Annotated in this window: 40 protein-coding genes; 9 read left to right on the forward strand and 31 right to left on the reverse strand. The window is 54.2% G+C overall.

Annotated elements, in window-relative coordinates; genetic code table 11:
- A partial coding sequence (locus tag VGM48_RS24505; protein ID WP_331583545.1) for a PQQ-dependent sugar dehydrogenase occupies positions 1–507 on the forward strand: 507 nt, incomplete at its 5' end.
- A 73-nt stretch (positions 508–580) separates the two neighbouring features.
- Here the strand turns inward: VGM48_RS24505 and VGM48_RS24510 are convergent.
- From VGM48_RS24510 to VGM48_RS24535, 6 genes are all read right to left on the reverse strand, one after another.
- Positions 581–1,084 carry an SRPBCC domain-containing protein gene (locus VGM48_RS24510; RefSeq protein ID WP_331583547.1) on the reverse strand — a complete coding sequence of 168 codons (504 nt, stop codon included), beginning with the start codon at positions 1,082–1,084 and terminating at the stop codon, positions 581–583.
- 124 nt (positions 1,085–1,208) lie between these two features.
- Entirely contained in the window at positions 1,209–1,706 is a 498-nt protein-coding gene (locus tag VGM48_RS24515) for a DinB family protein (RefSeq protein WP_331583549.1), read from the reverse strand.
- Position 1,707: 1 nt separating this feature from the next.
- Positions 1,708–3,306, reverse strand: coding sequence for an MFS transporter (locus VGM48_RS24520; RefSeq protein WP_331583551.1), 1,599 nt, complete (start codon positions 3,304–3,306; stop codon positions 1,708–1,710).
- Complete coding sequence (locus VGM48_RS24525; protein WP_331583553.1) at positions 3,306–4,361, reverse strand: HlyD family secretion protein; 1,056 nt, start codon at positions 4,359–4,361, stop codon at positions 3,306–3,308. Before VGM48_RS24525 ends, VGM48_RS24520 begins: the two co-directional genes overlap by 1 nt.
- Positions 4,362–4,382: 21 nt before the next feature.
- A complete protein-coding gene (locus tag VGM48_RS24530; RefSeq protein ID WP_331583555.1) occupies positions 4,383–5,714 on the reverse strand; it encodes a TolC family protein in 1,332 nt (443 codons plus the stop codon).
- Between the two features lie 94 nt (positions 5,715–5,808).
- Positions 5,809–7,677, reverse strand: a complete 1,869-nt coding sequence (locus VGM48_RS24535; protein ID WP_331583557.1) for a M1 family metallopeptidase — start codon at positions 7,675–7,677, stop codon at positions 5,809–5,811.
- A 67-nt stretch (positions 7,678–7,744) separates the two neighbouring features.
- Between VGM48_RS24535 and VGM48_RS24540 the strand changes: the two genes are divergently transcribed.
- Positions 7,745–8,638 carry an OmpA family protein gene (locus VGM48_RS24540; RefSeq protein ID WP_331583559.1) on the forward strand — a complete coding sequence of 298 codons (894 nt, stop codon included), beginning with the start codon at positions 7,745–7,747 and terminating at the stop codon, positions 8,636–8,638.
- A gap of 113 nt (positions 8,639–8,751) precedes the next feature.
- Here VGM48_RS24540 and VGM48_RS24545 read toward each other — a convergent pair whose 3' ends face one another.
- The 5 genes from VGM48_RS24545 to VGM48_RS24565 all read right to left on the reverse strand — a co-directional run bounded on the left by VGM48_RS24545 (position 8,752) and on the right by VGM48_RS24565 (position 13,070).
- A complete protein-coding gene (locus VGM48_RS24545; RefSeq protein WP_331583561.1) occupies positions 8,752–9,162 on the reverse strand; it encodes a putative toxin-antitoxin system toxin component, PIN family in 411 nt (136 codons plus the stop codon).
- Positions 9,140–9,373, reverse strand: a complete 234-nt coding sequence (locus VGM48_RS24550; protein WP_331583563.1) for a hypothetical protein — start codon at positions 9,371–9,373, stop codon at positions 9,140–9,142. Before VGM48_RS24550 ends, VGM48_RS24545 begins: the two co-directional genes overlap by 23 nt.
- 84 nt (positions 9,374–9,457) lie before the next feature.
- Positions 9,458–10,864 carry an alpha/beta hydrolase family protein gene (locus VGM48_RS24555; RefSeq protein WP_331583564.1) on the reverse strand — a complete coding sequence of 469 codons (1,407 nt, stop codon included), beginning with the start codon at positions 10,862–10,864 and terminating at the stop codon, positions 9,458–9,460.
- 40 nt (positions 10,865–10,904) lie between these two features.
- Positions 10,905–12,506 carry a T9SS type A sorting domain-containing protein gene (locus tag VGM48_RS24560; protein WP_331583566.1) on the reverse strand — a complete coding sequence of 534 codons (1,602 nt, stop codon included), beginning with the start codon at positions 12,504–12,506 and terminating at the stop codon, positions 10,905–10,907.
- A gap of 288 nt (positions 12,507–12,794) precedes the next feature.
- Positions 12,795–13,070 carry a hypothetical protein gene (locus VGM48_RS24565; protein ID WP_331583568.1) on the reverse strand — a complete coding sequence of 92 codons (276 nt, stop codon included), beginning with the start codon at positions 13,068–13,070 and terminating at the stop codon, positions 12,795–12,797.
- A 251-nt stretch (positions 13,071–13,321) separates the two neighbouring features.
- Here VGM48_RS24565 and VGM48_RS24570 point away from each other — a divergent pair, with 251 nt between their 5' ends.
- The 6 genes from VGM48_RS24570 (at position 13,322) to VGM48_RS24595 (ending at position 20,230) form a co-directional block, all read left to right on the forward strand.
- Positions 13,322–16,267: a DNA polymerase III subunit alpha gene (locus VGM48_RS24570; protein ID WP_331583570.1), complete on the forward strand. Its 2,946-nt coding sequence runs from the start codon at positions 13,322–13,324 to the stop codon at positions 16,265–16,267.
- Position 16,268: 1 nt separating this feature from the next.
- A complete protein-coding gene (gene dinB, locus VGM48_RS24575; RefSeq protein WP_331583572.1) occupies positions 16,269–17,480 on the forward strand; it encodes a DNA polymerase IV in 1,212 nt (403 codons plus the stop codon).
- 73 nt (positions 17,481–17,553) lie between these two features.
- Positions 17,554–18,072: a hypothetical protein gene (locus tag VGM48_RS24580; RefSeq protein ID WP_331583574.1), complete on the forward strand. Its 519-nt coding sequence runs from the start codon at positions 17,554–17,556 to the stop codon at positions 18,070–18,072.
- 157 nt (positions 18,073–18,229) lie between these two features.
- Complete coding sequence (locus VGM48_RS24585; RefSeq protein WP_331583576.1) at positions 18,230–18,727, forward strand: hypothetical protein; 498 nt, start codon at positions 18,230–18,232, stop codon at positions 18,725–18,727.
- Between the two features lies 1 nt (position 18,728).
- Positions 18,729–19,523, forward strand: a complete 795-nt coding sequence (locus VGM48_RS24590; RefSeq protein ID WP_331583578.1) for an SOS response-associated peptidase — start codon at positions 18,729–18,731, stop codon at positions 19,521–19,523.
- Entirely contained in the window at positions 19,520–20,230 is a 711-nt protein-coding gene (locus tag VGM48_RS24595; RefSeq protein WP_331583580.1) for a DUF92 domain-containing protein, read from the forward strand. Before VGM48_RS24590 ends, VGM48_RS24595 begins: the two co-directional genes overlap by 4 nt.
- Here VGM48_RS24595 and VGM48_RS24600 read toward each other — a convergent pair.
- From VGM48_RS24600 to VGM48_RS24685, 18 genes are all read right to left on the reverse strand, one after another.
- Positions 20,211–21,617, reverse strand: a complete 1,407-nt coding sequence (locus tag VGM48_RS24600; protein ID WP_331583582.1) for a sialate O-acetylesterase — start codon at positions 21,615–21,617, stop codon at positions 20,211–20,213. The genes VGM48_RS24595 and VGM48_RS24600 overlap by 20 nt on opposite strands.
- Positions 21,618–21,629: 12 nt before the next feature.
- On the reverse strand, positions 21,630–22,580 hold the full coding sequence (locus VGM48_RS24605; RefSeq protein ID WP_331583584.1) for a dihydrodipicolinate synthase family protein: 951 nt from the start codon (positions 22,578–22,580) through the stop codon (positions 21,630–21,632).
- A 7-nt stretch (positions 22,581–22,587) separates the two neighbouring features.
- A complete protein-coding gene (locus VGM48_RS24610) occupies positions 22,588–26,274 on the reverse strand; it encodes a sodium:solute symporter family transporter (RefSeq protein ID WP_331583585.1) in 3,687 nt (1,228 codons plus the stop codon).
- Positions 26,262–27,197, reverse strand: coding sequence for a dihydrodipicolinate synthase family protein (locus VGM48_RS24615; protein ID WP_331583587.1), 936 nt, complete (start codon positions 27,195–27,197; stop codon positions 26,262–26,264). Before VGM48_RS24615 ends, VGM48_RS24610 begins: the two co-directional genes overlap by 13 nt.
- Positions 27,198–27,218: 21 nt before the next feature.
- On the reverse strand, positions 27,219–28,709 hold the full coding sequence (locus tag VGM48_RS24620; RefSeq protein WP_331583589.1) for a RagB/SusD family nutrient uptake outer membrane protein: 1,491 nt from the start codon (positions 28,707–28,709) through the stop codon (positions 27,219–27,221).
- Between the two features lie 12 nt (positions 28,710–28,721).
- Entirely contained in the window at positions 28,722–32,066 is a 3,345-nt protein-coding gene (locus tag VGM48_RS24625) for a SusC/RagA family TonB-linked outer membrane protein (protein WP_331583591.1), read from the reverse strand.
- A gap of 122 nt (positions 32,067–32,188) precedes the next feature.
- Entirely contained in the window at positions 32,189–32,881 is a 693-nt protein-coding gene (locus VGM48_RS24630; protein ID WP_331583593.1) for a FadR/GntR family transcriptional regulator, read from the reverse strand.
- 715 nt (positions 32,882–33,596) lie between these two features.
- Positions 33,597–34,064: a hypothetical protein gene (locus VGM48_RS24635; RefSeq protein WP_331583595.1), complete on the reverse strand. Its 468-nt coding sequence runs from the start codon at positions 34,062–34,064 to the stop codon at positions 33,597–33,599.
- Between the two features lie 271 nt (positions 34,065–34,335).
- The gene (locus VGM48_RS24640) at positions 34,336–34,701 is read right to left on the reverse strand and encodes a DMT family transporter (RefSeq protein WP_331583597.1); all 366 of its coding nucleotides are present in this window, start codon (positions 34,699–34,701) and stop codon (positions 34,336–34,338) included.
- A 51-nt stretch (positions 34,702–34,752) separates the two neighbouring features.
- Positions 34,753–35,613 carry a sterol desaturase family protein gene (locus VGM48_RS24645; RefSeq protein ID WP_331583599.1) on the reverse strand — a complete coding sequence of 287 codons (861 nt, stop codon included), beginning with the start codon at positions 35,611–35,613 and terminating at the stop codon, positions 34,753–34,755.
- A 4-nt stretch (positions 35,614–35,617) separates the two neighbouring features.
- Positions 35,618–36,520, reverse strand: a complete 903-nt coding sequence (locus VGM48_RS24650) for an N-acetylneuraminate synthase family protein (RefSeq protein ID WP_331583601.1) — start codon at positions 36,518–36,520, stop codon at positions 35,618–35,620.
- Positions 36,517–37,023, reverse strand: coding sequence for an HAD-IIIA family hydrolase (locus tag VGM48_RS24655; protein WP_331583603.1), 507 nt, complete (start codon positions 37,021–37,023; stop codon positions 36,517–36,519). Before VGM48_RS24655 ends, VGM48_RS24650 begins: the two co-directional genes overlap by 4 nt.
- Before the next feature lie 21 nt (positions 37,024–37,044).
- Positions 37,045–37,848, reverse strand: coding sequence for an SDR family oxidoreductase (locus VGM48_RS24660; protein ID WP_331583605.1), 804 nt, complete (start codon positions 37,846–37,848; stop codon positions 37,045–37,047).
- Positions 37,849–37,860: 12 nt separating this feature from the next.
- A complete protein-coding gene (locus VGM48_RS24665) occupies positions 37,861–39,201 on the reverse strand; it encodes an aminotransferase class III-fold pyridoxal phosphate-dependent enzyme (RefSeq protein WP_331583607.1) in 1,341 nt (446 codons plus the stop codon).
- The gene (locus tag VGM48_RS24670) at positions 39,191–40,087 is read right to left on the reverse strand and encodes a transketolase family protein (protein ID WP_331583609.1); all 897 of its coding nucleotides are present in this window, start codon (positions 40,085–40,087) and stop codon (positions 39,191–39,193) included. Before VGM48_RS24670 ends, VGM48_RS24665 begins: the two co-directional genes overlap by 11 nt.
- A gap of 10 nt (positions 40,088–40,097) precedes the next feature.
- Positions 40,098–41,786 (reverse strand): cytidylyltransferase domain-containing protein, encoded by a 1,689-nt coding sequence (locus VGM48_RS24675; protein ID WP_331583611.1) that lies wholly within the window; start codon positions 41,784–41,786, stop codon positions 40,098–40,100.
- On the reverse strand, positions 41,787–42,818 hold the full coding sequence (locus tag VGM48_RS24680) for a hypothetical protein (protein ID WP_331583613.1): 1,032 nt from the start codon (positions 42,816–42,818) through the stop codon (positions 41,787–41,789).
- A gap of 114 nt (positions 42,819–42,932) precedes the next feature.
- Positions 42,933–43,655: a GDSL-type esterase/lipase family protein gene (locus VGM48_RS24685; protein WP_331583615.1), complete on the reverse strand. Its 723-nt coding sequence runs from the start codon at positions 43,653–43,655 to the stop codon at positions 42,933–42,935.
- A gap of 168 nt (positions 43,656–43,823) precedes the next feature.
- Between VGM48_RS24685 and VGM48_RS24690 the strand changes: the two genes are divergently transcribed.
- The gene (locus VGM48_RS24690; protein WP_331583617.1) at positions 43,824–46,550 is read left to right on the forward strand and encodes a TonB-dependent receptor; all 2,727 of its coding nucleotides are present in this window, start codon (positions 43,824–43,826) and stop codon (positions 46,548–46,550) included.
- A 4-nt stretch (positions 46,551–46,554) separates the two neighbouring features.
- Here VGM48_RS24690 and VGM48_RS24695 read toward each other — a convergent pair whose 3' ends face one another.
- Positions 46,555–47,952, reverse strand: coding sequence for an aminopeptidase P family protein (locus tag VGM48_RS24695; RefSeq protein ID WP_331583619.1), 1,398 nt, complete (start codon positions 47,950–47,952; stop codon positions 46,555–46,557).
- Positions 47,945–49,543 carry a M1 family metallopeptidase gene (locus tag VGM48_RS24700; RefSeq protein WP_331583621.1) on the reverse strand — a complete coding sequence of 533 codons (1,599 nt, stop codon included), beginning with the start codon at positions 49,541–49,543 and terminating at the stop codon, positions 47,945–47,947. The genes VGM48_RS24695 and VGM48_RS24700 overlap by 8 nt, the downstream gene beginning before the upstream one ends.
- Positions 49,544–49,586 lie beyond the last annotated feature (43 nt).

Genomic DNA, 49,586 nt, shown 5'->3' on the forward strand with positions numbered 1-49,586 from the left:
CAATCGCTGTACGAAGAGATCGATCTCATCACCAAAGGCGGTAACTACGGCTGGAATGTCCGTGAAGGCGCTCACTGTTTCAATACCGATAGCAATCTGCTTGAACGTTCCTCCTGCCCCACCACCGATTCGGCCGGTAAACCCCTCATAGACCCCATGATCCAACTGGTCAATACCGCCAATCCCAAAGGCGGCGGAGCCGGCATTGCGATCATCGGCGGCTATGTTTACCGCGGCTCCGCACTGCCCGCCTGGCAAGGCAAATATATCTTTGGCGTCCTGTCTTCCACCGGCCAGGCCGATGGCAAGATATTCTCCGCCGATATAAATGCCAACGGTACCTCTCCCTATAACGCTATCGCCCTGAAAAGCTTTCCATCCAACCTGGGAACCTACCTCAAAGGCTTTGGCCAGGACCAGAGTGGAGAGATCTATTTGCTGACCAGCGACCAGGAAGGCCCGCAAGGCGCCACCGGAAAAGTCTGGAAGATAATCGCATCAAAATGAGTCCCCCGCAATGGGGCACCCGAAAAGAATGCCCCGGTGCAAACCGGGGCATTTATCAATATAACGTCGCTCCTTACGCCGACACCCGCGCTTGCAGGTATTCGTCGAGGTTCCCAAGACCCATCTTGAACCCTTCTTCGAAACCCATGCTGATAATCGCCTGCATATCGGCTTCCTTTTCAAAGCTGATCTCCACCCTCACCGTCGTAACACCATTCGATTCGCTGAACTCATTCCGCCAGCTCATCACCGGAAAAGCCATATTCTTATTCCCGGCTTCATCGCAAAACGCGACCAGACTGGAATAGTTCTTCTGCGGCTGAACCGAATCGAACTCGACACTGCACCACTGACCATTCCCATCCGGGCCCTTCATAAAATATAACCACTGGCCACCCGCTCTGAAATCCATTTTCTTCGTTACCGCTTTAAACGGCTTCGGCGCCCACCACTCATCCAGTACTCCGGCATCGGTCCAGGCTTTCCATACCAGGTCCAACGGCCCATCAAATTCCCGTACAACGGTGATCTTTTTGTTTGCAAGGTCTTTTGAAAAGACCGCTTCTCTTTTCGTCATGGCTTCTTAATTTTTAAATTTTCATACCCTCAATTATTGAACCAGGCAGGAATTAACCCGCAACCGTTCAGTTGCAAATATAGCGCAGCTATTCGGTTGCGCAAATTTTATCCGTAAATTTTTTTTACTCAGGGGCTTGTTCGATGAAAAAATTGCTCACATCGGTATCCGGCGGAGCATGGCCTAACAAACGGGAGATCAGCACGATCTGCCCCTTATGATGAAACTCATGCGTGGTGACATGAGTAAAGAGCTCATGCGGAGTCACCGTCACCCGCCAGCCGGTATCATGCACCCCATTAATAGGCACATCCATCTCCCCGGCAAACCGATCCAGGAAAACCGCCATCGTATCATCGACCCGTTCGTAGAGCCGGCGCAACTCATCCAGCGTCCTGCCGCTCTCATCGACGGATCCCATAGGCTGACCCAACGCCAGATAGGCCAGCCAGTGCAGGTAACAGCTGGCGCTATGTACCAGCAGATCCCGGATGCTTTTGTTCATATACGCAGACAACGGTGTATTGATACCCGCATCCCCGAAGGCCGAACCCGTGAAGTCAAAAATTAGCCCGCGCGAACTCCGCACCAGGGCATATTGCTTTTGAAAATAAGCGGTCATACTAGTGAGTGTGACCAAATATAAAGAATCCGGGCCTCCCCCGCAAGTAGCAGTAGATCCTGGGCACCGCCACGACCAAAACCAATATAAGAAAGATGACGACGGCAAACAGCCGGAAGATCGACATATCCGTTAGCAGCTGCGTCTGCACACCCACCGCTCCCGCGACATTCCTTGCCGCAAGCGCACCCGCCTGCCCGGGGGAATACCCCGCCGCCAGAAAGTAACCGCCCAGCGCATCCAGCCGCTCCGCAAAGAGTCGGTCCAGCGTCGTGGCATGCCCGAGAAAGGCCTCTTTATAATGTTGATTATACCATAATTGCAACGTATAGAAACCCGCGAAGCTGTTGCAGGTCGCCGTAAAACGGGTAAAAGCCGCGATCGTAACCCCCGTAAAACCGGTAACGGCCGGCAACCCGGAAACGATCGAGATGGTGATCGGCACGAACAGCAACCCCGATCCCAGCCCCTGCAGGACCACCGGACCCACAAGGTCTCCAAAAGAAAGGTCCGTACTGAAAATAAAATAGGCCCAAAGGTTGAAAACAAGAAGCAGGGAAAACCCGGTGACCAGGAAAACGACGCTGGAGAATTTCTTCGAAAGGATCATCTGTGCGGCCAACAGCAACCCGGTGATCAGCCCGGCCACGTTGCATGCAGAAAGCCGGATAAGCTCGTGGGTGTCCCAATGCAATATCTGTACTACATAGGCATAGATCAGCGAGAGACTGTCTTTGATGCCGTAATAACCACCAAGCAACAAAAGACCCGGAACGAAATTCCTGAATCGGAATACCCCTGGATGCAGATAAGGCCGTTTCATCACCGTTTGACGATAGCCGAGTACCACGAACCCGCAAAGCGCGATCGTCAAAGATATTCTTATCCGCTGATCGGTCAGCCAGTAATATTTCGGCCCATAGATAAACGTGTACGCCCAGGCAATAAAGCTTACCTCGCAGAGGATCAGGCTCGACCAATCCAACTGATACAGCGGATAAGGCCGCATCCCCGTTTGGGGTCGTACAAGCACTAATACAACCACCAGCGACACGAGCTGGATCAGCAGGACATAAAGATAGACATCGCGCCAATCAAGGTTGTTCGTCACCAGGTAGACCAGCGAACCCGAAGAAAGCCCGCTGCCCAGCACCGCTCCGTAAAACACCGAATAACCCACCGGCGCATACTGCGGTTTCAGCCGCGCCATGATCAGCGTAAGCGCAGACAACCCCGTACCGGCGACCGTAAAGCCGGTAACGGCGCGGGCAACCATGAACACGTAGATATTCGTCACATGAAAGCTGAAGATGCTTACCCCCATCCCCAGCGTTATCATCACCAGCAGAAAATTCCTGATCTCGAAATACCGCATGAACCGGATCTGCATCGGCAGGCTCGCGATAAGACTCGCATAGGTAAGATTGCTCGAAAAACTGACATCCTCCGGCTGCGCGGCCAGAAAACCAAGCATATAGTTGCTGACCAGGCCAAACAGGGCAAACTGCGTCAGGGCAGTCACCAGGAGAAAAAGAAGCAAGGCCCTTACAACCCATTCCCACTCCCCGGCCCAGCTCTTGAAATATACGGGTGAGTTCATTATTGATGTTTTGGGATAGAGACATTCACGTTCATGCCGGCTCTTACCGCACCCAGTGCCGTGTCGGTAAACACGATCTTCACCGGAACCCGCTGGGTGATTTTTACAAAATTGCCCGTCGAGTTGTCGGGCGGCAGCAGCGAGAATTTGGCACCCGTAGCCCCCGAAAGCGATTCGATCTTCCCATGAAAGATCTTACCGGGCAAAGCATCCAATTCCATCTGCGCCGGCTGTCCATCGTGCATTCGGGCCACCTGCGTCTCCTTGAAATTGGCGACCACCCATTTCTCTTTCTCGTTGATAATGGTCACAAGCGGCTGCCCCACCTGGATCTGCTGGCCTTCCTGGATCACCTTCTTACCCAGCCGCCCGCTGTAGGGCGCCGTGATCACCGTATAATCGAGGTTGATCCGCGCAAACTCCATCTGGGCCATCTTCCTCTTGAGATCGGCCAGCAGCAAAGCCCTCTTCGAACGCAATTCAATGATCTTCGAATAGCTGGTGCGCAGATTGTTCTCCGAGGCGCTGTATTCACTGGTGGCGACGTCATAACCCGCCTTTACCTGGTCATATTCCGATCGCGTCACCGCCTCCTCCTTTATCAGGTTTTCATATCTTCTGATATCCTGCTCCGTCCGCCAAAGTCTTGCCTTTGCAGCCGCGATCTGGTCTTTGTTGACCGTGGTGCCGGTGACCAGTGACTCCACCGAACGATCCAGCACGATCAGCTGCGCCTTTGCATCCTCTACCGCGGCCTCCGCCTCTTCCAGCCGGGCCCGGTACTCCCGGTCATCCAGCCTTACCAGGGTATCCCCCTGACGGACAAGCTGGTTCTCCTCGAAAAGGATCTTTTGGATATATCCCGCCGCCCGCGCGGAGACGGGATTGATATAGGTTTCCACCTGCGCATCATTCGTCTCTTCGTACTTCGAGGCCGTTAGAAAATAGTTGGTGAAATAGATGATGCCGGCGATCAGCGCCGCCAGCGCGATAAGCGTGGTGATGATCTTGCCGGGATGAGCTTTCTTCTTCCCCTTTTCCTGTTCCTGTGGCATATAATGAAGTTTGATGGTCTTCTATAATCTCCCCGTGGCATAGAGAAGCCGGTAATAATAACCCATTGCATCCGTCTGCGCCCGCACCAGCCGGAGCGCCGATTCCGTATACAGGTTGTCGGCATCCAGCAGATCGGTCAACAATGCCAGCTGGTTGTAATACTTGGCACTCAGGATCCTTAGGTTCACCGCGGCCTGCTCGATGGATTTCCTTGCAACGGTGATCCGGTCCAGCGATTCACGATATTTTAGGGTCAACGACCGGATCTCCTCGTTCACATTATCGGCGATATAGTCGCGTTGAAGGTGAAGACTCTCATATTGCTGTCTCGCCGCGGCCATCTTGTTACGGGTATGATAAAGCGAAGAAATATCATAGTGGACCATCACCCCGATAAAACCCGCCGACCACCATTGATTGATGGGCGGGAAGAGGTTCAGATTCGGATAGTTCAATCCATAAGCTGAATAGAGCTGCACCGTAGGACTATACTGGCTGCGGATAAGATCGATCCGGTTCTCCTGTAGCAACAGCAGCTTGCCGTACTTCTGTAACAAATAGGGAGTGTTGGGAGCTTCCGGGGTATACTCTCCGGGCAGTTCGGCAACGCCGGGCAGATTGACGGCAGTGTCCGTAATAATGATCCGGGGAGATCCCGGCAGATCTAGCTGGATGGCCAGTTTATCTTTGGCAATGGTAATATCGTTATCCGTTTGCTCCCGGTTCAGCTGCTGAGTGGAGAGATCCACTTCCGCCCTGAGCAGGTCGCTCTTCGTAACCCGTTCGTTCTCATATAAAGCCCGGATATTCTTTACCCGCAACTCAGCCCTTTTTATCTGCTCGGCGACAAGGGAGTCCTGCCGGTACAACCCGATGATCTGGAGATAGAGAAGAGCCGCCTGTGTCGAGGTCTGCCCTGCCTCGTCTCCAGTGTTTACCACCGCCAATTGCGACCGGATCTCCTTTTCTTCGATGTTCCTCCTTACCCTGCCTCCTGCATAAACAAGAAAACCTGCCTGGGTCACAAGCGAGGCGCTATTGGGATCCGGCGGACGGCTGATGGCGTGGGCATCGGAAAGTCCGTTTTGAAATAAAGTGACCTTAGTGTATCGCTGGTAATTGCCATCGGCCGCCAGATACGGCAGTACCGCATCCTTTGCATCCTGGAGATCAAATGCACTTGCCTTTTCGTCTTCCCGGGCGGCCTTTACCCGCTTGTTCTGATCCTTCGCGATCCGGATCACGTCGTTCAACGAAAAAGAATATACCGGATGACTCACACTATCCTGGGCATACAAAGGAACTCGGCAAACCGGAAGCAGACAAAACAGGAGGAACACCTTGGGCGCCATGTTGGGCTTTTTGTCCTGTAAAGTTCAGCAAAGCAACAGGTACGCTGAATAGCCGGACCATGGCAATCGTTGTATAATTGACTGCTCCCCGTACTCAACGCGCGGGCCATACATTGTCGGCCTTGAAACTATCCGGCGTATGCGGATTCCCCAGGCTGATCTTGCCGATCGCCTTCTCCGATCCGACAGGGACCGTGGTTGAGGTATTCCCTTTTTCCCATACCCCTACCGATCGATGGATCGACTTTTTGCTTCCATCTTTGAACTCGATCGTCAGATCCACCGGAACGGGTTTGCCCCCATTGTTCACGACCACCACAAATGCGGTCTTCCCTTTATGCTGAACTTCCTTTATCCCCAGATCGGGATAGCCGTCATCATAGAACCAGCGTTTCCAAAACCAGTCCAGGTTCCGGCCCGATCCTGCATTCATGCTGCCGAAAAAATCCAGCGGAAGCGGATGCTTCCCGTGCCATTCGCTGATATACCGGTGCATCCCTTTTCGGAACAGGCTATCGCCCAACAGGTCCATCGCATAGAAATAACCCATCGCCGGCTTGGCATAGGCGTTGAGAAAATAGGTCACCCCGCTTTCTTCCGTCGATAACGTGATCACAGGCAGATCCATCTCCTTTCCGGCAAGCGAGGCGTACTCCCTCACCCCATATTCATCGACGATGGAGCTATCGATCATCGGTGAGATGACCCATTCCCCGATACTCGCCCAGCCCTCATCCATCCACGCGTATTTCGTCTCGTTGATCCCCATGTAAAAGGGGAACATCGTATGAAAGATCTCATGATCGGTCAGCTCGATCACATCCTCTTTTCTGGAAAGCGGGTTGTCGTTGACCATCATCGGGTATTCCATCTGGTCAAGTCCGTCAAAAACAGTTTCATGCGGATAAGGATAGGGCCATGCGGGAAACCGGTAGCTCATACTCTCTACCGTCTTTCGGGCAAAATCGACTACCTCATAAAAATCCTTATGAACAGGGTTGAACACGGCATCCACCCGCGTCCGGCGACCCGAAGCCGCATCGACGACAAGACTCGAGGATTTCCAGATATAATGATTGCTCACCGCAAAAACAAAATCCGTCACGTCGCCGGCCTGGAATTTCCAGGTGTTGGAATCCGGCCTTTGCAGCATCCTCCCGCCGGCCAGGTCGCTCGTATCGACGATCGTCACCACACCGTCCTTTGTCTCCGCTTCGTCGATCCGCTGGTTACAGGCCGCCGATAACACCTCCCGGCGGTTGACAAGATCCCCCGTCCCCCATACCATATAGCCACCGGGAACGGTCACCTCGACATTGAAATTGCAAAAATCATTGTAGAACTCGAGGTTCCCAAGATAAGGGTTCCGGTTCCATCCATCGATATCATCGTATACGGCTATCCGTGGAAAGAAATAGGCGATAAAAAAGGCCCCGCTGTCAACCTGCCCGGTTCGGATATGCGAGTTCTTGTTCAGGGTATAGGAGAAAGCAAGGGAGACCCGGAGCCATCTGCCCGGAGCCATCGCGGGTACCCGGATGGTCGCATCCGTACCCGGCGCCGATGTAGGGAAATTCCCCGCCGTCCCATCGATCATCAGGTTGGATACACTCACCCCTTCGCTGACATCGTCCTGCCGCACCGACTGCAGGCGCGATGCCCCCTTTTTGTAAAGGTTGGGATACAACTTGAAAAGCAATGCCCGCAAACTGTCCGGGCTGTTATTGGTATAGACGATCGACTCCGTCCCGCTGACAAGCCTTGTCCGGGGATCGAAGCGCACCTGGATAGAATAGTCGGCCTTGTTTTGCCAGTAATGCGCACCCGGCTGACCCGTGACGGTTCGCGTACCCTTGGTGATTGCCGTCCGGACATTTAGCGGTACGGGTAACGGCCCTTGCCCAAAGGCCACCGCCACACAAACAAAAAAGAAAAGCAGCAGGATAAGGCGTCGAATCGGCATACGAGAGAATTTTATCCTTCAAGATACAAATTCATTATCTTAGCGCCCAAAATTCAACATCCCGTTTATGACAAAGAAATTTGCATTCGTGGCTGTCCTTACGGCAGGAATTGTATCCTTTATCGGCTGTGTCCCTACAAAAAAATTCAACGACGTACAGCAGGCCCTCGCATCGGCCAGATATGACAGTACCCAGTTGGCCAATAAAGTAAAGGATCTCCAGGCGGCCATTGCAAGACAGAACCAGCAGTCCACAAAAACGATCGATTCCCTGAACCACCAGCTGGATATGCGGCGGGATGAGATCGCAGCCCTCAATAAGCAGATCGGCAACCTTTCCGGTAAGAATAAAGACCTGCAAAGCGAGGGCGCCGCCCGTCAGGCCGCGCTAAGTAAAAGCCAGAAAGAACTGCTCGACCAGCAAGCAAAGCTGGAACACCTGCAAGCGCTGATGGATAAGCAAAAACATGCCATCGAAGAGATCAGGAAAAAAATGACCAACGCACTCGTCGGCTTCAACTCAAATGAATTGACCGTTTCCATAAAGAACGGAAAGGTATATGTAAGTCTCCAGGAGAACCTCCTGTTCCCCTCCGGCAGCGCCGTCGTCAACCCCAAAGGAAAAGATGCGCTCTCAAAACTGGCCATCGTCCTCAACCAAAATGCAGACATCACCGTCGACATCGAAGGCCATACCGATTCCATTCCGATCCGCGGCAAATACGAGGACAACTGGGCGCTTAGCCTGGCCCGTTCGGCATCCATCGTACGCATCCTGACCAGCGACTACCATGTCGATCCGACAAGGGTCATCGCCTCCGGTCATAGCCAGTACGATCCCGTGCAACCAAATGCTACATCCGAAGGTCGCGCTCAGAACAGAAGGACGGATATCATCCTCTCGCCAAAACTCGACGAGCTGTACCGTTTGTTGCAAACCCCCGACACCGGCGGCCTTTAGTAAAAATATTTTTCGGGAGACTTCCCGATCTGCAGCCGGAATTGGTCATGTGACTCTTTCCGGCTGCTTACTTCCGGAGCTCAGCTCATCGACATATAAAATATGCGGCTCGTTCATGATAGTAAGACGGTCTCCATCTCCTGGATGCGCACTGCATTGATATGAGGAAAAGAAACATTCTTTAAAACAGAAAAATGAGAATCGTGAGTGACGAGATAGTGAGCCGCCGCTGCAACATAACAATCGACGAACTTATTGTCATCCGGATCCCTTATCAAATTCCACCGAAAATAAACATGGGTAATATATACATTAGGCAACTCCTTTAAAGCAACCAGAAAATTCGATGCAACATGTTCCGAGTATTTTGCTTTCAATATTTCTTCATATTCAAGCAAGATCTCATTTGTCACATATAGCTCAAATTTTTCTTCAAGCAAATTTTCTATCAACCAATGATAAGGAGACCTGGAAGACAAAGCCGAAACAAGAACATTCGTATCAATGACCGTCTTTATCGCCATAATCTTGTTCGTCTTCGTTTAGCCATTGATCCATTGTCTCATTCGTGTACCCTTTTTGAGCCCAAATTGCGTCTGCGTCCCCAATGGCCTTGAAGGCAAAATATCTGGCAAGATAGCGCTTGATATGCAGCAGATCATCCTCCGGGATATCCGAAGAGTAAAGCTTAAGTAGCTCTTGTTGAAGATTGCTTAAAGGATGAGCTGCTGACATTTTTGGATTGAAATTATTCACCACTAAGTTATCAAAATTACAAGGATTTTACTAGCCTCCCATAATGCGATAATAATCAATTATTTAATTCACTTGTTTCATCACCCAATTGCCCATAAACTCCAACGCCACCGGCGCAAAGGTCTGCTCGATGGTGGAATATTCCGCCGGTAATCCGGTCTTCGCCTCCTGGAACAGATGATTGAGGTCGGAAAACTCCTTCACCTCGACATGTCTATTCCCGCCCTTCTCAAGGGCACGGCCGATCGCCACAAGATTATCCTCCGGCGCCACCTGCAGATCCTTCGAGCCGGCCATCGCCAACACCGGACAACGCACCCGCTCCAGTGCCGGAGCGGGATCATAGGCCAGAAAATATTCCATCCAGGGACTCGACAACTGGTCGATCGCCCCCCTGGTCATGGACGATCCGGAGCGTAATACCGGAAATCGGGTGGATTGATCGGTAAAATAGGTTTCCAACTGCCGCCGGAGCGTATCACGGTGTTCCAGCCGCAGGCTGTCCCGGACGATGATATCCATCGCCCCCCGGTTCACCTCCAGCATATCCTGCGCCGGTTTACTCCACGCGCCGGCTGCCTGCGCAATCAGCTGCTGCTGTGAAAGGATCACTTCTTCCCCCCGTACCCCCGGCCCGGCCAGCAACACGATAAAACGAATATCCTTGGACCTTTCCGCAACCATCGGCGCAATAAGCCCGCCTTCACTATGTCCGATGAGGCCGATCCGGCGCACATTGATCTCTTTTCTGGTCTTCAGATAGGCCACCGCCGCTTCGACATCCGTGGCAAAATCAGCCGTCGTCGCCTTGCCGAAGTCCCCGGTTGACTGCGCCACACCCCGGTCATCGTATCGTAATACCGCGATCCCCCGACGGGTAAGCGCATCGGCGATCACCAGAAACGGCTTATGCCCCAGCAGTTCCTCATCCCGGTTCTGCGGCCCGCTGCCCGTGATCAGGATCACCGCCGGGAACACCCCCTTTCCCGGTGGCAGGGTCAGCGTACCGGCGAGCGTGACACCCGCCGCCTTGTTCTCAAAACGCACCTCTTCGGCCACATAGGGATAAGGCTTAACCGGCTCCTGCGGCCGGACAGGTGGCGCCACCCCACCCCGCCGCATCTCCAGCGGAAAAGAAAGTCCGCCCTGCCGGAAAGTCCCCGTAATAACGCTATCCTTCCAGTCGCCGCTGTACTCGATCTTTGGCTGGGCAACCTCCAGGATCAGTTGCCCCTGAACCAGCCGCGCGGAAGCGACAGGGATACCATTGACACCCTGGTCCGGACTGTCCATAAGCGCGCTATAACCCGTATCTTTTTTGCTGATATGAAAGACAATATGCACCTGTAGGCCGGGAGCCTTTAACAATCCCGTCCAGTCACCGGCAATGCCCGGTGCGGCGGTAATGTCCTGTGCGGAGGCGGCCAGCGCGATCCAGCAGACCGACGCCGTCGCGATTATTTTTCTCATAAGAAAGACCGAAGATAACCCATTCACGGCGGCGCGACAACTATTGCCCCGCCGGCACTTCCACCGTCGTCGACATCCACCTGCCCCCCTTGCTGTCCGTCACTACCAGCCCATAAACACCCGGCGCCAGCGCCGCCGGCAACGCCAGGCTTCCGCTGAATGCCGCCCCCCCTGAAAATTCCCGCTTCGCCAGCAGCCGTCCCGACATATCCAGCAGCCCCAGCTGATAGATCCCCGGCGTCAGCCCCTCACCCGAGAAATTCAATTTCCGGCCGACGACAGGATTAGGATACACCGAGAGGTGCACACCCGCATCACCCGCCGGCAACTCAACCCGGCAAACCGCGCTGTAGGCAACCACCGCACTCTGCTGATCCACCAGTTTCAGCCGGTAGTCATCATGACCCGGAAAAGGCTGCTGATCCAGGACGGTCTGCCCATTGGCCAGGGGCGCCTCATACTCCAGCAGCGGAAAGAAATTCACGGCATCGGCACTTCTCTCAACCACCAACCGGCTGCAATCATTGATCGTCCCAAGCGTCCAGTTGAGCTGAACCTTGCCGCCTTCTGCCCGGGCGGAAAAATCAACAACTCTGTCGGCAAGCACCACAAGCGAGGTGTTGGTCACCCAAAGCCCCGTCACAGCCACCTGGTCCAGACCGCCACCCGAGAAGTCCGAGCCTGTAGGGAAGTTCGCGGCATTAGTATAGTCCACCAGGTTGGCAGCCGACGAGATATTGACATCCGTACCGAACAGGGAATATCCGTAAGTCGTCGCGCCATTGGGAATGCCGAGATCGGAAAACCGGAGAAGTACCCCGTCCCGAAACTGGTTAGATGTGTTGTTCATCAGAAACAGATGGGCATCCGCAGGGTTCTTTCTCAGCGTAAGATAATTTATCGAAGTACCGACGTTGGACCCGTAATTGGCAGCCGTGACGGAAACCGCACCGTAGTAGGAAGATGGATCCCCGTTAGCATCGACGGTCTTTATCGCCGCGACGTAAAAAGGATCATGACCACCCCCGGCTCCCCGGTCAAAAACCGCAAAACCCGCCTTTGTCCCATCCGTCGAGCTGCCTGCGGCAGAGAGAAGAAAATCCACTCTTTCGATATTATTGTTATTCGTATTGGTCGAATTCTGGAAGTTGTTGTCGATACCGATGTTGAACACCTGCCCCGACGAAAATATCCGTTCAAGACTGTCGTCATAGTCCGGCCGAAGCGCAACCGTCCCGCCGCTGGGAACCGTCGCGCCGTTGTTCTGCTCGAGCCAGAGCGATTTGCGAAGCCCGGCGACGGACGCATTGTCGGCCCGGCGGAACCTCACCTTCGTCCCAGCGGTGAACCGGAAGATCATCCCCACAGCCGTAAAAGAATCCAGCAGATAAAGATTGGGGGTCGTCACCGAATGGCCGAAAGCATAGTTATAATGGTTGAGGTTGAGCCCGCTGCCTGCGTTGCCCGTAGCTCCGGTTCCCGCATATGTGGTGGATGTCGTAACGGTAACCCAGTGGGCGAATTCCGCGGTTACCGGTGTTTGTGCCGATGCCGGGCCGAAGGCCGGCAAAAGGGAGAATATCGGCAAATAAAAGAACAACAGGGGCGTCAACAGCCCCCTCAAAAAAAATTGGGGTTTCATGGATAGTTGGTTTAGGTGGGGTTTCAGGAGGTCGGCCCTCACCGCGAAAAGTACAACGCCAATGCGGTCAAAGAAAGCGATTGGCCGTTTTCCCGCCTGTCCTAAATAGTAACCATTAGCCATTGACTCCAACTTCTCCCGGAGTAGCGGCAAAAAAACAGGGCCGGCCCGATGATCGGAACGGCCCTCTGCGATAAGTTGCTAAATTGGAGTCGAAACTTAGGACTGGATCTTAAATGAATAAGGACAAGGGCTCGACGGCTAATGGTTATGGAACTTGGGACACAACTATTCTTGACTGTTAGTTCTTTTCAGGTCTTCCTTATAGATGAGGTCGAACATCTTCAACACATCGATACTGAACAGATCCGCCATTTCATAAACATCCCCGACAGAAAACTTCTTCGGATACTCCATCATAACAGTGAACCTGTCGACCTTCTTCCCCAAATCGTTCGCTACAACCGTTTTTTTGATATACTTAAAAATGTCCGTAAATGATTCAATTTGACCTTGGGACAGCATGGGTTTGATAAGGTCATAACGCGGGTCTCTCGTTCCCATAATCAAAGAAAGGTTTTTTTTGAATTAGATAAAGGCATCTAAAAAACTATTTTTTGGCCTTGTCCCTTTTTGTATCCCACTTCATCATCATCCGAATCCGCATTCGTCATTGCCACACTACCGATTTGTCTTTTTGTTCAAAACCCGCTTCAGCAAAGGATCACAAAGCATTTCAACAAAACAAATTTACTAATATTTTTAGTATTTATGACACTAAAAATATTAGTTTTGTTTTCAACAGAAACCTTACCATGTACCTTTGCAAGTCCTATTTTAGTTTCAACTACGGAACATTCGCTACCGAAGAATTAGTCAAATCCGGCGCAGACACAGGCGCTACCACGCTGACACTCACCAATATCAACTCCACCTGCGACGCCTGGGATTTCGTTCAGTTTTGCACTCAGCAGGGCATAAAACCCATCCTCGGTGCAGAAATTCGTAACGGCAATACCCTCCTATATATATTGATAGCGGCAAACAACAAGGGATTCCGCCGGATAAACGAATTCCTTTCCGAATATCTGCGCGAAAAAAAACCATTTCCCGCCGGCAATGTCCTCGAACCCGTATTTTATAGCCCGGAAGACGGATTTATCATCCACCCTATCGGCGGTAAAACGCCGGAGTCGCTAAACAGCAACGAACGCATCGGCGTACTCCCGGGCGAGGTCAACAGGTTGTTAAAACTGCCCCTGGCTTCGAGTCCCGATAAATGGGTCATCCGCCAGCCCGTGACCTTTCAGAATAAGGTCTATTATAATCTCCATCGCCTCCTTAGGGCGATAGATGGGAATACCCTGCTGTCAAAACTAAAACCCGAAGACCTGGCTTCTCCGCAGGAATACTTCCTCCCGCAGGTGGAGATGCTCACCGCCTTCCGGCAGCATTCCGCGATCATCACCAATACCTACCGGCTGATCGACGCCTGCTCGATAACCATGGATTTTGGTGTGGATAAGAATAAACAACTTTTCACCGCCAGCCGCGAGGACGACCGGGTGCTGCTCGAAAAACTGGCCCGCGATGGGTTCCGGTTCAGATATGGCGCCAATAAAAAGGTAAAAGAACGGTTCAACAAAGAGCTCCGTATCATCGATCAGATGGGCTTTACAGCCTATTTCCTGATCACCTGGGACATGATCCGTTATGCCCAAAGCCGGGGTTTCTATCATGTCGGCCGGGGCAGCGGCGCCAATTCCCTGGTCGCCTACTGCCTCCAGATCACCGATGTCGATCCCATCGAGCTCGATCTGTATTTCGAACGCTTTCTGAACCCTCATCGGACAAGCCCACCCGATTTTGACATCGATTTCTCCTATCTCGATCGCGATGAGATCATCGATTATATGATGAAACGGTATGGCCGCAACCACACCACCCTGTTGGGTATGTACCCAACTTTTCAATACAACGCCATCATCCGGGAATTAGGAAAGGTCTTCGGCCTGCCCAAAGCCGAGATCGACGAACTGGCTTCAAGAGGATATTCCGGCGACAGGATCCAGCGCGCCATCATCCAATACGGTAAGCTTCTCCAAAACTTCCCCAGCGGCCTGAGCATCCATCCCGGCGGTATCCTCATTTCCGAGAAGCCGTTGGCCAACTACTGCACCATCCACCTTCCGCCAAAGGGGTTCCCTACCGCGATGATCGATATGTTCGTCGCCGAGAACATCGGGCTCTATAAGCTGGATGTACTGAGCCAGCGCGGTCTGGGCCACATAAAAGAATGTATCCAGTTGGTAAGAGCCAACCACCGCATCGACATCAATATCCATGAGATCGATAAGTTCAAAAAAGACCCCGCCATAAAAGAGCAGCTCCGCATCGGGAATACGATCGGCTGTTTCTATATCGAGTCCCCAGCCATGCGGCAGCTGATAAAAAAACTGAAATGCGATAACTATGAGACCCTCGTCGCCGCCAGCTCGATCATCCGGCCCGGAGTGGGGCGTAGCGGCATGATGTATCAATATATCTACCGGTATAACAATCCCGGCAAATTCGAGTATCTGCATCCAAAGCTAAAGGAGATACTCGGCTCGACCTATGGCGTGATGATCTATCAGGAACAGGTCATCCAGGTAGCCCATGAATGGGCCGGATTGGAAATGGCCGACGCCGATCTCCTGCGGCGCGCCACCAGTTCAAAATATCGCGGGAAGGGACACCTGCCAATGTTAAAGGAAAAATTCTTTGCCAACTGCAGCGAAGCCGGCTACCCGGCGGAAGCCACCCAGGAGGTCTGGCGGCAGATCGAAAGTTTTGCCGACTACAGCTTCTGCAAGGCGCATTCCGCAAGCTACGCCGTGGAAAGCTACCAGAGCCTTTTCCTGAAAACACACTTCCCCATGGAATTTGCGGTCGCGGTGATCAACAATTTCGGTGGGTTCTACAGCCGGGAACTATACTTCTATGAGTTGATGCGAACCGGCGCCCGGGTCCACCGGCCCTGTGTGAATAACAGCGATTATTACACCAACCTCCGGGGAAAAGAAGCCTATGTCGGCTTTGTCCATATAAAAGGCTTGGAACAGACCTTTGCAGACCGGATCACCGAATCCCGGGAATGCACCGGTCTCTATTCCGACCTCGCCGATCTCATCGAACGCACCGCCGCAACATCCGAACAGCTGGACATCCTGATCCGGACCGGCGCCCTTCGGTTCACCGGCAAAAGCAAGAAAGAACTCCTGTGGGAAGGCGACTTCGTACAAAAAAGGACAAAACTCAGCCATCCCGTGTCGCACCCGCTTTTTAAAGAAGCGCCCGTATCTTTCACGCTGCCGGACCTGCCCGTCTATCCCATGGAGGATTATTATGACGACATCGAACTGCTTGGGTTCCCGGTTGGCGATCCCTTTTTCCTGGCAGACGATGACCCATCCCGGTACGGGACCGCCCGCGATCTCGCCGGGCGTCTCGGCCGGCCGGTGACGGTCCTCGGCTATCACATCACTCATAAACCGGTGCAAACGGTAAAAGGCGATATGATGAGCTTTGGCACCTTTCTCGATGTCAACAAGGAATGGATCGATACCGTGCACTTCCCTCCTATCCACGCCGCCCATCCGCCCCAGGCCGGCTTCTTTCGCATCACCGGAAAGGTGATCGAAGAATTCGGCGTATACAGCATCGAAGTCACCCGCATCGAAAAAGTGGGAATAAAAACAAGAACACCACAAACCATTTGACATGCCCACACCTGACAACCCATCTGCCGCCATGGCCGACGCCGACCCCAACGCCGCGGCCCTCCGCCGCCACATCGCTCATTTCGACCTCGACGCCTTCTTCGTATCGGTGGAAATCCTGAAGAACTCCCGGCTGAAAGGCAAACCGCTGCTGGTAGGCGGCTCCGGCGACCGCGGCGTCGTCGCCACCTGTAGCTATGAGGCCCGGAAATTCGGCATCCACAGCGCCATGCCCATAAAGCTCGCCCGGCGGCTCTGTCCCGAAGCGATCATCATCCGCGGGGATATGGAGTCCTATTCCCGCTACTCCCGGCTGGTGACGGAGATCATGCAGGAAAATGTGCCCCTGTTCGAAAAGGCCTCTATCGACGAATTCTATATCGATCTCTCGGGGATGGACAAGTTCTTCGGGTGCAGCCTCTTTGCAAAAGAGCTAAAGACGCGCGTGATAAAGGAAAGCGGCCTGCCAGTATCCTATGGTCTGGCCAGCAACAAACTCATCAGCAAAGTCGCCACCAACGAGGTGAAACCCGATGGCCAACTGGAGATCGCCTTTGGCAGAGAAAAGAATTTCCTGGCGCCACTCCCCATCTCCAGGCTGCCCGGCATCGGAAAAGAAACCGCCTGCAAGCTGATCCGGCGCGGCGTGGAGACCATCCGGACCCTGAGCGATATCCCCATCGAAATGCTCGGCACGATGTTGGGCAAGAACGGGATCGATCTCTGGCGAAAAGCAAACGGCCTCGACGAATCCCCCATCGTCCCCTATCGCGAACAAAAGTCCATCTCCACCGAACAAACCTTCGAGACCGACACCACCAACCTGGGCTTCCTCCATTCCCAACTGGTACGAATGACCGAATCCATCGGCTTCGATCTCCGCCGCCAGGAAAAACTCACAGGCTGCATAACCGTCAAGCTCCGCTACTCCAACTTCGACACCGTCGTCAAACAGAAGACCATCGACTATACAAATGCCGATCATCTCCTGCTAACCACCGCCCAGGAGTTGTTCGACAAGCTCTACGACCGCCGGATACTGATCCGCCTGCTGGGCATCCGCTTCACCCGGCTCGTTCCGGGCAACTATCAGATAAAGCTGTACGAAGATACCCAGGAGATGATCCGCCTCTACCAGTCCATAGATTCCATCAAACACCGCTACGGCGAAAAGGCCCTACTCCGCGCGGTTGGGGTCAAACGGGGACAATAAAAACTACATTCCGAAACATAGAAAGTACAATTTGGCTCCCTTAATATCAAATTATAAAACTTTTCTTTGAACGATGGAAAAGGACGGCAGGTACAAGAAGATCAAACCGCTGTTCAGGGACAAGGTAGTCCGGAAGTTTAGCGAGATATTTTCCGAAGAGGTCATTCCCAAAACCGTGCTGGCGGATGATCTGAAAAAGAACAACAACCAGATCGGCAAACTGATCAAATCACCCGGTGGCTTTAAGGTCAGAGACCTTTTTCGAATAATTGAGCGCTCCGAACTATCAATTGAACAACTGGTACAACTATTTGAATCGGATTATCAGGACGATTATAAGGTCGATAACCCCGGGAAAAACAAGGGTTACAAACATATAAAAACCATGTTTAATGACGGAGCGATCAACATCTTCAGTGATATTTTTGATCACGTCCCCGAGACCACGGTTGCCGAGGATATCGGGAAACGAAAGGCAAAGATCGATCTTGCCAAACTAACCTACACCCAGGTTGACCGAATCGCAAAACTCTGTGAACTAACAAAAGCCGACATCTTCCAACTGATAGCCGCCCAACTAAACAACAAATAACCCATCCATAGCCATCGACCGGCGCCTTTCCTATTTTACGCTCCAAAAGCCGGTCACCGATTTAGACCCGAATAGACCTTTTCGATAACCGCCTCCTTCCTAAGAGGCGGTTTTTTGCTCGTAAAAAACGGTCGTAAAAAACGTAATTTACGGGCGCATGTACAACCCGCTTCCCATATTGACCCGGGGCCTCCTCGACGACCAGATCGCCAAAGGAAAACGCTGGTTCATCCGGCAAACCTTCCCACGCGGAATGGAAGCCCGGCTTATCGCAGCCTTCCTCATCCGGGGCTATGATGCCGAAGAACGGCCCCTCGCAGACCAACACCTCGCCGCACTCGACAAGGACGGCAACGCCTTCCTCTACGACGCCGGAAACCCCGCCCACCTGGACAAACTACACATCGCGGCAAGCCAGCCCTTTGGCTATAAGGTCTTCTATGCAGCCAGAAAAGGCGTGGACTGGAAACCACCCGCCCACTACCAGGAGAAAATGCGCCATTATCTCCGCCGCCACCACCCCGCATGGCGATCACAAAAAGAAGGTGACAAGATTCAGATCGGCCTCCATGAAGAATTTGGCGAACTTTTTCTTAAATTCAGTTATTCCGGCGAAGACGATACCATCCCATTCGACCAGATAGAAAAATATTGATATGTGCCTCGACATCGCTTTTTACTCCGCCTTGCAGCTGATCGACGACTACTTCCCCAACCTTGCTCACGACGGAGAGATCGGCTTCGATCTCGAAATGGGAATGCATTTCATGGCCCTCGGCTATAACCGCTATCCCGTGATCCTGTCCGAAAATGGCGGGTACCATCGCAAATATTTTGAATGGGGAATCATCGCCGAATATATGGATACCCCCGAAAAGATCAAGGCCATGCGCAGATCCATGGTCAACGCCCGAAGCGAAAAGATCCTCGAAGACAAACGCTCCTTCTGGCACCGCATCCGCCGGACACGCTGCCTCATCCCCGTCACCGGCATCTACGAACACCGGGAGATAATAGGTTGGAAGAACAAGGTTCCCTATCATATCCGGTTAAAAGATCGCCCCCTGTTTGGCATCCCCGGTCTTTATCATTACAATACAAAAATGCCCTCCGATCCCGAGACCGGAGAAATGCGGGGCATGTTCACCCTGATCACCCGCGCAGCCAACCCCCTCATGCGGCAGATCCATAACAGCGGTGACAATGCCTTCCGCATGCCCCTCTTCCTGTCAAAAGAGATGGAACTCGAATGGTTAAACCCCGATCTCTCAGATGCCGGTCTCACCCGGCTCCTGGCCTATGAGATGCCCTCCGACCAGCTTATCGCCGATCCCGTCTTCAGTATCCGCAGCCGGACACCCCGCCCCGACGGACAACCAAAGAATGCCCCCTACCTCTATCCCGACCTGCCACCCCTTATCCCTATCCCTTCAAATGGATCTGGATCATGACCGATCTCCTCGTCATTTTTCTCTTGCTCGCCGGCGGCGCCGCCAGCGCCTGGTGGAAAAAACTGACACCTGCAGCCGCCATCACCGGCGTGCTGACCGGCGGCTCCATCTATGCAGGCGGCGGCTATCCGGGATTGTTACTGCTCGCACTTTTCTTCGTCCTCGGCACCGCCGCCACTTCCTGGCAAAAACAAAAAAAATTGTCGATCCGGGGCAACGCCGCCCATGAATCGACCCGTACATCAGGCCAGGTGATCGCCAACGCCGGTGTCGCCGCCATCGCAGGGATAATGGCGATCCTCCTCCCCGCCCATCGGGATCTGTTTCTTTTGTTGATAGCCGCAAGCCTCTCGTCAGCCACCGCCGATACACTTTCTTCCGAACTGGGGATCATCTATGGCCGCCGCTTCTATCACCTGCTTACCTTGAAGCCGGACCAACAGGGATTGGATGGGGTCGTCAGCATCGAAGGCACCCTCATCGGTATCGCGGGCTCGGCGATCATCGCGACGGCCCACAGCCTGGCCACCCATTGGAGTCTCCGCGCCTTTATGATAATACTCGTCGCCGGTACAGTGGGAAATCTCGTCGACTCTCTACTCGGCGCCCTCTTCGAACGTAAGGGGATGCTCACCAACAACACCGTCAACTTCCTGAACACCCTGGCAGCCGCACTCATTGCCCTCCTCACCAGCTATCCGTTCTAAACGGCGCCACAGGCAGCCCTTCCGTATTGAACAGGTCCGCCATTATCCAGTCTTTAAACGCATATCGCACCGCCACCGGCGCCTTCACACTGTCTGTCAGCAGCTGCACACCGCGGGAAACGATTCGCGCTTTTGCAGGGAAAAATCGCCGGTCCTCGCCCGCTATTTCAAAGCCGGCGATCGGCCGGCCAAACGTCGTCAGCCCATTGGGAACATTGTCAAAACCGACAATAACGGTATCTCCGGATACCCTCATGCGCTGATAGACCGGACTCGCATGCGGCAACCCCGCCCATCCATAGGTATCGGCCAGCGCCCAGCACGCCAGCCGCTGAGGGATGACGGTCTTGTTGGCCGGATGGATACTGTGCTCATCTCCCACATCCATGCTCACCACCATCCCCGAACGGGGGATCAGCGCCAATGCCCGCTGCTGCGCCTCGCGTAGGGGAGCGGCCGGACCCAGTTTGTCATTATAGGCATAAGGGGCGATCTGTACATAGTAGAACGGCCATTCACCGCATTTCCATTCCTCCCTCCATTCTTTCACCATCGCCGCCAGCAGCCGGTCGTAGATGGCTGCGTTGGGTCGGTTTTGCTCACCCTGGTACCAGATGACTCCCCTGATCCCAAAGCCGACCAGCGGCTGTACCATGGCGTTGTATAAAACCGTGGGTTCATTCTTATTGATCTTCGCCGTATCCGCCTCGCCCAGGACCTTAATCTCGGGAAAGGCGCCCAGACTATGTTGGTTCATCCAGGCTTCTACGACCGTGCCGCCCCAGGTGGTCATGATCATCCCCACCGGCACCTTCAGCTTTTCCTGTAATATTTTCGCATACTGATAACCCACGGCACTAAAGTCCCGAACGCTCATCACCCCAGCCGGCTGCCAGCCCGTCGCCTTGCATTCCGTCTCGGGCTTTCTCGACATCGCCCTCTCCAGGCGGAAAAGCCGGATCTGCGGGTTGCGTGAGTCCATCAGCAGGTCGGTAGAGTGTAACACAGGCTGATTGCCAAAGCCTTTCACCGGCATTTCCATATTGGACTGCCCGGAGCAGATCCATACTTCCCCGATGAGTATCTCCCGGAGGACTTTCTTCTTCCCATCATCAAACGAAATAGTATACGGGCCCCCGGCCGCGGGAGTGGCGACCCGGACTCTCCAGCTGCCATCCCCGGCGGCAACGGTCGTATACGGATGATGATCCCAGGAAGGAGTGACGATGATCCTCGTCCCACCTTTCGCCCACCCCCATAGCGCCACTTCCGACTTCTGCTGCAACACCATGCTGTCGGCGATGACGGCGGGCAGGGTAACCTCGGCCCGGATGGACGCCGAGCAAAAAAGCATCAGCGCGATCCCGAATAATATTCTATTTCTCATGTCCATATTTTTTTATTCTCCGGCAAAAAAGAATTCCGGCAGGAGCCTTCTCGCCACCACCCGCACGGCCTCTGCATCCTTCTCCTCGATCCACCGGTAGGGCCAGCGCAATCGCGTACCCACATTGCCCCAACCGCCGGCCGCAGCCAGCAGTTTGTCCAACGCCGGATTCGAATAGCCCGCACTTTTATAGGGCACGATACACATCGCAAAGAGTTCCAGGATCTTCTCCTGTATCCGCAGCGCCTCGCCCAGGTCGGTTGCCATCATCCTCCACCAGGCCTGCGATCCCCGCGGACTGAGACAGGCCACATTGGAATAGGCACCCGACGCCACCTTCTCCTGTACACCCGTCGCCAGCAAATGGCCAGGCACGAAAACCGACAGGTCCAACACCCGCGTCCGCATCTCCTCAAACCATTGCTTGTCCCCCGACGCCAGCTTTACGCCGATCAGCTGGGGAACAGCCTTCCGCAACCGCGACAGATCGGCCGGCGTCAATACCAGCTTCGCATGCGGCGGATTATAAAGCACCAATGGGATGCCCCCGGCAGCCTCACTCATTTTCGCCAGGAAAACCATCTGCTCCTCATCGCTGACGGTCACCCAGTCGGGTAAGATCACCTGGAAGGCATGCGGCGCGAGCCCGACACAGCGCCTCACCCGCGCCAGCGAGATCACCGGGCTCGGATGACTGGCGCCGATCTGGAAAGGCATCCCCGCCGCCCGGCATTTTTCCGCCAGCACCAGCTGCACCCTGTCAAATTCTTCCTCCGTCTGATTGTGAAATTCCCCGGCCGTCCCATTGGAATAGATCCCGTCGAGCCCGACGCCGGTCAGCAGGTCGATCTCTTCCGAAAGCCGGTGATAGTCGATACTGTCATCCTCGTTGATGGGCAACAGCAAAGTGCCCCAGTTCCCCAAAAGTGTCTCAGGCGTAAGCATGGTCTTCAGTGTAAGCAAGATATTGTCATTTCAAATTATCAATGTCGATCTCCTCCAGCACGATCCCTTCATAGGGCCGCTGATACCCCGCCTCGTACAAACAACCGAGGTTGCCATCCGGCAGCGCCGTCAGACAGGAGTAAGCGGAAGGGCCTTCATAAAGCACTTTTTTATAGGGCCATGTCCGGCCATCGTCATAGCTGACCCTGACTGTCATCCCCACCCTGGCCTTCGTGCTGGCGGGGTTCGAGAATACCAGGCAATCGCTTTTCCCGGGAAAATGGTAACGGATAAGGTTGCCCTCGCAAACGGGCTCGGTCAGCGCCGTGTCGGGCGACCGGGCGGACCATCTCCTGCCGCCATTCCGGCTGACGGCGATCTGCCGGTACCGGGTATGCCCCGTATTGCGCATGTTCAGCATCAGCCGGCCATTGGAAATTTCCGCGACAGTGGCCTCGTTGGTGCTGTCCTGTGCGGAGCCGCCTAATTTCCAGCTGCGTCCATGGTCATCGGAATAGATGACATGCGAATGGTTGCTCCTCGTCGCGGCTTCCTCATGATTACAGGGTATGACCAGACGCCCCCGGTGCCTCCCCTGCCCGATCTGCAACCCTCTTCCGGGCCCCGTGGCATACCAGGTCCAGTCGCTGCGTTTCACCTCACCGGTGATCTCCCGCGCCGCCGACCAGCTATGACCGTCATCCATAGATGACAGCACGAAGACCCGGCGTGTATCCTTCCCCGTTCGATCTTTGATCAGTTTCTCCTTGTCCGTCCCTATATTCCAGGTCGACAGCAGCACAATAGCGCCGGTCGTCGCATCCACCACCGGGGTAGGGTTGCCGCAGGTATTGGTGGAATCGCTCCACACCACCTGCAGCCCGCTCCAGGTTCTGCCGCTGTCCGCCGATCGCTTGACCACCAGGTCGATGTCCCCCGCATCCCCGCAGTTGTTCTTCCGGGCCTCGGCAAAGGCGAGGACCGTCCCTTTCAGCGTGGTCACAATGGCGGGTATGCGGAAGCATTTGTAGCCCTCATCCCCATTCTTAAAGACATAATTGAACGTCTTCGGCGAAGCCTGCGGTGTGGCTGGCGGCGAAGCCGGCCGCTGAGCCGATATATTCCCCATAAAGAGAAGCACCATCGCCGCGCCCATAACGGTCTTCCGCGGAGAAAAATAGCTAAAGATATACCCGATGATCAGACACCCTGCCACGGCAAACACCGGATACAAAAAGAAGTTGACCGCATCGCTGCGCTGTATGAAATATAGCCCCACACAGCTGACCCCGAAGCCGACGAGGATACCCGTGCCGTTGATCCGCGGAAAGAAGATGCCGGCGGCAAACATGCCGGCCAGGCAGCCGCCGAACAAGCCGATAATCTTCAGGTATTGGTCCCAGATAGAAGCATTTTGGAGGTAGACGAGGTACATCGCGATCAGGCTGCCCAGTACGCCAAGCACGACCGTGGATGCCCGGGCAAACCGCAGACATTGCCGGTCTGTAACCGTCTTCTTAAAAGGCCGGTAGAAGTCGGTCGTAAGCACCGTCGCAATGGAATTCATGCTGGAGCCGATGGTGGACATCGTGGCGGCGAACAAACCCGCAATGACAAGCCCGGATAAGCCCGCCGGCAGCTGTTGCGAAATAAACCAGGGAAAGACATCGTCCACCCGGCCATTGGGGTTCAGCCCGCCGGGGTGATGCCGGTAGAAATACCATAGGGCGGTGCCGACGCCAAAGAAGATGAGGGTCGCGGGTATCACCATCACGGCATTAGTGTATACCGATCTGCGCGCTTCCCGTTCGGTCGGCGTAGTAAGATAACGCTGGACAACCACCTGGTCCGAAGTATAGGTGACAAGGTTGGTCAGCAACGTGCCGATCACCACGACCCATAATACGGGCTGCGAGATACTCCAGCCCAGGTTGGCTACCCTGAACTTGTCATGCGAATAGGCTTCCCGGACCAGACCGCCCAACCCGCCCGGCGAATGCGCCGTGATAAAAAAGAAACTGACCAGCGCGCCGCCCAGCAGCACGAAGACCTGCATGACCTCCGTCCAGACCACCGCCTCGATACCCCCGGCCACACTGTAGGCCGTAGTGATGATGGTCGTGACAAAGATGCAGACGAAAATGTTGATGCCCGTCACCGTACTCAGCACCAGCGCAGGGAGGTACACGACAACGCCAAGCCGGCTGAGCTGAAAGACGATGAAGGTAAAACTGCCCACGAGCTTGACCCGTTTGTCAAACCGGATCTGCAGGTATTCATATACGCTGGTCAGCTTAAACTTTCTGAAATAAGGAAGATAAAAGAAGGTCACCACCGGAGCGATGGCAAGCACCATGACATTGTTCATGATATAGACCCAGTCCGTCGCGTATGCCTTCGCGGGAATCGCTATAAAGGTCAGCGCGCTGAGCTTCGAGCCGAAAATGCTCAGACCCGCCGCCCACCAGGGTATCTTTTGGCCGCCCAGGAAAAAATCCCCGGTCGTGGAGCCCATATGTTTCGAAACGAACACGCTGATGCCGATGATGACGGCGAAGTATAAGGCGATAACCGTCCAGTCCAATCCACCGAATTTCCCCGAGGGCTGAAGAGGGGAAGCGATCAGCACCTTGTTGGTCCTCACCGCCGGCCTCGCTTCTCCGCCGGCGATAACGACATTCCCGTCCCAGACGACCAGTGGGGTCGTCACAGGGGCATAAGTGCTGCCATGAGGGTGAACGGCCGCATCGGCTTTTATATCCACCGGTATCTTCCCCATGACCGACCACGAGTCGGTGAGCGTGTTATAGGCGAGTATCTCCTTCCTGAAGCCGGGATGCGCATCTTTTAATACCGCCACCTCCGATGCCCCGCTGCCGTCATCCCCGCCAAACAAAAGCAGATGGCTTTGACCTCCATTATAGGCCGGCGAAGGGGCGGCAGCTACCGGATGGGGCAGGTCCGCGATCCGCTTCCAGCCCTTATCCGCGGTATATTCCCAGCAATCCTCAAGATATTCCCGTTGGACTGCCGCACCGGACACCAACCTCACGCCTCCAAACAGATAGAACCGGTCCTCATAGGCCCCCGCAACCGCCAGCATCCTCGCCGCACCCGGGCAAGGCCCCAGCACACGCCATTTTTTTGTCGGCGCCGAAAGGTCCAGACACCAGAAATTGTTCTCCGTAGGCCCAGCCGGACTGGCAATGCCGCCGGCCACATACAACAGATGACCCACTATCGCGCCACAGGCATTGATAATCGGTCCCGGCATCGCCGGCAGCGCAACGGTCTCCACCCTGCCGCCGGTATATTTCAGGATAAACGCATCCGCATAATTCCGTTCCGCATCTCCCCCGCCCAGACAGACAACGCCATCCTCATAGCTGAGCGAAACCCCATAGCCCATCGGCCGGGGCAGCAGGCCCGCCTCCTTCCATTGCCCATCCGGTCTTTCAAGAACAAATATCTTATCATGCCAGGTCTTTATTCCGCCGCTCCAGGGACGCCCGTTCCCCGGGAAATTGGCCCCGCCGGCAACAACCAGGGCGCCATGACTGACCCCCGCATAGCTCCCCGCAAAGCCATCGGCATCCGGCACCGGCGCCGCCTGACCCCAGCTGAAAAAAACATTCCCGGTAGTATCCTGACCCATGCTGTTCATAGTACAGAAAATAAAAAGGAGGAAAGGAAAGATTCTCAAGACCGCCATGTTTCTGATTTTGACTTTGTTGGCAATTTCTCAAAAAAAGACAACTCGGCCAGCTCATTATAAAATTCATCGAAACTTTCCTGGCTAAGATTGGCCAGCGGCAGACGGCAAGGCCCCAGATCCCAGCCAAGCATTTTCATCATCGCTTTCTGACCCGGGATAGGCGGGTATTTCAGCAAGACCCGGATCACCTCTACCATATAGGCATGCGATTCACGCGCGGCCCTCAGATCCCCTTTGCGGAAGGCCTCCATCGTCGCGAGGTACAGCGGTGCGGCAAACGTATACGTACTGCCAATGGCTCCCCTGGCCCCCACGGCAAGGGCGGGCAATAACAGCTCGTCCACCCCGTACAGGATGTCCCACCGGCCCTTTTGGAAGTTGAGACAGGACTGATATTCCTGAAGCGTAGTGGCGGTATATTTTATCCCGGCCAGATTGGGAACGACCCCCTCCGCCAATTGCAGAAAAGCCATCATATCCATCCCCACTCCCGTCAGATGCGGAATATGATAATAGTAGAAGGGAAGGTCGGGAGCCGCACTAGCGATCTCGGCCATGCAACTGACCAGGTTCTGCACGGAGCTGGGCTTAAAGTAAAACGCCGCCACCGACGCAAAAGCATCCGCCTTTATCTCCGCGGCATGGACCGCGAGGGACCGGGCCTCGGTAATACTGCTGTGCCCGACATGCACGATCACCCTCAGCCTGCCCGCAGCGGCCTTCACAAATTCAGCGGCAACAAATTTCCGCTCCGCGATCGTCATATTCGGCCCTTCGCCATTGCTGCCGCAGACAAAGATCCCCTTCACGCCATCGCTAACCAGTTTGTCCACAAGCACGGGGATCATCTTTCCATTTATTGAACCATCTTCATAGAACGGGGTAAACGCCGCCGCGATCAATCCTTCAAATTTATTCATAATGCTATTTTTGAGACCAGTTTAATATCCTTGCGTCTGGGTCAGCAGTTTGTTATTCGCCAGCACAGTCGTATTCAAGGGCCAATATAAAGGAGTGTTCTTACCGGCCAGGTTGGGTACATACGTATACACGTTGATCGTCCCGGCCGAGTGGAACCTCAACAGGTCGTACCAGCGCTTGTTCTCGAAAAACAATTCCCTTCCCCGCTCATCCAGTAATTCTTTTTCCACCGTCGGCTTGTCCGTAGCACCCGTATAATTACCGGTTCCCGCACGATTGCGAACTTTGTTAAGATATGTAATGGCATCAGCGGTATTGCCCAGGCCGGCATAGGCTTCGGCCTTCATCAGGTAGATGTCGGCAAGCCGGTACATGATTATGTCGTTATCGGATACGCGGTCATCCGCATATTTCGTGCCCGTGTACTTGGTGATCCAGGAAATACCGGGCACCGTGTCCTTCGTGGTAGGATTGATATTGCGTTGCGTAACCCAGGTATAGGGGATCCTTTTGTCTTTGGGGTTGGTGAACAGCGCTCTTGATTTCGGGCTCATCTGGTAGGCCCCCTGCCCATTCGACGTGGTCTGGACATACGGCAGACTGTCTATATTGACCGCACCCTGCGCTCCACCCACCAGGTAGGGCAACGCATTAAGGGCATAATTCGCGCCTGTCTCATCCCGCAGATAATAAGCCGCCAGCGCGACCTCCGTATTGCCCGCCGCACGGGTCGAAGTCACCTTCCCGAAGTCGGAGTTCAGCGTCAGCCCCGATGCCTCCACCTCCGACGCAGCCGTGATAGCATCATTGAGATCGGCATCTCCTCCACCCAGCACTTTCGCACTCCATAGTTTGGCGTCCAGTTTCAGCGCCTGCACCGACCCATAGGCAAAACGGTATTTCGAAGGATAGGCCTTCACCGAGAACGAACTCATGGACCTGAAAAGCAACAGCGAAGAATCCAGATCGCTGAATATCTGTTTCATGACATCCTTGGCGGTAGAACGGGCCAGCAGAGGTACGTTCTCATCGACCACGGCCTGCAACATGATCGGCGCGTCGCCGATGATCCGCGTGAGATGGAAATAAAAATAGGCGCGGAGCGCATAGGTCTCGGCAAGGATCCTCGCCCGGGTATCGGGAGCGGTGGAAAAAGGAAAGTCTTTGATCTTATCGAACAGGAGGTTGCAGTTCCCGATGGCCTGGTACCAGGCGTTGTAATTCAGCGCCCCCGTAGACGGCGAGAGGATCTGTGACCAAGCGGTGGTGAACCGGGAGTTCAGGGCCGGCACAAGTTCCTCGCTGCGCTCGATGCCATAGGTAACGTTGTTGGCCAACGACCGCATGGAAGGATAGATACCCGTCAGATAGGGATCGAAATCGCCCTCGCTCTTGAAATAGGTCTGTTCGGTGATGCTGGACTGCGGAGCGACGTTCAGCATTTTCTTGCACCCCGCCAACCCAATAAGCAGACAGGTCGGGAGGATCAATAGGTTGAATATCTTTTGCATCGTTTATTATTTTTAGAATTTCAAGGTTGCTCCCAGCGAATATTGTCTCGGCCGGGGATAGCCGCCGCCGTCCACACCGGTGTAAGTCTCCGGGTTTTGTCCCGTATATTTCGTGAGATAGCCAAGGTTATTGACGGTGACGAAAACGTTCATGGCCGAGGCATGCATCTTTTTCACAACAGCCGCCTTCAGCTCATAAGAAAGGGTGACCTCCCTGAAAGCAAGGAAATCTCCTTTCTCCAGCAGCGGGGACACATCGGAGGAATAGGTGTAGTTGGTACCCAGGGTAGCGTTTCTCAGGTAGTTGCGCTGGCCGAAGTCATAGTCGGCAAAGGAGAACCGCGCATATTTCTTGCCCGCATCCCCTTCCTTCTGCCAGATGTCCGAACCCAGCGCCGTCTTGGGAGCCCCCTCGTTATAGGCCCTGCCCTGGCCGAGCGAACGCGCCAGCGCGCCATTGCTGATCAGGTGTCCCATCGAAAAATCGACAGCAACCCGCAGTGAGAAGCCCTTGTAGGAAAGATTGTTCTGCATGCCTCCCATGATCAACGGCGTCCGCCAGCCCATAAAGACCTGGTCCTTCGCATCGATGATCCCGTCGCCATTCGTATCCTGGAAGATATAGTCACCGGCATGCTTGCCCACCGTGATACCCGAGGGCGAGGCCAGGTTGTCCTTGACCTTGGCATTCCAGGCGGCCGCATCGGCCTCGGTTGCGAAGACCCCGAGGACCTTATAGCCCCAGAGCCCGCCGACCCGCTCGCCTTCGGCATACCCGCCCGCTTCGACCAGCTGTTTGTTTTTTGAGTCCCAGATAAGGTCGCCACCCTGGCGATTCTTCGCACGGCCATTCGCGGGGAGCTTGGTGATAACGGTCTTATTGAGCGCTATCGCGAGGCTCGTAGTCCAGGTAAACGAACGCGACTTGAGCGTGGCATAACTCAATTCGATCTCTACACCCCGGTTTCTCAGGCTGCCGTTATTATAAGGGATAGAACCGAATGGCGCTTCGGACGGAAGCGGTTTCGACGCCAGCCGGTCACTGGTGACTTTGTTATAGTAGTCGACGATAAGTCCCAGCCTGTCCCGGAAAAAGGAGGTCTCGATCCCCAGGTCGGTCGTCGTTGTCGCCTCCCACTTCAGGTTGGGGTTGGAGAGGTTCGCCCGGACGATACCCGTTCCCTGCGCATAGGTGGTTGTCGAGTAGTTGCCGTACGTATCGGTGATATTCAGGTCATTGTTGCCGGCCTGACCCCAGCTGGCCCGCAGTTTTAACGTGCTGATCGGGGTTATATGCCAGAACTTCTCCCTGGCGACGTTCCAGCCGGCGGAGATGGAGGGAAAGAACGCATATTTATTCTCAGGAGCGAAATTGGAAAAGCCGTCATAGCGCAACGCACCGCTAAGCAGGTAACGCCCATCATAGTCATAGTTCAACTGCCCGAAGTAGCTGGCCGACCGGGTCTCCGTCAGCGACGTCGAAAAGTCGGTGACGTTGGTCGTGGTAACGCCGTTGATCGTCGTGTTCGGCGGCTCGCTGATGGTAAAGATATAGTCGTTGGTCGCCCGTTGCGAACCGATATTCACCGTATTACCCGTGTTTCGGGTATAGTTGAACCCACCCAGGACGGTAAAATGATGGTCGTTCCGGAAAGTAAAGTCATACTGCAGGATCTGGTCGATCATCAACTGCCGGGTATTGGTGGTGGACTCGTTCTTTTGTCTTTGCGTGGAAGGCTGGACCTCGTTGGCCGGAGTCCCCTTCCGCATGTACAGATAACGGTAGTCCTTGGCGTAGTAAGAAACGGATGGCTTGAAATGTAATCCCCCCGCAATGTTCCAGTCGCCCGCCAGCCGGCTGATGAACTGCTCTGTCGACACCCGGGTCTGGTCATATTTCAACGTATGAAGACGATTAGGAACCGTATACAACTCCCCCGGCATCGGGTCCCCATTGTCCTTGAAGACCCTGATCAGCGGAGTGATCCGCGTTCCCCTCGCCAGCTCGTTGACAAAACCCGCCACATAGTTGGGAACGATGTTCTGGTAGTTCACCATCAGGTCCACCTTGAAATTATCGACGGGCTTGAACCCAAAATTACCAAGGGCATCATACCGTTTGTAGTTGGTCCCGATAAAGGTGCCCGCCTGGTCGGTATAGCCCGCCGACATAAAATAGTTGGCTTTGTCACTGCCGCCGTCAACGGAGATATTATCGTTATTGGTAAGCCCGGTGAGCCAGATAAGATCCTGGTAGTGGTTGTCGGCGTACAATAGTTTAGTGCCGGGCTTAATCGGATCGTCCATCGTCATGTACCCCTTGTTCTTGATGAGGTTGTCCACAAAGGGCTGACCTTCGACCGCGACGACATTGTCATACAGCGCGGTGAGGTTGATGTTGATACCGTACTGACCCTTGGCGGTATAGACCTTCGTGCCCGCGGAAAAACCGCCATTGTTCAACAGGCTGTTCTTATCCAGCGCGTCATGCGTATTGAAGACCGTCGTGCGCGCGAGTTTCAGGTACTGCGTCGCGTCCATATAATCGAGATTCCGCGATGCGGTCTCCCAGGTGGTCCGGTGATTGAAGCTAAGCCGGGGCCTGCTGTTGAATTTTCCCGACTTGGTCTTTACTATGACAACGCCGTTGGCGCCTCTCGCCCCGTAGATGGCCGTTGCCGCGGCATCCTTCATCACCTGCAACGACTCGATATTATAGGGGTTGACATCCGCCATCGGCCGGAATACCCCGTCGATGATCACCAGCGGGCTCGTCGCATCCGAACTCCCGATGGCATCGCCGCCGCTGTTGCCGATGCCCGTTCCATAAGGATTCAGCTTGGTGCCCCCGCGAATGACAATATTCACCGGCGAAGCACCCGGCTGACCCGAACTGACGGGAATATTCACCCCGGCCATCTTCCCCTGTAAGGCCAGAACAGGGTTGGCATCCACCGCATTCTTCATTTCGTCAGGTCCCAGTTTCGAAACGGAAGCGGTCGTTCGGGCACGGCTCTGCTGCGTATACCCGACGATGATCACGTCCTGCATGTTCTCGATGACACGGCTGAGCGAGACATTGAGCGCGCCGGCCGAAGCCCGCATTTCCCTCGGCGAAAATCCGACGGCTGAGAAGACCAGCGTAACCCCCGGCCGGGGTACAGAAAGGAGAAAGCTGCCCTCGGCATTAGTCACCGTCGCACCCTTGCCGCCTTTCACCTTGACGGTCACACCCTCGATCCCCTTACCGGCGCTGTCCGTCACTTTTCCCGCGACGGATGACAGGGGCTGACCGTGAGAGACGGCCGCGATGAAGAACGCCGCCGTCAGCATAAGCAATCGTAATGATAATTTCATATGTTGGTTATTATTAGCAATCGTAAAGGGGTATCTTGTTCAATAGTAGTTATGTCCTACATATTCAAAGATAAGGAGGTTCCCCCCATTCATCCAAGAAAAAAAGGATTTTTTTCGCCGGCTTATTTCTTCAATCGGTCGAAGTGCGGCTTTAAATGCTCATACATCCCCTGGCGGAATTCCTCCTTGCTGCCTTTCGCAAGCAACTCGGCCAGGTCCAGGTGGGAAACCTTCCCCGAAATAAACTTCGGCTCGGTCTTGATAACATAATCGAAGATGGGCAGAAGCATGTTTTGAAACCGCTTCAGCGTATCGTTGCCACTCATTTCGTAGAGCTTTCCATGAAATTCGATCTCATTCTTCACCCGGAAACTTCCCTTCTTCCCGTCCATCTGCTTCAGGGCAATGGCCTTCAGTTCTTCGACATCTGCCTTCGTCTTACGGGCATAGATGAGCTCGGCCAACCCCATTTCCAACACCAGCCGCAGCTCAAAAATATCTTTCAAAGTGGTCTCGCCAATAATGGAAGGGTCCAGCACGCGCTCGAACGAACTGAGAATATCGGGCCTCGCCAACACCATCCCCCGCCTTTTCCTGGTCTCCACCATCCCCAGCATCCGAAGCCGGCTCAAAGCCTCCCTCACGACATTCCTGCTCACCCCAAGCGACTCTGCCAGATCGATCTCCTTGGGCAGCGGATCACCCGGCCTAAACGATTTCTCCTTTAAATATTCCCTTAACCGTAGCTCCACTATATCCGGCATGGTCTGCTGAACTATCCGCCCAAGATCCATTTTTAACTCATCGCTGGCCATATGCTAATAGGTTATGTTGCATTACAAAAAGTAAATATCGGGTAAATATGTCCAATATAACGACAAATTCATGCCGCAAAAAAGATAAAGAATAATGCCAAAATATTTAGCAATTTACTTACCTTTACATCGCTTCTCCGGGGCAAAGGGTTGCGCCGATCAAACCATAGTCATTACGCCTTATCCAGGATTGACCGGCTGCCGCAAGGTGGCTGGTCAGTCGCATTTTACCCATTCACCGGCAGAAAAACAGCCAGCACAGTACAGGATGGTGAACCGTGGAAATACCTGATTTTGAGCTTGGGCTTCATTTGAACAACGCTCTGAAAGCCTCTGCCAGCAAGGGTTTCGTATAAATTTTAACAGCTTTGAGATAATAGAATTAACGTTAAGTTGTTTGCACGGCACCGGAAAAGCAGACTATATTTGTACCATCAAAGACGAAATCATCAGGTCGCTGATCATCACACCCAGCATCGGGGACCAATCAGGATAAAGAGTTTTCATATGGCAAGCAATCGTTAGAGGTCGACTGTTTCTACAGTGGACCTTATTTTTTTCCACCCTTTTCACCCGCCGCCATCCGCGATCAATCATCCTTAAAATAAAAAAAGACCGGTCGTATTTTTTTCCCCGGCCAGGTCTAAAAACTGAAATCCGCGAACAATGTCGCGGACTCAGCTTCCTATATGTAACACGCGCAGTATGCAAATTCTTAGAAGAACCAGCTCGACAGCTGACTCCGGCTGGCCTGCAGCCAATTTTGAGTGGGCTTCGGTGTATTATCCACGAGCTCAAATTCCTGGATCTTGATCTTTACCGCAATGACCGCCTCATCACTCATCCTCACCTTCATCTCCTCAGACAGCTCTGCATTGGCGTTAGCCTCATCCAGCTCGGTCTGCAAAAATGCGGTACCCCTAACCTTTACAAAGAAATCCTTTCCCTTCTTAAAGAAGTCCAGCTTCGCCGGTATCTCCTTGTCAAATGCTTCGATTTGCATCGCAGGCTTCGGGATCACAAACCAGATCTGACCTTCACTATCCAACTCGACATCAGAAATTACATGAGTCGGAAGTTTTACGATAGAGCTGCTTTCGGAAAAAAACAATGCACTTTGTAATTCTACGATCTTGCTCTTCAAAATTCCTTCTTGCAGTTCCTGGGAGTTAGCGAATGTCATAGTTGCTGTATTTGGGTAAAGATTAAGTTGTTGTTTTATCGTTGCGGCTTTTTCATCAGTGCCGCGGACATTTACGTAAAGACAATTGGCATACCAACTCCCAAAACCCTGATTTCAAAGTACTTAAAAACCCTTACCCCCATTCCTGCCGTCCCAGTTTGGGATTAACTTTCCAAAATCTGACCTCCGGCCCATTTTTAGCAGCCCTCGGCCCCCCAAGCCGATCCCCTCCAAGCCTCCTCCAAGCCCCCTCCCATGCCCCCGGCCACGCCTACGGCATCCTTTTCAACCCGACGATCCCGATCAGGATCAACCCCATATAGATAAACTGCTGCCAATCATAAGGCGTCTTCAAAAAAACGATCTCCACAAACTTGACCCCGACCAGCGCCGCCCCCATCCAAACGGCAAGCGCCGTCGACGCAGGGATATCCTTCATCGCCTGTGAGAAAAAATAGATATTGCCAAACCCAAAAAAGACATATCCCGCAAACGGCGCCAGCACCGCCCAATTCTCCCACTGACTAAAAAAACCCCGCCAATGCAGGGCCTTCAGCTTTTTCACGCTCATAAACTGCAGCGAGAACGTCCACGCGATCTCAAAGATCGCCGCTATAAAAAGATAGATCCAGGCCATATCCGTAGAATTGTAATGATCATGCCGCTCCCGGTCCCTCCAGGGCCCCGTTCACCCAAACTTCCGCATCACCCATTGCCATAGCCGCCGGCGTGAAGTATGATAAGCCCTGAACCACGGCCACCCCTCAACCAGCCGCTTCTCATCAATCCGCTTCACCGAGAACAAATGCTGCAAAAAATAATCCTGGGGATAATCATAGTATAACCCATATTCCGCCGGCTTCTTCCGCCCCGGCAGATACGCCGTCCCAAAAAGCCAGTCCCAGACCGCGAACTTCGTTGAATAGTTCGCATAGAACACCGCCCTGTCATTGGCATGGTGCCACCGATGTATCTCCGGACCATTAATGATATACCGCAATTTCCCGCTCCGGACATCGATATTGGAATGGATATACATCCCCCACACCGCATCGATAAGCGCCTTGATGGGCACCACCGGCGAATCCGGCCCCAACAACAATACGATCGGCGCAAATTCGATCGTCTGGTTGATGACGATCTCCAGCACATGCGACCGGGTCCCCGCCAGCCAGTCCACCTCCTTGTTCGAATGATGCGCCTCATGCGTCCGCCACAATAGCTTCGAGTGATGCTGCGCCCGGTGAAACCAATAGATATAAAAGTCGTGGATCACCAGAAAAAAAAGCACCTGCAAAGCTACAGGCCAGCCATCCAGCCAATGCATCGGGGAAAGATGCCAGCTCCGCCGCATCGGCTCGATGAGATACCCAAAGATGAATATCTTCAGAATATAACTCTGGATAAACGTATACCAGATAAGGTCCACCCAAAAGCCCTCCCGGAAAACAGGGATCCCCTTCGTATAAGGATACTTCCTCTCCAGCCAGATAAAGATAAGAACACTCAGCACAAGGATTCCCGTCGTGTAATAAACGATAGTCCCCATCGGCTTATAATGTTGATGCCGTCGGGCGCGCCCTTCTCAGCCGTTTCATCGCTCCCATTTCACTGTCATACACCCGCTTGACCCCGTCTCCCAATGCCTGCTCGATATCGCGGATGTCCCGCACCAGCTTCTGCATGCCCTGCGGTTCGACAGATGCAGCATGATCCGATCCCCACATAGCCCGATCGAGGGTGAAATGCCTTTCGACAAAACAGGCGCCCATCGCCACCGCCGCCACCGTCGTCGCCAGCCCCGTTTCATGCCCCGAATAACCGATCGGCGTCTCGGGATACATCTCCGCCAGCGTCTCGATCATCTTCAGATTGAGCTCCTGCGGCGGACAGGGATAAGCCGAGGTCGAATGCGCGATAAGGAGGTTATCCGTTCCAAACAGGTCAACCGCACCCTTTATCTCCTCTATGGTGGACATCCCCGTCGACAGGATATACGGCTTACCCGTATTCTTTACTTTCCCGATCAACGCATGATCGGTAAGCGATGCAGAAGCGAACTTGTATACCCCGGGGTTGAACTGCTCCATAAAATCCACGGATTCCTCATCCCAGCACGAAACAAACCAATCGATCGCCTTTTCCTTGCAATACGCATCGATCTCCGAATACTCTTCAAAACCCAGCTCGATCATATGCCGGTAGTTGATATAGGTCATCCTGCCCCAGGGAGTGTCCCGCTCCAGATGCCATTGATCCTTCGGCGTACAAAGCTCCGGCGTCCGCTTCTGGAACTTGACGGCATCGCAGCCGGCCAGTACCGCCTCATCGATCAGCTTCCTGGCAATCTCCAGGCTGCCATTGTGATTGATCCCGATCTCCGCAATAATATAAACAGGATGCCCGACACCGATAGTCCGATCAGAACTAACCTGGAATGACTTCTGCTTATTCATATAGTAGTGTTTTTAAGTGCGATCAGTAATTCGGCAAATTCCCGGAAAGCCCCGTACCCGCCTTTCTCGACGCAATGATAATCCACGATGTCCCTTATCTGCGGCATGGCATCCGCGGGACAAGCTCTAAACCCAGCCTTCTCCATAACATCCAGGTCATTCACATCATCCCCGATATAGGCAATCTCCTCCCAGCCGATCCCCAGTCTCTCCATGATCTCCTTCAGCCGGCCTAATTTATCCTTCACCTCAAGATGCAGTTCGGTGATCTGCAGTTTCTCTGCCCGCCGGGCCACGGAGGGCGATAATTCACCCGTGATGATCCCCGTCTCGATCCCTGCCAGTTTTCGCAGCCGCTCGACCCCCATCCCATCCCGGATGGAAAAACGCTTCAGCACCTCCCCGCTTTCCCCGTAGAACACTCCATTATCCGTCAGTACGCCATCCACATCCGTCAAAAGCAATCGGATGCTGCCGGCCTTCTGCTGATGCTCTTCTTTCATTTTTCCAGGTTTATCACATTTTTAGATCGTCGTCCATCCCCCGTCAACCACCAGGTTCGCCCCCGTCATATAAGCCGAGGCATCGCTGGCTAAAAAAACAATCGCCCCTTTATAATCCGAAGGATTCGCCATCCTGCCCAACAAGGTCTTCCGGGAGTAGTTGGTCTTGAAGAACACATCCTGCTGATTCTCGACCCCGCCGGGCGAAAGAGTATTGACCCGCACCTGCCTGGGCCCCCAATAGGAAGCCAGAAATTTTGTAAAGCCGATGACGGCTGACTTGGTCACCGGATAGGCCGGCGACTTGTAAAAGGTCTGTTCCCCCGCCTCATTTTTATAGATGCTCTGATCAGGCGCCACCATCCCGTAAGTTGAAGCGATATTGATAATGCTTCCACCCCCACGCTCCGCCATTATCCCGCCCAACACCTGCGAACAAAGAAAGACTCCGCTGACATTCACCTTCCAGCTGCGGTCCCACATTTCCAGTGGATAGTGCTCGAACATCGACTGCCGGCCGGCCAGCAAGGGATTCTCGAACATATCGTTAATGGCGGCATTGTTGACGAGTACATCGATCCGCCCAAACGCCTCCAGGATCCGCAGCTTCGCAGCCTCCAGCGACTCCCTGCAGGTGACATCCAGTCCGATGGCCAGATGCCCTTCGCCAAGCCCCGCCGCCACCTTTTGCGCCGCCGCTTCATCCAGGTCCGCAACCACGACATTTGCCCCCGCCTCCGCCAACGCGACACAGTGATGGGTACCCAACAACCCGCAGGCCCCGGTGACAATGGCCACTTTTCTATCCAGTGAGAATAGGTCCATAATAAGCGGCAGCTATGCTTTTATCACAGGTTTCATGTTAAAATTGCTCACCTTCCGGAACACCGCTTCCACAGGTTTCCCCTTCAACCGGTCCGCAACATCTCCGGCATCCACCGCAGCCTTCAAAAGCTCAAGCACCTCGCGGTAAGCAGCCAGCGTATAGTCCACATCCTCATCCGTATGACTAAAGCTCATATTGTGAAAACCGCCCCAAAGGATACCACGCTTGATCATCTCCTGCTGCACATAAGATTTCAGCTCAAGCGGGTTGCCCGCCGCCGCATCGAAACTCACCATCGTCCGGCAATCGAATCCTGTACACCGGGTAACCCCGGCAATTCCCAATTCCGCAGCAAGGGTATTGTATCCGTCTTTCAATTTCTTCCCTTTTTCCGCGAGATAAGCCGGCACATTTTTCTCTATCATCTCCTGGATGGTCGCTACGGCCGCGGCCAGCGACAAAGCCTCCCCGCCAAAAGTCGTAAAGAAGAACACCTCATCCTGAAACAGCGACAGGACATCCCTCCGCCCCGTAAGCAACGAGATGGGCATCCCATTGGCAAACGCCTTCGAATAACAGGCAAGGTCAGGTGTCACACCAAAATACTCCTGGGCTCCACCCACCGCAACCCGGAAGCCGGTCCACATTTCGTCGAAGATCAGCAGCGTCCCATTGGCCGCACAAACCTCTTTCAACTCCCGCAGAAAATCATTCTTCGGCGCCTCGAAGACGAACGGCTCCAGAATGACACAGGCAGTATCCTCATCCAGCGCGTCTTTCACCGAGTCCAGGTCATTGTAGTCAAAGGTGGCGCTCAGTTCCTTTACAGCCTCGGGAATACCGGCATTCCGGCTGGTGACGCCGATATACCAGTCATGCCACCCGTGATAACCGCAGCAGAGAACCTTGTTCCGGCCCGTAAAGGCCCGCGCCACCCGCACGGCAGCGCTGGTCACATCGGCGCCCGTCTTACTGATCCGGATCGATTCCGCGTTGGGGATCACCCGATGCACCAGCTCAGCCAGAACAACCTCCAGCTCATGCATCATGGAAAACGTGATCCCATCCTTCAACTGCGCGCTGATAGCCTCATCCACCCGGGGATAACCATATCCAAGCGACAAAGGGCCGATCGCCATATTGTAGTCGAGGTATTCATTGCCGTCTACATCCCACACCCTGGCCCCCTTCCCTCTCTTGAGGTATTTCGGCGCAACCCCATTGATATATTGTCCCGGACCCTTCGCCAGCGTCTGGGTCACGGGCGTCATAATGGACCGCGCCCTTTCATATAGTTTATCGGACTCCGCTATGAGCGGATACTCTTCGTTGAATGCAACTTTATTGGGCATATGTCAATATTTTATCAGCCATTTTTTCAGGCGTAAATCCTTCCGCTTCCAGCACCTGGCTCAGCATTCCGGGCCGGAACCAACGTTCACCTAACGACAGCGGCAACACCTCCGCGGTCAGACGATGACTCAGCAGCACCTCCGCCACGATCGACCACAACCCGCCGGTCTTGAAATGATCTTCGATCGTTACCAGTTTCTTCGAGCCCTTCACAGCCCGCACAATCGCCTCTTCATCCACCGGCTTCAGACACCGCATGTTCACCAGGCCCACCGACAACCCCGCTTTTTCAAGGAGTCCCTTGGCCTGCAAGGCGTTCTCAAACAAAAAACCATACACAAACAGGGTAACGTCGCTGCCTTCGCTGATCACCTCCGCCTGCCCGGGCCGGTAAGGCGCATGGTCATAGTTTCCTTTCCTGTGATTGATCCGCACATAAGCCGGGGCCGGGGATGACCATATATCGGGCAGCATTTTCACCAGGTCGTCCTCGTCGGCAGGAGAATACACTTCCATGCCGGGTATACCCCGTAAAATAGCGACATCCTCGATGGCCTGGTGGGTAGGTCCGTTCCCATCCGACAGGAACCCGGGAATATATCCGCTGAGTTTCACCGGAAGCCGGGCGATACCGACATCCGTCCGGATAAATTCAAAAGCCCGCATGGTCAGAAAAGGCGCCAGCGCATGGATAACGGGGATCCTCCCGCGAAGCGCAAGTCCCGCAGCCATACCCACCATCGTCTGCTCGGTGATCCCCGTATCCACGAAGCGGGATCCCAGCGCCTTGGGCATGTTGCGCACCAAGGCCCGGTTCTCCGCCGTCATCACAATAAATCGTTCGTCTTTCAACGCTGTCTCGGTCAATAATTCTTCGTAGGTCATATGAGGAAGTTTACCGTACTACCAGTGTCTCCGATTGGATAGCAGCCAACCCATTTCCATGCAATTCCTCCAGCAGCTGCGTGATCTCATGGTCGGAAAACGCACAAAACCATCGGTCAGCCCTCGCCTCGATACTGGGAAGTCCCTTTCCCCTGACCGTATCGGCAATGATCACATTCACCTTATCTCCCCCCACGGCCGCAAAAGCCTCCTGCAGCCGGGTAAAGTCATGGCCGTCGATCCGCTGGACATTACACCCCCACGCCCTGAACTTGTCTTCCAACGGCTCCAGCGGGATAAGGTCCTCGGTCCGGATATTCGCCTGAAACTGGTTCCTGTCGACCACAAGGGTCATATTCCCCAGTTTGTAGGCATTGGCCACCAACAACGTTTCCCAAACGCTGCCCTCATTAAGTTCTCCGTCACCCGTGATCACGACCACCCGGTTGTCACCCCCTCTCAGCTTGCAGTCCAGCGCAACGCCTGCCGCAACAGCCGGAAGATGCCCCAGCGAACCGGAGTGGAACTCTACTCCCGGAATATTTGTATTCGGATGCCAATAGATATTGTCCGTTGGTGAAAGATGATGAGCCAGCCGGCTGGCGTCGAGCATGCCCATCTCCACAAAAGTCCCGTATAAAGCAGGCACGTCATGTCCCTTCGATAAGAAAAGAAGATCGCGCTGCGGGTCATCCGTCTTTCCTTGCGCTTCGCCGGCGACCGCCGCCCCCCGTCGCAAAAAACGGGCATAGAGATAGACCATCAACTCGACACAGGACAGGGACGCACCGATAAAACATCCACCCCCCGCCGACATCCGGATAATATGCTCCCTGACCTTCAGGGCAATAGCGCTCAGCGCTCCCGTATCCGCCTTGACATCTCCCGCCGCAAAACGCGTCTGCTCTCCCGCCACCGTCTTCAACTCACCCAGGTGATTGCGGTACCAGTTGACACCCGCCAGCGACCGGTTGATCATATAGATATCAGGCCGCCTCTTCAACAGGTCCAGTATCTCGCCGACGCCAAACAGCGCATTCCCGGGATACAATTCCTCCCAAACGGCCTTGATGAACTGATAGTCTTCTTCATAGTCGATCGTAAGCCGGTGCGTCATCGAATAGTCCACGCCGCCCTCCATGATCACATTGCCTATGCGAAACTGCTCCGGCCGCTCCCAGATATAGGGAGTCGTATGCTCCCGCTCGAACGCCCGGACGCTCTGTTTCCAGGCTTCTTCCAATACATTCATCGGCATTATCTCGACGTCATTGCCGTCCGGAAACGTCGCCGGATGAAGATTGCTTACGTAATCGTAATGGTCCGCATTCTCCAGGTAAAACGAGATCACCGTATCGATCACGACCGGATCTATCAGCGGGCAATCCCCCGGTATCTTGATAACGGTGTCCGCGCCATACTTCATAGCCGCCTGATAATGTCTGTCGAGCAGGTCCTGGTCATGCCCGCGAAAACAATCCAGCCCTTCCTGCTGACAGACCTCCCACACCAGGTCGTCGGCTGGGTTCAGCGTCGTCGCGACCACTACCTTCCCGCATAGCTTCGATGCCAACACCCGTTCCACCTGTCTTACAAACAGGAACTTCCCCGACAAAGGCCGGAAGACCTTATCCGGCAAACGCGACGAGCCTCTCCTTACCTGCACGATCGTCACGATCTTTCTTTCCGTTGTATTCATTTATGCGATTTGAAGCTTAGGCAATCGATACCTGCGAAGGAATTCACCGGGCGCACCCCTGAATTCCGTATACCTCCGGCAGAGGTCCGCGATCCGGTAAGCGGACTGGCCACCGTTCTGCATCGGCGCCAGTCTCCTTAATTCATCAACATCAAAATAAGAATGCACTTTCTTGCCAAGCGCGATGCCGGTATACACTACGGTGGAATACTGCGTGATCAGTTCATCGCAGTTGGCGATCATCTGTTCCGTATTCCCCTCGGTGTAAATGGCAGCAGCCGGCGCCCATTGTCTGATCTCGGCGATCGCCCGTTCCTTTATTTCGTTGGGATGAAGTTTGAAAAGCAAGGGCCGCCCCGCAGCGATGCGCACGCATTCCCGGATAAACGCCGGACGGTCATCCTTGTTAAAGCACTCCCGGATATCCGAAGTGGCCGCCATGACATAGTCCTGCCGCGGAAAATCATTTTTCAAAAACGCCGCCGCATGATCATAGTTGGGAATACCCGTGACGATGATCTTGGCCGCATCCGTACCATACCGGCTGAACTGTTCTTTATATCCGGGAGACGCGGCACAATAAATATCACAGATATTGCTGCCGCCATTAAATGCCGTGTTCCGCGCCCAATAACCCGGCAGACCGAGCCTCCAGGTCATCTTCCCCCAGGAGGTAACCGGATCGGTCATCCCCTCCTGTACCCAAACGGTCTTGCCCTGGCGCAATTCCTTCGTCACCAGCATATCCGAGCACAACACCGTTAGATCATACCGGTTGTGGTAAATTTCCCGCGCATAATCATTTCGCAATCCATGCATCTCGAGATAGGCATCGCCCTTTCGCTTAAACTCTCCACCCAGGATAGTGGTATCGAGAAAGCCCCGGCGCAACGCTGCCTTGATGATCGGATGCTTGGTATAAAGCTGGCTGAAAAAACAATCGAAGTCAGACAGATGAGACGCTATCTGATGCATCTGGCTGGCCTGGTTAGGTGAGCCAATGATGAAAAGTATCTTTTTCCGTGGATGCATGGTAATGGTTGCCTAACTCAGTCACAAATTTCTTCCTAACTTAGGTAACATCATCACCCGGGAACGGAAATCACAATTCCTTAATATCGTAAAGTAAAAAAGCCTCTTTATTAACTACTTATCCAGATAAGGCAATATTGCTTGCTGCCATATCTTATATCCCTTCTCACTCATGTGCAGTTTGTCGCCGATAAAAAGATCATCCATCGGATGTCCCTGTGCGTTCAACATCAGATGATACACATCCACGAAGGCCGCATGGCTGTGCTCTGCCATAAAATTATGGATAAGATCATTGGCCCGCTCCATCTCGGGCATCAGCCGTTCCCGGCTGGGACTCGGCTTTATCGAAACATAAAGGATGTCGACCTCATTGCCCAGGTGTTTCCGGATCAGCCCATACAGCCGCTCAAATTTCTTGTACACCTTCTTCCCCGAAACTTTCTTGTCCGAAGCCAGATCATTGTCGCCGCAATAGACGACCACCTGCTTTGGGTGATAAGGATAAATGATGTCCCCCGCATAATGGATCACATCATCCAGCGTCGACCCGCCGAATCCGCGGTTGATGATCGGATAGCCGGGGAAATCGGTCTGCACGCTCGTCCATTTACGAAAGGAAGAGCTCCCGACAAAAACGATGGCGTTGCCAGGGGGATGACGAAGACTGTCCTTGCGTTTGAATTCGGCGATCTCGTTATAAAAAGGCGCCTGTGTCGCCGATGCCGCGGGTGCCGCTTGTGTCGCGGGTGCCGGTGGTGCCGGCTGGGCTGTGAGCCGCTGCGCGGTAAAAAGAACAAACGCTAGGCAGCAGATGAGAACTAAGGGTTTTTTCATATATGGCTTTTCCATTGTTGATCAAAGCTACGATATTTCGGAATTTCCCCAATGGTTATCCATATCGGGGAGTACATCCATAAAATAACGCCTTTCGTCAGATAATTCACCGATCAAAACAATAATTCTCCCTATAAGATCTTATCCCCTTACCTTAGTGGCGCACCTATGTTTCGAAAACTAATCTCTCTCCTTTTCTCATTGATCGTTTGCGTCCTGGGTCACGCGCAGGCCCCCCATCTTTCCATCCACGGGACAGTACAGGATAGTGCCGACAAACAACCACTCGAAGACGCTACGGTGTCTCTCGTCCGGGCCGCCGACGGCAACTTGCTGCGTAGAGCGCGCAGCAGAAAAGAGTTCGTCTTCTCCGGCCTGGCCGCAGGCAACTACGCCGTCATCACCACCTATCTCGGCTATGCAGCCGACACCACCGATATCACCCTCGGCGAAAAAGACAGTACGGGAAAAAGGCTCCATATCCTTCTCCGGCACAGCACCAGCACCATGATGGAAGTCGTCGTTCATGCCGCGATCCCCCCGGCAATCGTCAAAAACGACACCATCGCCTTCAATGCCGCCGCCTACCCTACCCGGCCAAACGCCACCGTCGAAGACCTGCTGCGAAAACTGCCGGGCATCGATATCGACAAGAACGGGAATGTCACCATGCAGGGACAACGCGTAGACAAGATCTATCTCGACGGCAAAGAGTTCTTTCTGAACGACCCGCGTACCGCCACCCAAAACCTCCCCGCGGATATCGTCGACCAGATAGAAGCCTTCGACTCCGAGACCGACCGCTCGAGACTCACGGGAATAAAAGAGACGACCGGCACGAAATCGATCAATATCAAATTGAAAAAAAATCGTCGCCGCGGATACTTCGGAAAAGTCTACGCCGGCACGGGCTCCGGCAGCGCAGACGGCAGCTCGAACCTCACGGGTAGCTATTCGGCCGGCGGCACCGCGACAAATCTGGGTACCAACTGGGTCTTCGGCACCGGCAATCTTAACAATATGAACAACCAGTTCACCGGCACGGATAACAAGAACGGTCCCGGCAGCGGCGGCCTCCAGACCCTGAACAATGCACAGATAAATTTCCGCACCAACAAAAGCAACCGCCTGAACTTTACGCTGAATAGCGGCACCAACGGCTCACACACGATCATCAACCAATCGACACAGCGAAAGACGATACTCACGGACTCCGCGCTCAACGAGAACCGCTTCAGCACCCAAAACTCCCGCAGCCAATCTTACCATCTCAACGCCTTTGCCGAATACAACATCGATAGCTCTTCCACGGTCAACCTCCGAAGCACCTTCACTCCGCAGACCTCTTCAAGCTCCAGCGACGATACGGTAGGCATCTCCACTCAAAAAGGCAACACCGGCTGGCTGAGCAACCAGGGCCAGACCCACAACAGCAATCATTCAAACAGCTATTCCCTCAACAATACCCTGAATTTCCGGCGTCGCTGGCGGCTCCCCGGAAGGACGCTGTTCATCACCGCAAACCAGTCCTATAGCCACCAGGATCAGCCTTCTTCCATTTACAATCTCGTCAACAGCTTCGACAGCACTCATACCCTGATCCAACGGACGCTCACCAACCAGCAATACTCCCAGCTGTCGAAAGACAACAACTACAGCGCCTCCGTCTCTTATACCGAACCGCTAAAGCCGGGGCATATCGTCGATCTTACCTATGGGATCAACCACAACGTCAGTCACTCCGACCGGCAGTCCAATGACTTCGACAGCACAAACGGGCGATACGACATTCCCGACTCCCTTACGACCAATCATTTCATCAACTACAACACCATCCAGCGATTCAGCGCAGGCTACAATGCCACGGAAGGAAAATACCGCTATCAGCTGGGCGTTACTCTCCAGCTCAGCGACCTGGACGACCGCAATCTCAGTGCCGCTACCGCCATCACCCAACATCAGATCAATTGGTATCCGCGCGCATCCCTGCTTTACAATCCCAAAAAAGGAACGAGCATCAAGCTTACCTATACCGCCAACACCACCAGCCCGACGATCCAGCAGCTCCAGCCCCTGCCCGATCTGACAAACCCGTTCCTGGTAAAGATCGGCAACCCCGATCTCCTCCAGCAGCTGACACATTCGCTAAATGCCTCCTTTACCAATTTCAACAGCCGCACCTTCCGGAATCTCCAGCTGTCCCTGCAAGGCGATCTCTCCCAGCATGAGATCACCCCGGCGACAACCGTTCTGGCCGGCGGGATCCAACAACAGCAGTATGTGAATGTGGATGGGGTCTGGCATCTTTCCTCCAACCTTACCTACGGCTTCCCGCTCGGCGACCAACGCAAAGGAAATAGCAGCATCGCCCTCCGCGGACACTATGGCCGCGACGTAAGTATCGTCAACAGCATTGAAAATATCACGACGGGACTGGGCTGGGGCAGCACCCTGAAACTGAATTATCACCCCGCGGAGAAATTGTTTGTGGAAGGCATCGGCAGCGTCGATTATTCCGGCGCACTCTATTCTATATACAACAACCAAAACACCCGGACATGGGTGCAGAATTATACGCTGGACGCGTCCTACGAACTGCCCGGTGCCCTCACCCTGGCCAGTAACTACACGCTCCAGATCACCGGCAGTCAGGGAACGCTCCCCGGCAAGCAGGTGTCCCTATGGAATGCCAGTCTCTACAAGGATTTTTTTCGCGACCGCAGCGTCCAGCTCCGCCTCTCCGCCTTCGGCATCCTCAATACCCCCAGCAACTTTACACAGACCATCGGGCTCAACTACGTCCAAACGCAGCAAACCAATATACCCGGCCGCATCATCCTGCTCAGCCTTATCTACCGGTTTCACCATTTCCCGGCCGCGAAGCGTGGTTCCTGATCCTCTATCCCCGCAACGCCTCGATCTCGGCCGCTTTCTTCGCCAGCGGCTTCCCAAGGACCCGGTATCCATCTGCCGTTACCAGGATATCGTCCTCGATGCGGATGCCGCCAAACGAACGGAGCGCATCCAGCTTATCGTAATTGATAAAATCCAGATATTTCTTCTCGGCTTTACACTGATCCATCAGCTCGGGGATGAAATAGAGTCCGGGCTCGACCGTTACCACGAATCCCGGTTCTAGCGCCCGCGCCAGCCGCAGCGACTTCCAGCCGAATTCCCTGCTCTTCTTCAACGTCTCGGTATACCCGACATATTCTTCGCCAAGGTCCTCCATATCGTGTACATCCAGCCCCATCATATGACCAAGCCCGCACTGGAATACGAGCGTATGGGCACCTGCTGCCACGGCCGCCGCAGGGTCACCCTTCGCCACACCCGCCTCCTTCAACCCCTCCATCAGCTTCTGCGCCGCAAGCGCATGAACATCCCGGAAAAGCACCCCCGGACGGCAAGCCGCAATAGCCGCCTCCTGCGAGCCAAGCACGATATCATACATCTCCCGCTGCAGGGTCGTGAATTTTTTCCCCACCGGGAACGTCCGCGTCATATCCCCCGCATAGTGCATGGCATTCTCCGCCCCGCTGTCGCAGATGGCGATACGCCCTTCCTTCATAACGGTCGGTCCATAGTGGTTGTGCAACACCTGCCCGTTCACCGTCAGAATGGTCGGGAAAGCCAGATTGCCGCCCGCCCGGATCGCAATGCCCGGCAAACCGGCCGCCAGCTGCGCTTCCGTCATCCCATCCCGGGCGCCCTTTATCGCCGCCAGATGCATCTCGGCCGTAGTATTGACGGCTTCTTCGATCTGTACGATCTCTTCCGCCGTCTTGATGCTCCGCTGCGCGACGATCGCCCGGATCAACGGCACCGAAGCATGGTCTTTCACGGTTGCGGGCGCCACAACCATCCAACCGCTTAGTTTAAGGATATTCTCGGGCCGGTAAGGCGGTAAGAAATGCAGGGACCTGCCTGCGGCACGCGCCGAGGCGATATCCTTCGTAAGCTCCGCTACGGGCCGGGTCTTCATGATCCCGGCAGCAACAGCCTGCTCGGCAAGCGAAGGCTGCGGACCCGTCCATACGATCTCATCCATCGTCAGGTCCCGGCCGTAGATGATCTCCGCATCATTATCGATATCGATGATCCCGGCCAGCCCGGGCTTATCCAATCCAAAAAAATAAAGAAAGCTGCTGTCCTGGCGAAACGCATACAGGTTGTCCTTATAGTTCATGCTGCTCTCTTCATTGCCCAGCAACAGGATCACCCCGTTTCCAATTTGTTCCTTCAACCGGCGGCGACGCGCCTGGTAAATGCTTTTGTCAAATAATTGATTATTCATAAATAACTTTTTTCAGATAAAATACCCGGGTATCCACCAACGGCATCGTCTTGCTGCTGATGGTCACCCCTTTCTTATTGTCCACCAGCTGCCGGCTCGTCCCCGCACTCGTCGTGATATCGAGCGGCAACAGCATGTCGATGTTCAGCAATTTGATCGTATAGACTTCCGGCGCTGTCTGCCGGACGTCGATCTCCAGTTTCTGCGTCGTATACAGAAAAAGATGGAACAAAGGGGAAAGATCCATCCCCGATGCGCTACTGAACAGTTTCTCCACGGCCGCCGTATTAGTGGTATGGGTATAGGTGGTGGCGCTGTCTGTGGCGAGATGTTTCAGCGTCGGGAAAAAGATACTGTCCCCGATAATATACCGGAGCGTATGCATGAAGAAGGCGCCCTTAGGGTAAATATCGGGATGATACGCGTCCTCTTCTTCGATATCCTTTCCAAGGACGATCGGCTTGTCATTCCGTATCCGCGGCGCCACACGCTGGAAGTACCGCTCATAGGCTTCTTCTCCTTCCATGTCCCGCGTATACAGGGCATCCCCGAAAGTACCGATGCCTTCATGGATCCAATAGTCGGCCCAGTCGCCGGCCGTCACCTTATTCCCCCACCACTCATGGCCGAACTCATGGTTCATCAGCCCATCGAAATCCTGCCCGCCGATCTTGGTATAATGAAATTTATTCCCATACGCATTCATCGTCTGATGCTCCATCCCGAGGTGCGGCGTCTCGACAAGCCCCATCTTTTCCTTAACCCAGGGATATTCGCCAAAATATTTTTCCTTGATCCGCGCGGAATGTTCCATCATCTCCAGCAGATGCGGAGCCTGTGCCGCATGCTCCTTCAACACATAGAACTGCATCGGAACGGTATGCCCGTCGATGGTCGTATAGGTACGGCTCACGACGGTATAATCGCCCGCATTGAAGACGATGCTGTAATTGTTGATGGGGTAGTTGGTCTTCCAGTGAAAGCTGCTGCGACCACCCTTTGTCTTAACCCCTACCAGGAGTCCCGGCCCCGCCACGACAAGGCCCTGCGGCACGCTGATGGTCATATCCACCCCTTCGTCAGGTTCGTCGGAAGGATGGTCCTTGGCAGGGAAAAAGATCTTCCCCCCTGTTCCCTCGGCAGTCACCGCGACCCAGGGATGCCCGGTAGAATCGGTGGTAAAGGTAAACCCATCGTCCCACGGTGGACGTTTGGCGATCATCGGGTGACCCGAGTAGTCGACCCGGATATCCGCGTGACCCGCCGGCCAGGCCTTCGCCGCCGTAATATGCAATTCATGATGGGCATGGGTAAATTCCGCAGGCTTGCCGTTCACGGTCACCTTGGTGACCTTAAAGGAATCCATCAGGTCGAGGAGCAGGCCCGTTGCCGGTTCCTTCAGATTGCAGGTCACGATGGAATACCCGGCGACGCTCCGGTCCGGGATATTCAACGCCAGATCGATCGTATAGTGCCGGACATCGATATTGGCCTGTTCGGGTTTTAGCTTGCCGCCATAGGCCGGCCGCTGCGCCACTGCAGCAACCGCAACCAGCCACGCCGGTATAAAAAGAAAAGCGCGTAATCTCATGGTAGACTTTATAAGAATCGCAAGGTAAGGATTGCCCGACGAA

This window comes from Puia sp. (genome assembly GCF_036500295.1).
Taxonomy (GTDB): Bacteria; Bacteroidota; Bacteroidia; order Chitinophagales; family Chitinophagaceae; genus Puia.

What these genes read in the sequence shown, in the direction of transcription:
- VGM48_RS24610 (WP_331583585.1), bottom strand. Translation starts at nt 26,274, where the DNA reads ATGGCGGTCTTGAGAATCTTTCCTTTCCTCCTTTTTATTTTCTGTACT.
- VGM48_RS24640 (WP_331583597.1), bottom strand. Translation starts at nt 34,701, where the DNA reads ATGGCCTGGATCTATCTTTTTATAGCGGCGATCTTTGAGATCGCGTGG.
- VGM48_RS24665 (WP_331583607.1), bottom strand. Translation starts at nt 39,201, where the DNA reads ATGCCCAATAAAGTTGCATTCAACGAAGAGTATCCGCTCATAGCGGAG.
- VGM48_RS24645 (WP_331583599.1), bottom strand. Translation starts at nt 35,613, where the DNA reads ATGGGGACTATCGTTTATTACACGACGGGAATCCTTGTGCTGAGTGTT.
- VGM48_RS24550 (WP_331583563.1), bottom strand. Translation starts at nt 9,373, where the DNA reads ATGTCAGCAGCTCATCCTTTAAGCAATCTTCAACAAGAGCTACTTAAG.
- VGM48_RS24680 (WP_331583613.1), bottom strand. Translation starts at nt 42,818, where the DNA reads ATGCATCCACGGAAAAAGATACTTTTCATCATTGGCTCACCTAACCAG.
- VGM48_RS24600 (WP_331583582.1), bottom strand. Translation starts at nt 21,617, where the DNA reads ATGAGAAATAGAATATTATTCGGGATCGCGCTGATGCTTTTTTGCTCG.
- dinB (WP_331583572.1), top strand. Translation starts at nt 16,269, where the DNA reads ATGCCCACACCTGACAACCCATCTGCCGCCATGGCCGACGCCGACCCC.
- VGM48_RS24675 (WP_331583611.1), bottom strand. Translation starts at nt 41,786, where the DNA reads ATGAATACAACGGAAAGAAAGATCGTGACGATCGTGCAGGTAAGGAGA.
- VGM48_RS24540 (WP_331583559.1), top strand. Translation starts at nt 7,745, where the DNA reads ATGACAAAGAAATTTGCATTCGTGGCTGTCCTTACGGCAGGAATTGTA.
- VGM48_RS24515 (WP_331583549.1), bottom strand. Translation starts at nt 1,706, where the DNA reads ATGACCGCTTATTTTCAAAAGCAATATGCCCTGGTGCGGAGTTCGCGC.
- VGM48_RS24630 (WP_331583593.1), bottom strand. Translation starts at nt 32,881, where the DNA reads ATGGCCAGCGATGAGTTAAAAATGGATCTTGGGCGGATAGTTCAGCAG.
- VGM48_RS24685 (WP_331583615.1), bottom strand. Translation starts at nt 43,655, where the DNA reads ATGAAAAAACCCTTAGTTCTCATCTGCTGCCTAGCGTTTGTTCTTTTT.
- VGM48_RS24690 (WP_331583617.1), top strand. Translation starts at nt 43,824, where the DNA reads ATGTTTCGAAAACTAATCTCTCTCCTTTTCTCATTGATCGTTTGCGTC.
- VGM48_RS24700 (WP_331583621.1), bottom strand. Translation starts at nt 49,543, where the DNA reads ATGAGATTACGCGCTTTTCTTTTTATACCGGCGTGGCTGGTTGCGGTT.
- VGM48_RS24555 (WP_331583564.1), bottom strand. Translation starts at nt 10,864, where the DNA reads ATGAGAAAAATAATCGCGACGGCGTCGGTCTGCTGGATCGCGCTGGCC.
- VGM48_RS24585 (WP_331583576.1), top strand. Translation starts at nt 18,230, where the DNA reads ATGTACAACCCGCTTCCCATATTGACCCGGGGCCTCCTCGACGACCAG.
- VGM48_RS24695 (WP_331583619.1), bottom strand. Translation starts at nt 47,952, where the DNA reads ATGAATAATCAATTATTTGACAAAAGCATTTACCAGGCGCGTCGCCGC.
- VGM48_RS24625 (WP_331583591.1), bottom strand. Translation starts at nt 32,066, where the DNA reads ATGAAATTATCATTACGATTGCTTATGCTGACGGCGGCGTTCTTCATC.
- VGM48_RS24565 (WP_331583568.1), bottom strand. Translation starts at nt 13,070, where the DNA reads ATGGGAACGAGAGACCCGCGTTATGACCTTATCAAACCCATGCTGTCC.
- VGM48_RS24650 (WP_331583601.1), bottom strand. Translation starts at nt 36,520, where the DNA reads ATGAATAAGCAGAAGTCATTCCAGGTTAGTTCTGATCGGACTATCGGT.
- VGM48_RS24655 (WP_331583603.1), bottom strand. Translation starts at nt 37,023, where the DNA reads ATGAAAGAAGAGCATCAGCAGAAGGCCGGCAGCATCCGATTGCTTTTG.
- VGM48_RS24535 (WP_331583557.1), bottom strand. Translation starts at nt 7,677, where the DNA reads ATGCCGATTCGACGCCTTATCCTGCTGCTTTTCTTTTTTGTTTGTGTG.
- VGM48_RS24595 (WP_331583580.1), top strand. Translation starts at nt 19,520, where the DNA reads ATGACCGATCTCCTCGTCATTTTTCTCTTGCTCGCCGGCGGCGCCGCC.
- VGM48_RS24560 (WP_331583566.1), bottom strand. Translation starts at nt 12,506, where the DNA reads ATGAAACCCCAATTTTTTTTGAGGGGGCTGTTGACGCCCCTGTTGTTC.
- VGM48_RS24615 (WP_331583587.1), bottom strand. Translation starts at nt 27,197, where the DNA reads ATGAATAAATTTGAAGGATTGATCGCGGCGGCGTTTACCCCGTTCTAT.
- VGM48_RS24510 (WP_331583547.1), bottom strand. Translation starts at nt 1,084, where the DNA reads ATGACGAAAAGAGAAGCGGTCTTTTCAAAAGACCTTGCAAACAAAAAG.
- VGM48_RS24525 (WP_331583553.1), bottom strand. Translation starts at nt 4,361, where the DNA reads ATGCCACAGGAACAGGAAAAGGGGAAGAAGAAAGCTCATCCCGGCAAG.
- VGM48_RS24590 (WP_331583578.1), top strand. Translation starts at nt 18,729, where the DNA reads ATGTGCCTCGACATCGCTTTTTACTCCGCCTTGCAGCTGATCGACGAC.
- VGM48_RS24545 (WP_331583561.1), bottom strand. Translation starts at nt 9,162, where the DNA reads ATGGCGATAAAGACGGTCATTGATACGAATGTTCTTGTTTCGGCTTTG.
- VGM48_RS24660 (WP_331583605.1), bottom strand. Translation starts at nt 37,848, where the DNA reads ATGGACCTATTCTCACTGGATAGAAAAGTGGCCATTGTCACCGGGGCC.
- VGM48_RS24635 (WP_331583595.1), bottom strand. Translation starts at nt 34,064, where the DNA reads ATGACATTCGCTAACTCCCAGGAACTGCAAGAAGGAATTTTGAAGAGC.
- VGM48_RS24570 (WP_331583570.1), top strand. Translation starts at nt 13,322, where the DNA reads ATGTACCTTTGCAAGTCCTATTTTAGTTTCAACTACGGAACATTCGCT.
- VGM48_RS24530 (WP_331583555.1), bottom strand. Translation starts at nt 5,714, where the DNA reads ATGGCGCCCAAGGTGTTCCTCCTGTTTTGTCTGCTTCCGGTTTGCCGA.
- VGM48_RS24670 (WP_331583609.1), bottom strand. Translation starts at nt 40,087, where the DNA reads ATGACCTACGAAGAATTATTGACCGAGACAGCGTTGAAAGACGAACGA.
- VGM48_RS24580 (WP_331583574.1), top strand. Translation starts at nt 17,554, where the DNA reads ATGGAAAAGGACGGCAGGTACAAGAAGATCAAACCGCTGTTCAGGGAC.
- VGM48_RS24620 (WP_331583589.1), bottom strand. Translation starts at nt 28,709, where the DNA reads ATGCAAAAGATATTCAACCTATTGATCCTCCCGACCTGTCTGCTTATT.
- VGM48_RS24520 (WP_331583551.1), bottom strand. Translation starts at nt 3,306, where the DNA reads ATGAACTCACCCGTATATTTCAAGAGCTGGGCCGGGGAGTGGGAATGG.